Annotated in this window: 54 protein-coding genes and 1 pseudogene (1 of these 55 cut by a window edge); 38 read left to right on the forward strand and 17 right to left on the reverse strand. The window is 36.2% G+C overall.

The annotated features are described in order from the left end of the window. Window positions 1-175, reverse strand: partial view of a quinone-dependent dihydroorotate dehydrogenase gene (locus EV142_RS11880; protein ID WP_132035977.1) — the beginning only. The gene continues 860 nt to the left of window position 1, outside the view; 175 of the gene's 1,035 nt are visible here — the first part of the coding sequence; the start codon lies at window positions 173-175; the stop codon falls past the left edge of the window. Between the two features lie 444 nt (window positions 176-619). On the opposite strand from EV142_RS11880, the gene EV142_RS11885 reads away from it, so the two are divergent. From EV142_RS11885 to EV142_RS11895, 3 genes are all read left to right on the forward strand, one after another. Further along, a complete protein-coding gene (locus EV142_RS11885; RefSeq protein WP_132035980.1) occupies window positions 620-1,756 on the forward strand; it encodes a formylglycine-generating enzyme family protein in 1,137 nt (378 codons plus the stop codon). A 116-nt stretch (window positions 1,757-1,872) separates the two neighbouring features. Next, window positions 1,873-3,147: a peptidase T gene (gene pepT / locus EV142_RS11890; RefSeq protein WP_132035982.1), complete on the forward strand. Its 1,275-nt coding sequence runs from the start codon at window positions 1,873-1,875 to the stop codon at window positions 3,145-3,147. A 4-nt stretch (window positions 3,148-3,151) separates the two neighbouring features. Beyond that, window positions 3,152-3,739 carry a YdeI/OmpD-associated family protein gene (locus EV142_RS11895; RefSeq protein ID WP_132035984.1) on the forward strand — a complete coding sequence of 196 codons (588 nt, stop codon included), beginning with the start codon at window positions 3,152-3,154 and terminating at the stop codon, window positions 3,737-3,739. Between the two features lie 301 nt (window positions 3,740-4,040). Here EV142_RS11895 and yajC read toward each other — a convergent pair whose 3' ends face one another. The 3 genes from yajC to EV142_RS11910 all read right to left on the reverse strand — a co-directional run bounded on the left by yajC (window position 4,041) and on the right by EV142_RS11910 (window position 6,704). Next, complete coding sequence (yajC, locus tag EV142_RS11900; RefSeq protein ID WP_127336894.1) at window positions 4,041-4,316, reverse strand: preprotein translocase subunit YajC; 276 nt, start codon at window positions 4,314-4,316, stop codon at window positions 4,041-4,043. A gap of 76 nt (window positions 4,317-4,392) precedes the next feature. Then, window positions 4,393-5,304 carry a transcription antitermination factor NusB gene (gene nusB, locus EV142_RS11905; RefSeq protein ID WP_132036277.1) on the reverse strand — a complete coding sequence of 304 codons (912 nt, stop codon included), beginning with the start codon at window positions 5,302-5,304 and terminating at the stop codon, window positions 4,393-4,395. A gap of 290 nt (window positions 5,305-5,594) precedes the next feature. Further along, entirely contained in the window at window positions 5,595-6,704 is a 1,110-nt protein-coding gene (locus tag EV142_RS11910) for a Glu/Leu/Phe/Val family dehydrogenase (protein WP_132035986.1), read from the reverse strand. Window positions 6,705-6,908: 204 nt separating this feature from the next. On the opposite strand from EV142_RS11910, the gene EV142_RS11915 reads away from it, so the two are divergent. The 4 genes from EV142_RS11915 to EV142_RS11930 all read left to right on the forward strand — a co-directional run bounded on the left by EV142_RS11915 (window position 6,909) and on the right by EV142_RS11930 (window position 10,664). Next, window positions 6,909-8,687, forward strand: coding sequence for an ABC transporter ATP-binding protein (locus EV142_RS11915; protein ID WP_132035988.1), 1,779 nt, complete (start codon window positions 6,909-6,911; stop codon window positions 8,685-8,687). 68 nt (window positions 8,688-8,755) lie between these two features. Then, entirely contained in the window at window positions 8,756-9,124 is a 369-nt protein-coding gene (locus EV142_RS11920; RefSeq protein ID WP_026981839.1) for a PUR family DNA/RNA-binding protein, read from the forward strand. Between the two features lie 140 nt (window positions 9,125-9,264). Beyond that, on the forward strand, window positions 9,265-10,095 hold the full coding sequence (locus EV142_RS11925; protein ID WP_132035989.1) for an alpha/beta hydrolase: 831 nt from the start codon (window positions 9,265-9,267) through the stop codon (window positions 10,093-10,095). 17 nt (window positions 10,096-10,112) lie between these two features. Then, a complete protein-coding gene (locus EV142_RS11930; RefSeq protein WP_132035991.1) occupies window positions 10,113-10,664 on the forward strand; it encodes an RBBP9/YdeN family alpha/beta hydrolase in 552 nt (183 codons plus the stop codon). Window positions 10,665-10,795: 131 nt separating this feature from the next. On the opposite strand, the gene EV142_RS11935 is transcribed toward EV142_RS11930, so the two are convergent. Next, the gene (locus EV142_RS11935) at window positions 10,796-11,131 is read right to left on the reverse strand and encodes a tRNA-binding protein (protein ID WP_132035993.1); all 336 of its coding nucleotides are present in this window, start codon (window positions 11,129-11,131) and stop codon (window positions 10,796-10,798) included. Window positions 11,132-11,262: 131 nt separating this feature from the next. On the opposite strand from EV142_RS11935, the gene EV142_RS11940 reads away from it, so the two are divergent. Together EV142_RS11940 and EV142_RS11945 are read left to right on the forward strand one after the other, a co-directional pair. Further along, on the forward strand, window positions 11,263-12,156 hold the full coding sequence (locus tag EV142_RS11940) for an alpha/beta fold hydrolase (protein WP_132035995.1): 894 nt from the start codon (window positions 11,263-11,265) through the stop codon (window positions 12,154-12,156). 129 nt (window positions 12,157-12,285) lie between these two features. Continuing rightward, window positions 12,286-12,840 carry a thioredoxin family protein gene (locus EV142_RS11945; RefSeq protein WP_132035997.1) on the forward strand — a complete coding sequence of 185 codons (555 nt, stop codon included), beginning with the start codon at window positions 12,286-12,288 and terminating at the stop codon, window positions 12,838-12,840. A gap of 121 nt (window positions 12,841-12,961) precedes the next feature. On the opposite strand, the gene EV142_RS11950 is transcribed toward EV142_RS11945, so the two are convergent. From EV142_RS11950 to EV142_RS11995, 10 genes are all read right to left on the reverse strand, one after another. After that, window positions 12,962-13,279, reverse strand: coding sequence for a c-type cytochrome (locus tag EV142_RS11950; RefSeq protein WP_132035999.1), 318 nt, complete (start codon window positions 13,277-13,279; stop codon window positions 12,962-12,964). Between the two features lie 92 nt (window positions 13,280-13,371). Further along, window positions 13,372-14,304, reverse strand: coding sequence for a peptidylprolyl isomerase (locus tag EV142_RS11955; RefSeq protein ID WP_132036001.1), 933 nt, complete (start codon window positions 14,302-14,304; stop codon window positions 13,372-13,374). A 67-nt stretch (window positions 14,305-14,371) separates the two neighbouring features. After that, a complete protein-coding gene (locus EV142_RS11960; RefSeq protein ID WP_238698707.1) occupies window positions 14,372-15,523 on the reverse strand; it encodes an MFS transporter in 1,152 nt (383 codons plus the stop codon). Window positions 15,524-15,666: 143 nt separating this feature from the next. Continuing rightward, complete coding sequence (locus tag EV142_RS11965; RefSeq protein ID WP_132036005.1) at window positions 15,667-16,017, reverse strand: cupin domain-containing protein; 351 nt, start codon at window positions 16,015-16,017, stop codon at window positions 15,667-15,669. Window positions 16,018-16,028: 11 nt separating this feature from the next. Continuing rightward, window positions 16,029-16,574, reverse strand: a complete 546-nt coding sequence (locus EV142_RS11970) for an NADPH-dependent FMN reductase (protein ID WP_132036007.1) — start codon at window positions 16,572-16,574, stop codon at window positions 16,029-16,031. Between the two features lie 6 nt (window positions 16,575-16,580). After that, the gene (locus tag EV142_RS11975) at window positions 16,581-17,279 is read right to left on the reverse strand and encodes an aspartate/glutamate racemase family protein (protein WP_132036009.1); all 699 of its coding nucleotides are present in this window, start codon (window positions 17,277-17,279) and stop codon (window positions 16,581-16,583) included. Between the two features lie 22 nt (window positions 17,280-17,301). After that, a complete protein-coding gene (locus EV142_RS11980) occupies window positions 17,302-17,892 on the reverse strand; it encodes a DUF7010 family protein (RefSeq protein ID WP_132036011.1) in 591 nt (196 codons plus the stop codon). A 22-nt stretch (window positions 17,893-17,914) separates the two neighbouring features. Further along, the gene (locus EV142_RS11985) at window positions 17,915-18,793 is read right to left on the reverse strand and encodes a sugar phosphate isomerase/epimerase family protein (RefSeq protein WP_132036013.1); all 879 of its coding nucleotides are present in this window, start codon (window positions 18,791-18,793) and stop codon (window positions 17,915-17,917) included. 36 nt (window positions 18,794-18,829) lie between these two features. After that, complete coding sequence (locus EV142_RS11990; RefSeq protein ID WP_132036015.1) at window positions 18,830-19,294, reverse strand: nuclear transport factor 2 family protein; 465 nt, start codon at window positions 19,292-19,294, stop codon at window positions 18,830-18,832. Window positions 19,295-19,370: 76 nt separating this feature from the next. Further along, window positions 19,371-19,733, reverse strand: a complete 363-nt coding sequence (locus tag EV142_RS11995; protein WP_132036017.1) for a hypothetical protein — start codon at window positions 19,731-19,733, stop codon at window positions 19,371-19,373. Window positions 19,734-19,984: 251 nt separating this feature from the next. Between EV142_RS11995 and trmD the strand changes: the two genes are divergently transcribed. From trmD to uvrB, 11 genes are all read left to right on the forward strand, one after another. After that, complete coding sequence (gene trmD / locus EV142_RS12000) at window positions 19,985-20,668, forward strand: tRNA (guanosine(37)-N1)-methyltransferase TrmD (RefSeq protein ID WP_132036019.1); 684 nt, start codon at window positions 19,985-19,987, stop codon at window positions 20,666-20,668. 219 nt (window positions 20,669-20,887) lie between these two features. Then, window positions 20,888-21,238, forward strand: coding sequence for a 50S ribosomal protein L19 (gene rplS / locus EV142_RS12005; RefSeq protein WP_132036021.1), 351 nt, complete (start codon window positions 20,888-20,890; stop codon window positions 21,236-21,238). A 281-nt stretch (window positions 21,239-21,519) separates the two neighbouring features. Continuing rightward, window positions 21,520-23,742, forward strand: a complete 2,223-nt coding sequence (locus EV142_RS12010) for an NADP-dependent isocitrate dehydrogenase (protein WP_132036023.1) — start codon at window positions 21,520-21,522, stop codon at window positions 23,740-23,742. Window positions 23,743-23,874: 132 nt separating this feature from the next. After that, window positions 23,875-26,256 carry a TonB-dependent receptor gene (locus tag EV142_RS12015; protein ID WP_132036025.1) on the forward strand — a complete coding sequence of 794 codons (2,382 nt, stop codon included), beginning with the start codon at window positions 23,875-23,877 and terminating at the stop codon, window positions 26,254-26,256. A gap of 36 nt (window positions 26,257-26,292) precedes the next feature. Next, window positions 26,293-27,114: a DUF4249 domain-containing protein gene (locus EV142_RS12020; protein ID WP_132036027.1), complete on the forward strand. Its 822-nt coding sequence runs from the start codon at window positions 26,293-26,295 to the stop codon at window positions 27,112-27,114. Between the two features lie 18 nt (window positions 27,115-27,132). Beyond that, entirely contained in the window at window positions 27,133-27,573 is a 441-nt protein-coding gene (locus tag EV142_RS12025) for a DinB family protein (RefSeq protein ID WP_132036029.1), read from the forward strand. Window positions 27,574-27,667: 94 nt separating this feature from the next. Next, window positions 27,668-30,208, forward strand: a complete 2,541-nt coding sequence (locus tag EV142_RS12030; RefSeq protein ID WP_132036031.1) for a T9SS type A sorting domain-containing protein — start codon at window positions 27,668-27,670, stop codon at window positions 30,206-30,208. A 150-nt stretch (window positions 30,209-30,358) separates the two neighbouring features. After that, window positions 30,359-31,021: a thiamine diphosphokinase gene (locus EV142_RS12035; RefSeq protein ID WP_132036033.1), complete on the forward strand. Its 663-nt coding sequence runs from the start codon at window positions 30,359-30,361 to the stop codon at window positions 31,019-31,021. Between the two features lie 103 nt (window positions 31,022-31,124). Next, complete coding sequence (rlmF, locus tag EV142_RS12040) at window positions 31,125-32,075, forward strand: 23S rRNA (adenine(1618)-N(6))-methyltransferase RlmF (protein ID WP_132036035.1); 951 nt, start codon at window positions 31,125-31,127, stop codon at window positions 32,073-32,075. Window positions 32,076-32,180: 105 nt separating this feature from the next. After that, on the forward strand, window positions 32,181-33,125 hold the full coding sequence (locus EV142_RS12045) for an alpha/beta fold hydrolase (RefSeq protein ID WP_132036037.1): 945 nt from the start codon (window positions 32,181-32,183) through the stop codon (window positions 33,123-33,125). A gap of 82 nt (window positions 33,126-33,207) precedes the next feature. Then, window positions 33,208-35,199, forward strand: a complete 1,992-nt coding sequence (gene uvrB / locus EV142_RS12050; RefSeq protein ID WP_132036039.1) for an excinuclease ABC subunit UvrB — start codon at window positions 33,208-33,210, stop codon at window positions 35,197-35,199. Here the strand turns inward: uvrB and EV142_RS12055 are convergent. Beyond that, a complete protein-coding gene (locus EV142_RS12055; protein WP_132036041.1) occupies window positions 35,196-35,597 on the reverse strand; it encodes a TerB family tellurite resistance protein in 402 nt (133 codons plus the stop codon). The two genes, uvrB and EV142_RS12055, sit on opposite strands and share 4 nt — an antisense overlap. Window positions 35,598-35,653: 56 nt before the next feature. On the opposite strand from EV142_RS12055, the gene EV142_RS12060 reads away from it, so the two are divergent. From EV142_RS12060 to EV142_RS12075, 4 genes are all read left to right on the forward strand, one after another. Further along, a complete protein-coding gene (locus tag EV142_RS12060; protein WP_132036043.1) occupies window positions 35,654-36,454 on the forward strand; it encodes an alpha/beta hydrolase in 801 nt (266 codons plus the stop codon). A gap of 17 nt (window positions 36,455-36,471) precedes the next feature. Continuing rightward, window positions 36,472-37,482, forward strand: a complete 1,011-nt coding sequence (locus EV142_RS12065) for a dipeptide epimerase (protein WP_132036045.1) — start codon at window positions 36,472-36,474, stop codon at window positions 37,480-37,482. Between the two features lie 4 nt (window positions 37,483-37,486). After that, on the forward strand, window positions 37,487-38,518 hold the full coding sequence (locus EV142_RS12070) for an aminotransferase class I/II-fold pyridoxal phosphate-dependent enzyme (protein ID WP_132036047.1): 1,032 nt from the start codon (window positions 37,487-37,489) through the stop codon (window positions 38,516-38,518). 162 nt (window positions 38,519-38,680) lie between these two features. Further along, complete coding sequence (locus tag EV142_RS12075) at window positions 38,681-39,145, forward strand: DUF1456 family protein (RefSeq protein WP_132036049.1); 465 nt, start codon at window positions 38,681-38,683, stop codon at window positions 39,143-39,145. Between the two features lie 277 nt (window positions 39,146-39,422). On the opposite strand, the gene sucC is transcribed toward EV142_RS12075, so the two are convergent. Beyond that, the gene (gene sucC, locus EV142_RS12080) at window positions 39,423-40,616 is read right to left on the reverse strand and encodes an ADP-forming succinate--CoA ligase subunit beta (RefSeq protein WP_132036051.1); all 1,194 of its coding nucleotides are present in this window, start codon (window positions 40,614-40,616) and stop codon (window positions 39,423-39,425) included. A 416-nt stretch (window positions 40,617-41,032) separates the two neighbouring features. Between sucC and gltB the strand changes: the two genes are divergently transcribed. From gltB to abc-f, 14 genes and pseudogenes are all read left to right on the forward strand, one after another. After that, on the forward strand, window positions 41,033-45,547 hold the full coding sequence (gene gltB / locus EV142_RS12085; RefSeq protein WP_132036278.1) for a glutamate synthase large subunit: 4,515 nt from the start codon (window positions 41,033-41,035) through the stop codon (window positions 45,545-45,547). 108 nt (window positions 45,548-45,655) lie between these two features. Continuing rightward, complete coding sequence (locus EV142_RS12090; protein ID WP_132036054.1) at window positions 45,656-47,110, forward strand: glutamate synthase subunit beta; 1,455 nt, start codon at window positions 45,656-45,658, stop codon at window positions 47,108-47,110. A 219-nt stretch (window positions 47,111-47,329) separates the two neighbouring features. Further along, window positions 47,330-48,553: a diaminopimelate decarboxylase gene (gene lysA, locus EV142_RS12095; protein WP_132036056.1), complete on the forward strand. Its 1,224-nt coding sequence runs from the start codon at window positions 47,330-47,332 to the stop codon at window positions 48,551-48,553. Between the two features lie 307 nt (window positions 48,554-48,860). Continuing rightward, window positions 48,861-49,176: pseudogene (locus tag EV142_RS12100) on the forward strand (GIY-YIG nuclease family protein). A gap of 356 nt (window positions 49,177-49,532) precedes the next feature. After that, window positions 49,533-49,988, forward strand: coding sequence for a hypothetical protein (locus EV142_RS12105; protein ID WP_132036058.1), 456 nt, complete (start codon window positions 49,533-49,535; stop codon window positions 49,986-49,988). A gap of 93 nt (window positions 49,989-50,081) precedes the next feature. Beyond that, window positions 50,082-50,543, forward strand: a complete 462-nt coding sequence (locus EV142_RS12110; protein ID WP_132036060.1) for an RDD family protein — start codon at window positions 50,082-50,084, stop codon at window positions 50,541-50,543. Between the two features lie 114 nt (window positions 50,544-50,657). Further along, complete coding sequence (locus tag EV142_RS12115; protein ID WP_132036062.1) at window positions 50,658-51,818, forward strand: DUF1624 domain-containing protein; 1,161 nt, start codon at window positions 50,658-50,660, stop codon at window positions 51,816-51,818. A gap of 190 nt (window positions 51,819-52,008) precedes the next feature. Beyond that, on the forward strand, window positions 52,009-52,368 hold the full coding sequence (locus EV142_RS12120; protein WP_132036064.1) for a hypothetical protein: 360 nt from the start codon (window positions 52,009-52,011) through the stop codon (window positions 52,366-52,368). Between the two features lie 261 nt (window positions 52,369-52,629). Then, a complete protein-coding gene (locus EV142_RS12125; RefSeq protein WP_132036066.1) occupies window positions 52,630-53,811 on the forward strand; it encodes a hypothetical protein in 1,182 nt (393 codons plus the stop codon). 147 nt (window positions 53,812-53,958) lie between these two features. Further along, on the forward strand, window positions 53,959-54,285 hold the full coding sequence (locus EV142_RS12130; protein ID WP_132036068.1) for an ArsR/SmtB family transcription factor: 327 nt from the start codon (window positions 53,959-53,961) through the stop codon (window positions 54,283-54,285). Beyond that, complete coding sequence (locus tag EV142_RS12135; protein WP_132036070.1) at window positions 54,275-54,778, forward strand: SRPBCC family protein; 504 nt, start codon at window positions 54,275-54,277, stop codon at window positions 54,776-54,778. The genes EV142_RS12130 and EV142_RS12135 overlap by 11 nt, the downstream gene beginning before the upstream one ends. A 51-nt stretch (window positions 54,779-54,829) precedes the next feature. After that, a complete protein-coding gene (locus EV142_RS12140; protein ID WP_132036072.1) occupies window positions 54,830-55,330 on the forward strand; it encodes an SRPBCC family protein in 501 nt (166 codons plus the stop codon). Window positions 55,331-55,425: 95 nt separating this feature from the next. Beyond that, a complete protein-coding gene (locus tag EV142_RS12145; RefSeq protein WP_132036074.1) occupies window positions 55,426-55,851 on the forward strand; it encodes a DoxX family protein in 426 nt (141 codons plus the stop codon). Window positions 55,852-56,042: 191 nt separating this feature from the next. Then, the gene (gene abc-f / locus EV142_RS12150) at window positions 56,043-57,635 is read left to right on the forward strand and encodes a ribosomal protection-like ABC-F family protein (RefSeq protein ID WP_132036076.1); all 1,593 of its coding nucleotides are present in this window, start codon (window positions 56,043-56,045) and stop codon (window positions 57,633-57,635) included. Window positions 57,636-57,671 lie beyond the last annotated feature (36 nt).

Here is a 57,671-nt window from a genome sequence, read left to right on the forward strand (position 1 = left end):
ACTTAATTCCGAAAACTTCCCGTTCTAAACGAGTATCTTTTACTTCGTAAATGGACTTAATAATTGATGAAACACCAGGGATTTTTGATATAAATCTAATAAATGAAAAAGTAAAATAATGCACTTCTTCCGGATCAAACCAAAAAAGTATCGGGCGAATTATCGATTTATACATAATAAGTTGTTGTTGTTTTTTTGGGTGCAAATTTAACTATAATACTTGAAAAATCAGCATTAGTGTAACTGAAAGGATATTTTTTCTCATTTCAATATACAGATTAGCACAACGCTATAACGTCGGTGGTACTCACGAAGCTGGCAGAACTATTCAGAAAGGGCTGCTATAAAAATAAAACAGACAAACACAACAAGTTTATATACAAGCAATAAGACAATCTGACCATCAAATTTATCCTCTTCAAAAACTGGAGGCCAAGAAGTAGTTTTGCATCGAATTTAAAATAATTTATATAAAAATATTTATTCTATAGAAAAAGTAGAATTTTTATATCTTTGAAAAAAAATCAGCTAACCTTGTAAATAAATTCTATTTAATAAGGTTATTTTTTTCTGACTATTAAACTGTACAACAAATACTTTCAAATTAAAATCTGCTCTAATGAAAAATAAAATTTATTGGATTTTTGCCATTCTGACCATAACTACTATTTCAATCGCATACGGTTTTACAAAGTTTATTGTACCAAAAGAAAAATCAGCAGCAATGGACTGTACAGAAGCTACAGCCAGCAAAGCATCTTCTGAATTCGAACCTACAATCGTTAATAAAAATTCTGCTCCAGCCAAAGCTCCAAAAGGAATGGTATGGATCCCTGGTGGAGAATTTTCGATGGGCAGCAATGTTGAAGACGAAAGCTTGTGCAGCATAAAAGGCATTACAAAGGATGCCGCTCCTATTCATCGCGTTTATGTGGACGGATATTTTATGGATGAAACCGAAGTGACCAATGAACAATTTGCGAAATTTGTAAACGCTACCGGTTATGTGACTGTCGCTGAGCAAAAGCCAACTCAGGAAGAATTCCCGGATGCTCCGCCAGAAAATCTAATTGCAGGTTCTGTAATATTTTCTCCAACACCGGCAGCTGTAAATCTCAATGACTTCCTTCAATGGTGGTCTTACGTAGGCGGAACCGACTGGAAACATCCCCTGGGCCCTGAAAGTTCGATAAAAGGAAAAGAAAAATATCCCGCGGTACAAATTACTTATGAGGATGCTGCTGCTTATGCAAAATGGGCGGGAAAAAGATTACCAACTGAAGCTGAATGGGAGTTTGCCGCCCGGGGCGGAAAAACAGGAAATCTGTACGCTTGGGGAAATACGTTAAAACCAAACGGAAAATTTCAGGCTAACATCTATCAGGGGCACTTTCCTATTAAAGACGGAGATACGGGAGAAGACGGCTTTAAAGGAATTGCACCCACTGCCCAATTTAAACCAAATGCCTACGGATTATATGATATGGCAGGAAATGTATGGGAATGGGTAAACGACTGGTACAGCCCATCCTATTATAGCGAATTAAACAAAGACGGAAAAACAGCAAAAAACCCTCAGGGACCCGATAGTTATAATGATCCTAATGATCCAACTGAAAAAAAACGGGTACATCGTGGCGGCTCCTTTTTATGTACCGATCAATATTGTACCCGATACATGGTGGGCACCAGAGGAAAAGGAGAAATACGGTCTGCCGCCAACCATCTTGGATTCAGATGCGTCAAAAGCATTTAAAAGAGAGAATAAAAAGGATTCTACAGTAAACTGAATCCTTTTTTATTTGAATTTAGATATTAGGAGCGGCAATAATACAGCTCATAAAAATGCCTATATTTGCTAAAAAATAAAAAATGCAACATATTATAGATCGTTTTATCAGTTATGTAACAATCGATACAGAATCTGATCCGAACTCAAAAACTACCCCAAGTACAGAAAAACAATGGAATCTTGCCAACAAATTAGTTGAAGAACTAAAAACAATTGGATTACAAGAGGTTACCATTGACGACAAAGCCTATATCATGGCAACCCTTCCGAGTAATGTTGATCATGAAGTTCCCGTAATTGGATTTATTTCACATTTTGATACTTCACCGGACTTTAGCGGAGCTAATGTAAAACCGCAGATTATTGAAAATTACGACGGAAAAGATATTGTCCTGAATGCTGAAAAAAACATTATTTTATCTCCCGATTACTTCAAAGATTTAGTACAATATAAAGGCCAGACCATTATTACAACAGACGGTACCACACTTTTGGGTGCTGATGACAAAGCCGGAATTACCGAGATTGTTTCTGCTATGGAATATCTGGTGCAGCATCCTGAAATCAAACACGGCAAAATCAGAATTGGCTTTACCCCTGATGAAGAAATCGGTCGTGGTGCCCATCATTTCGATGTCGAAAAATTTGGTGCTCAATGGGCTTACACGATGGATGGAAGTCAGATTGGTGAACTGGAATATGAAAACTTCAATGCTGCAGGTGCCAAAATTACGTTCAAAGGAAAAAGTGTTCATCCGGGATATGCCAAAGGAAAAATGATCAATTCGATGCTGATAGCAAATGATTTTATCAATGAACTTCCAAAAGGAGAAACACCACAGGAAACAAAAGGATACGAAGGTTTTTTCCATGTGCATCATCTGAAAGGTGGCATCGAAGAAACGGTTTTGGAACTTATTATTCGCGATCACAACAAAATCAAGTTTGAAAAAAGGAAAAGCTTAATCGAAAAAATCGCAAAAAAAATCAATAAAAAATTCGCAAAACAATTTGGTGAAGATATTGTAACTACTGAAATAAAAGACCAGTATTACAATATGAAGGAAAAAGTACTTCCGGTAAAGCATATTGTTGATATTGCCGAAAAAGCAATGAGAGAATTGAACATTAAACCGATCATCAAACCCATTCGTGGCGGAACTGACGGATCTCAATTATCGTTTATGGGATTACCTTGCCCGAATATCTTTGCGGGTGGTCACAACTTCCACGGGAAATATGAATATGTTCCTGCTGAAAGCATTCAGAAAGCGACTGATGTGATTGTAAAAATTGCGGAACTAACTGCTGTTCCCGGAGCTTTCGATACAACTGAAAAAGCTAAAAAAAGATAATACTTTGGAACCGGAATCCGATAAAAAACACATTTGGGACAAAGTCAATAATTGGGAAGAGGAATTGCTTTTCCTCAAATCAATTATAGACAAAACCGAATTGTCTGAAACCATAAAATGGGGCGGTCCGGTTTATGTTTACAATACAAAAAATGTTGTCGGAATTGGTGGATTTAAAGACTATTTTACCATTTGGTTTTTTAATGGCGTTTTTCTGAAGGATGAAAAAAAGAAGCTGATCAACGCCCAGGAAGACAAAACAAAATCTTTACGCCAATGGCGATTTACTTCTAAAGAAGAGGTCAACGAAAAGGAAGTGCTGGAATATATTCTGGAAGCTATTGAAAACGAAAAGCAGGGGAAAATCATAAAACCGACTAAAAAAGAAACCATTGTTTCTGAATTATTGGAAAAAGAAATGAATCAGAATCCGGCTTTATCGGAAGCTTTTCAGAAATTCTCGCCTTATAAACAATATGAGTTTTTAGAATATATTGAAACCGCTAAACAGGAAAAAACGAAACTTTCGAGAATTGAAAAAGTGATTCCGATGATTCTTGGAAATATTGGACTGAATGATAAATACAGATAGTTGGTAAATTCCAAATTCCAATTGAAGCTGTCACTCTGAGCGAAGTCGAAGAGCCAAATTCCAATTTTGCGGATATTAAGAGAAATCGAAATACATATGTCACATCGAGCGGAGTAGAGATGCACAAAGGTTCTCGACTCGGCTCGAACTGACAAATAGAACAAACCTTTGTCAAAGTTTTAAAACTTTGACAAAGGTTTGTTTTAGCTCTTTTTGAACATAAAAAATCCCAAACTCCAATCGTTAATTGGAATTTGGGAATTTTATCCCGACGCTTCGGGATTGGAATTTTATAAAAAACTTACGCTTTTTTATTCAACGCAGAACTCATTTCCAAAGAAATAGCAGAACGCTCAATTTTTAATTTCCCAGACATGGTTTCGATGATTACAGAAGTTTCACCAAGTTCAACAACTTTACCGTGAAAACCACTTTTTGTAATTATTTTATCACCTACTTTCAGGCTGCTTTCAAATTCTTTTTCGTTTTTAGCTCTTTTTTGTTGTGGTCTGATCATAAAGAAATAGATCACTACAAACATTAATAGAAATGGCGCAAATTGAGTTAATTGTCCCATAATTTAAATTCTTTTTTTTGTTTATTATTAATATTCTTTTGGAATTTGGCTTTTATTAATTGAAATTTCTTCCCGATTACATCAAACCTCTTCCCACTTTAATCATTTTTTTGTTGGCTTCCAGCTCTTTAACCAGATTATCTAAAATTCCGTTGATAAAAATACTGCTTTTTGGCGTAGAATACTCTTTAGCAATTTCTAAATATTCGTTCAGCGTTACTTTTACGGGAATAGAAGGAAATTTTAAAAACTCGCAGATCGCCATTTTCAGAATAATCGTATCAATCTCTGCAATACGATCGCTGTCCCAATTTGGTGTTTTGTCTTCGTATTCTTTTGCTAAGATCGATTCGTTTAAAACTGTTCTTCTGAACAAATCTTTTGCAAAATCTTTATCTTCAACATCCTTATACAATTTTGGCACTCTGAAATCATCCGGATCTTCGGTTTTGATAGCTTTCAATTGTTTGATAATATGCGTATTCACAACAGGAATATCATCAACCCATGTTAACTTATCGTCTTCCAGGTATTCATACAATTTATCATTCGGAACAATAACATCGGCAAACAAATCAACAATAAATTGTCTGTCTTCCTGAAATGTATTCACGGAAGTCTTCATGTAGTTGGCGTACAATTCACTTGCTTTAATGTCATTTAAAAGCAATAAAATATAATCATCATTTAATGACCAGTTATTGATTTTACGATTTTCTAAAGCGATACTAAGTGAATTACTTTCGGCAAGTAACTGAAAAATTTTGTTCTTGATAAATTTTTCATTTGGATTACGTTCTGCAGCAGTTGCAAGATGTTTTTTACTTGACAGATGTAAAAAAACAGATTCTTTTTTACAGATCTCTATCAATGAAGATAGCATTATTAAATATAAGTCCTGAATATTATCAATACTGTAAAAAAGAAACTTCTCTTCTTTTTCCATATTGTCAGAACCGCTTTGATGCATTGCATAAATGGACTGCATTACCTTAACGCGTATGTGTCTTCTATTTACCACCTTGTAAGAACATTTAAAAATTAGTCTGCAAAAATAAGTATTTAAGACCTGATATTAAAATTTAAATCCATTAATTTTCGAACAAAAAGCAGTCGCAGTGTTCAGTCCCAGTTTTCATTGCAAACCGGTTAAAGAGCCGCAGTCGCAGTCTGCAGTATAAAAAAGTCTCAGTCTCAGTCACAGTTTTCAACTTATACCGAAAACTGAGACTGATACTGAGACTGTGACTAATTACTAAGACTGAGTCTATAAAAAAACTACTTCTTAGCTGCGTTTTCAATTTTTCTCAAATCGATACGATTCTGAGCAATTGTAAGTGCGGCTTTGTGCGTTGTCATTCCGTTTTTCACGGCATAATCGATAATTTCTAAAGTAGTGTTGTAGATATTTTCGGTTTTACGCATGATTTCTGCTTTACCATAATGCTCTAATTCAGCATAAACATTGATAATTCCACCAGCATTGATCAGGAAGTCAGGTGCATATAAAATACCTCTTTCTGACAATCTTGCCCCGTGAATATTTTCATCAGCCAATTGATTGTTGGCAGCACCGGCAATCACTTTAGCTTTTATTTTATTTACTGTATCATCATTGATTGTAGCTCCCATTGCACATGGCGCATAAATATCAACATCGGCAGTATATATATCTTCACCTGTAAATATTGTTGCGTTGTATTTTTGAGCTACTTCATATAATTTCTCTTCGTTGATATCTGTAATGAAAACCTTTGCTCCTTCTTTGGTTAAGTACTCCACCAAAGCTTCACCAACGTGACCAATTCCCTGAACCAAAACTTTTTTACCGTCTAAAACATCAGAACCAAACTGACTTTTTGCAGCCGCTTTCATTCCTAAGTAAACGCCATAAGCCGTTACGGGAGAAGGATTTCCGGAACCACCTCTTTCTTCTGAAATACCTGTAACGTAAGGCGTTACATCTCTTACAGTATCCATGTCTTTAGTTTCCATTCCAACATCTTCAGCTGTAATATATCTTCCGCTTAAAGAGTGCACAAATTCACCAAACTTACGCATTAACTCGGGTGTTTTTTGTGTCTTGGCATCCCCAATAATGACTGCTTTTCCACCACCAATATTAAGTCCTGTAATGGCAGATTTATAAGTCATACCTCTTGAAAGACGCAAAACATCGTTTAAAGCTTCCCATTCCGTATTATAATTCCACATTCTAGTACCTCCTAAAGCCGGCCCCATAACTGAATTATGAATACCAATAATTGCTTTTAAACCTGTATCTTTGTCATTGCAAAATACAATTTGTTCGTGATCGTTAAAAGATAACTGACCAAAAACAGGATTCATTTTTTGAAGTTCCTTTCCAGTTGCGAAAGTTGCATCCATAGCGTTACTGTTTATTTGTTAAAATTATGAATTTGTCAAAAAGACATCTCAAACATAAACAAAAAATACACATGTGCTAATATTTTATCTTTATAATAACAAATTAACAATCCATTTATATTGATTAAATTACACTTTCTATTGCTTTTAATTGAAAGTAATTTATAAAATCAATATCATTTCAACATTGAATATCTTAAAAAAATGAAAGAATTACGCTATTTAAACAAATATTTCATTAAATATAAATATAGTTTTTCACTAGGAATTTTAATCACCATAATCGCACAAATATTTTCCTTGTTTACTCCCAAGCTGATTAGCAAGTCTTTAAACGCAATTGAAAACTTTGACAAACTGTCAAAAGCCGATCAGAGCTCAAAAATGATCATCGCTTCTTATCATCAGGATTTAATTCATAATGTATTGCTAATCATAGCTACTACAATTGTTGCGGGTTTTTTGACCTTCTTAATGCGTCAGACTTTAATCGTGATGTCACGTCATGTCGAATTCGATTTAAAAAACGAAGTCTTCAGACAATATGAAAACCTTTCTCAAAATTTCTACAAACAAAACAGGACCGGGGATCTAATGAACCGAATCAGCGAAGACGTTTCAAAAGTCCGAATGTATGTTGGTCCGGCCGTAATGTATACGATCAATACCTTTATTCGTTTTGCCATTGTTATTATCTACATGTACAATGTATCGCCATTATTGACGCTCTATACCATATTACCGCTGCCGATACTTTCGTATTGTATTTTTAAACTGAGTTCGGAGATCAATAAAAGGAGTACTATTTTTCAACAATATTTATCTAAAGTTTCCAGTTTCTCTCAGGAAATATTTTCAGGAATCCGGGTCATTAAGGCGTATTCTTTAGAAAATCAACATCAGAATAACATGATCGCTCTTGCTGACGAAAGCAAAAGCAAAAGTTTAAACCTGGCGAAAGTTCAATCGTTGTTTGGTCCCCTGATGATTGCGCTAATCGGAATCAGTAATTTGGTGGTGATTTATTTTGGAGGTGTTATGTACATCAACGGAACGATCCGGAACATAGGAACAGTTGCAGAGTTTATTCTCTACGTAAACATGCTAACCTGGCCTGTAGCATCGTTGGGATGGGTTTCTTCGATGGTTCAGGAGGCAGAAGCTTCCCAAAAACGTCTGAATGAATTTTTAAAGATTCAACCGGAAATCAAAAACAACAATGAAAACTCATCTGACATTCAGGGTTCCATTTCTTTTGAAAATGTAAGTTATACGTATCAAGACACTAATATCACCGCTTTAAAAAATGTAACTTTTACCGTTAAAAAAGGAGAAACTTTAGCAATCCTTGGAAAAACAGGTTCCGGAAAATCAACCATATTATCCCTGATCTCCCGTTTGTATGATGTTACCGATGGAAGAATAACAATTGACCAAAATGAAATAAGCACTTTAAACCTAAATGACTTAAGAAATAACATCGGAATTGTTCCTCAGGATGCTTTTCTATTTTCAGATACCATCAAGAATAACATCAAATTTGGTAACCAAAATGCTACTCACGAAGAAGTAATTATTGCAGCCCAAAATGCTGTAGTTCATGACAATATCATTACTTTCAACAAACAATATGACACCATATTAGGAGAGAGAGGGATCACACTTTCAGGCGGTCAGAAGCAGCGTGTTTCTATTGCGAGAGCCATTATTAAAAATCCTGCAATTTTACTTTTTGACGATTGTTTGTCTGCTGTCGATACAGAAACAGAGGAAACTATCCTGAATAATTTATCGGAAATCTGTAAAGATAAAACTACAATAATAGTCAGTCATCGGGTATCTTCCGCTAAAAATGCCGACAAAATAATCATTTTAGAAGATGGTAAAATCATTCAACAAGGCTCTCATAATCAATTAATAAATCAGGAAGGGTATTACGCATCGTTATATTTAAAACAACTTTCGGAAAAAGAATTACTTTAATTGTTGCGTAATAGATAAATTTTTATGATTTTTGAGTACTATTAATTCCAAAAATGATAGAACGTATTATGAGAGAAAATGACATGTTAGAAAAAGAAGAGATTTTTTCTAAAGTATTACGAGCAGGGAGAAGAACTTATTTCTTTGATGTAAGAGCTACGAAAGCTGATGATTATTATATCACGATTACTGAAAGCAAAAAATTCACTGAAGAAGATGGTTCTTTTCATTTTAAAAAACACAAAATTTACTTATACAAAGAAGATTTTGGTGCTTTTGCTGAAATACTGGAAGAAATGACTTCATATGTCTTGAACCACAAAGGCGAGGAAGTAATTTCTGAAAGACATCAAAAAGATTTTAAAAAAGAGTACGGTTCTGATAAACCTGAAGGTCAAAGATCCAGCTTTACTGATATTGATTTTGACGATATTTAGTCCTAAATAACTTTTTAAAAAGTACGAGTCCAACATGTCCTGCATTTTGGGCTTTTTTTATATATTTAAGTTTAGATTTTAGACCATTCAATTTTTAAAACCTTCCTAAAACCACCATTGCTGGTTAATACGTTATAAAAATGAAAAAAATACTTCTTTTATTTAGTTTCTTCTTAATTGCAGCTTCTTCTTTTGCTCAAAAATTAGAATATGAGACCAGATCGAATATTCAATATTATAATTCAGCCGCCATTAAAGCTGACGCTTATAGTAATGAACGTTGCGTATTAGACATTTATTATCCTAAGAACAGTAAAAATTTTGCTACTATAGTCTGGTTGCATGGAGGAGGGCTGACGGGAGGAAACAAGGAAATTCCCGAAGCCCTTAAAAATAAAGGTTTCGCTGTTATTGGCGTAAATTATAGATTATCCCCAAAAGTAAAAGCTGCAAAAGCTATAGAAGATGCCTCTGCTGCTGTTGCCTGGACCTTTAACAACATTGCTAGTTATGGAGGAAATCCGTCTCTTATTTTCGTCTCCGGGCATTCTGCAGGAGGTTATCTAGCGGCAATGATTGGCCTGGACAAAAAATGGCTGCAAAAAGAAAGTATTGATGCTAATAAAATAGCAGGACTTATTCCGTTTAGCGCGCAATGCATCACTCATTTTGAAATCAGGAGAGAAAACGGAATTCCGGATACACAGCCCACAATTGATGCTTTTGCACCGCTTTTTCATGTTCGCGCTGATGCTCCGCCTTTACTATTAATAACCGGGGATCGCGAGCTCGAAATGTTAGGCCGATATGAGGAAAATGCTTATTTGGCACGCATGATGAAACTTGCCGGACATAAACAAACCCAACTTTTTGAGCTGGACGGCTATGGTCACGGAATGACTGAACCCGCTTTTCCGTTACTATTAAATGAAGTAAACCGAATTATAAAAGAGCACCAAAAAATAAACTAAACTTAAAATCCACGGCAATGGAAATAAATTTATTAATACTACCGGGACTAGGAAACTCAGGCGAAAAACACTGGCAAACTTTCTGGCATGAAAAATTTAAAAACTCAAAAAGAATTATTCAGGATAATTGGGAGGAGCCTGTCAAAACAGAATGGCTCGAAAGATTAAACGAAGAAATCTCTAAATTAGACGGTCCGACTATTCTTGTGGCACACAGTTTAGCTGTTTCTTTGGTTTTACACTGGGCAGCTTTACATACAAACAAAAATATTGTCGGCGCTTTATTGGTTGCTCCTGCCGATGTAGATTCACCTCAACATACTCCGGAATCCATTCGCAATTTTTCTCCTATGCCGACTCTTAAATTGCCCTTTCCATCGATTGTTGTAGCAAGTGAAAACGATCCCTACGCATCATTCGAGAGAAAACAATATTTTGCAGCCATGTGGGGAAGCGATTTCATCAATGTGGGACAGCAAGGACACATCAACTCGGATTCAGATTTAAAGTACTGGGAAGAAGGACAGTTGATTTTACAACAATTAGTTGCAAAGATTAATGCCGTTTAAAGGAGTTTTCAGTTTTCAGTCGCAGTTTTCAGTCTCTGTTTGTGTCTGTAAACTGTGTCTGTAAACTGTGTCTGAAAACTGCGACTGTAAACTGTGACTGAGACTGTAACTGTAAACTGAGACTGTAAAAACTACCCAATCCTCAACCCATTCTCTATTTTAAAATCGGGGGCTAATAAAATAACATCTCCCTCCTCGCCTACAGCACCTAAAACCAGGCATTCGCTCATGAATCTGCCGATTTGCTTCTTAGGGAAGTTGACAACAGCAACGATTTGTCGGTTTAGTAAATCTTCTTTTTGATAGCGTTTCGTAATTTGTGCCGATGATTTACGGATGCCAATTTGGGAACCAAAATCAATCGTAAGCTGATAGGCCGGTTTTCTGGCTTCCGGAAAATCATTTACTTCCAGTATTGTCCCGACACGCATGTCGGTTCTTTCAAATTCATTCCAGGTTAAATCCATAGTGTCTTTCGGTTGATTATTACAAACCTATTAATTTTGTAAGTATTACTACTAATTCTATAACCATTTTTTTAGCGTAGCTTCTACTTTTACAATAGAAATTAGCATGCTAACGTTAAAAAAGAAAAAAAATGGAAAATAATATCATCAACTCAACACTTTCTGAGAAAAATTTTGAGTCCAATCTAAAACAAATTCACACCGACAAATATATAGAAACAGCCCAAAACGTAAGACTATATGTAAAAGATTATGGTCAGGGTAAACCTGTAATTCTTATTCACGGGTGGCCGCTTTCGAATGAAATGTGGGAATATCAAATCGAGTTCCTTGTTCAGAACGGGTTCAGAGTAATAGCCTATGACCGTCGTGGATTTGGTAAGTCGTCACAACCCTGGGATGGTTACGATTACGATACCTTATCAGATGATTTACAGGAAATTATTGAACAATTGGAATTAACAGATACTACACTTGTCGGTTTCTCGATGGGCGGTGGTGAAGTAGTTCGTTATTTTAGCCGTCATGGTGGAAAAGGAGTTACAAAAGCCGCTTTGATTTCCTCTGTTGTGCCTTTTTTACTAAAGACTAATGATAATCCTGACGGGCATCCGAGAGAAAAAAGTGAAACTACCGCAAATGCTATTAAGGAAGACAGAATTGCTTTTATCGATAATTTCGGAAAAACGTTTTTTGGCGTAAACATTATCAACAAGCCTTTAAGCACACCTTTATTGGAATATTACAGAAACCTTTGTTCGGTTGCGTCTCCCAGAGCAACTTTAAAATGTGCAGAATCTTTTTCATTTACTGATTTCAGGGATGAATTGAATTTTGTAAAGGTTCCGACCTTAATTATTCATGGGGATGATGACAAAATAGTTCCAATTGAACTGACGTCAAAAAAAGCCGCTGAAGGTATTCGTGACAATACTTACATTGTTTATGAAGGTGCGCCACACGGATTATTCTACACCGAAAGAGAAAAACTAAACAAAGATTTACTGAATTTCTTAAATTCATAATCTGCATATAAAAATATCCAAAGAGTATTTAAGGAAATCCTGAACTCTTTGGATATTTTTTTTTTAATACTATAGTGCTTTTATTTAAGGAATATTAAGGTTATTTTTGAGGAATAAATTCTCTTTAAAATGGCACAAACTCCTTCAAACATGTTGGCTCTTGGAACTATGGCTCCGGAATTCAGGCTAAAAGACACGAATTCTAATGATGCCTTTTCGTTTGAAGATTTGAAAGGATCAAAAGGAACGCTTGTCGTTTTTATATGCAACCATTGTCCTTATGTACTTCATGTTATCAATGAAATTGTGATGATTGCAAATGATTATCGTGTACAGGGAATTGGAGTGATTGCCATTTCGAGCAATGATATTGAAAAATTCCCTCAGGATTCACCGGAAATGATGACTGAATTTGCTTTCCGCAACAAAATAGATTTTCCGTATTTGTTTGATGAAACTCAGGAAGTAGCCAAAGCTTTTGATGCTGCCTGTACTCCGGATTTCTTTTTGTTTGATAACAGAGATCGTTTATTTTACAGAGGACAACTGGATAATTCAAGACCCAATAACGGAATTCCACTAAGCGGAAGTGATTTACGCAGCGCGATAGATGCGCTTATTTACAACAGGTCCTTAAAAGACCCTCAAAAACCAAGTGTTGGCTGTAATATCAAATGGAAATAAGTTTTTGAGCTATACACGAATAAAATACTTTAAACACCTCATCTTTATGAAGGTGTTTTTTTTTATACTTCAAGATAAAAAAAAAAGCATCCCGATTAAGAATGCTTCCTTTGATTTTTTTTTACAATTGCGAATTAATATAATTCGTAATCGATGTCATTTGTACAGCATCCAAATGTGCTTTTTTGCCCATTCTCACAAGAATTGGCGTCCATTCTTCCTGACTAAATTTTTTCGGCTCAAACAATTCGTGGCATTTTGCACAATTGTTTGAGTACAAATTTTGACCCTCTGCAAGTTCAGGAGTCAGTGTTACAGCTTTAGCACTTTCAGTTGGTGGGGTGGCTGGCTCAGCTGCTGCAACCGGAGCTGTCTTTTGAGTACCACAGGAAACTACAAATAAAGCTAGCGCTGCAAGAGTTATAATTTTTGATTTCATCAGGTATATTTTTGAAGTAAATATAAAAAAAATCCCATTCGGCAAGCGAATGGGATTCTTTATTTAAGACAATTTAGAAGTTGTCTAATTACTTATTTTACTTCCATTAATTCAACGTCAAAAATCAAAGTTGCATTTGGTGGAATAACTCCTCCTGCACCGGCAGATCCGTAAGCTAAATGAGAAGGAATAACAAAACGGGCTTTGTCTCCAACCTGCAATAAAGCAATACCTTCATCCCATCCTTCAATAACCTGACCCTGACCTAATCTGAATTCGATTGGTTTTTTACGTGGGTAAGAAGAATCAAAAACTTTTCCGGTTTCTAAAGATCCTTCGTAATGAACTGCAACTGTTTTACCTGCTTCAGCTCTTTTACCATCTCCTTTTTGAATCATTTTGTAACGTAAACCACTTTCTGTTTTATCAAAACCAGCAGCAAGTTGTTCCATTTTAGCTTCAGCTGCAGCTTTTTCATCAGCATCACGTTTTGCACGGGAACCTTCAAAAACTCTGAAAGCTTCAACAGCATTCCACTTTTCAGCTTCTTCTCCTACTCTTACAATTTCTAAAGTTTCAAGAGCATCTCCCTGAGCAATTGCATCAACGATGTCCTGTCCTTCTACTACGTGACCGAAAACGGTATGTTTTCCGTCTAACCATGAAGTTGGAACGTGTGTAATATAAAATTGAGATCCGTTTGTTCCTACACCGGAATTAGCCATTGCTAATACTCCCGGACGATCATGTTTTAAACTTGGATGAAATTCATCATCAAATTTGTAACCAGGACCACCTGTTCCTGTTCCCTGAGGACAACCTCCCTGAACCATGAAATCAGGAATTACACGGTGAAATGATAATCCGTCGTAATATTTGTTTCCTTGTGGTTTAATTTTATTTTCTAAGTTTCCTTCAGCCAGTCCTACGAAGTTACCCACTGTTCCCGGTGTTAAATCGTGTGCCAATTTTACTAAAATCGACCCTTTGCTGGTATTGAATTTAGCGTATATTCCGTTTTCCATTGTTGTTATTTTTAATTTGAATGCAAATTTACAAATTAATTTTATATCAATTTGTGCTTTCTATTGTTTAATCCGATCCCGAAGCGTCGGGACGGGATGATTTATAAGTAAGTCCGTAAACTAGTAATGCTAATAGGGCCAGAATTGCACAGCCAATTGTAACAGCATGCCATCCGCCTAACTTCCATAGTAATAATCCGTAGGCAGATCCTGCCGCAGTTCCTAAAAAGCTAAACGACATAAATACAGTATTAAGCCTGTTTCTGGCTTCCGGTAAAAGCGAATATACTCTGGTTTGGTTGGAGATATGCACCCCCTGAATTCCGATGTCGATAAAAACAATACCGATAATTATTCCGATTACATTTTCGATTGAAAAGTAAAAAACGATAAAACTAATTAACATCAATAAACAGCCGTAACCAACCGCAACCCTTGGATTTCCTTTATCGCCCATTCTGCCCACCAACGGCGCTGCCAAAGCTCCTGAAGCGCCTACAATTCCAAAAAGGCCAATAGTAGCACTATTGAAATTAAAAGACTGTCCGGAAAGCAGCAAAACCATCGTCGTCCAGAAAGCACCAAACTGTGCAAAACAAAAAACATTTATTAATGTAGCTTCACGCAGAACAGGCTGGGTTTTAATCAATGTAAAAAGTGATTTTATCAACTGACCGTAGGAACCCTGAAATTGAGGTTTATTGACCGGGAATTTTTTCTGAATAGCAAAAAATATCAAAAGACAGATTCCGGCAGCGATCCAAAACATAGATCTCCATCCAAAAAGCTGACCGATAAATCCGCTTAGCGTTCTGGAAAGTAAAATTCCCACCAGCAAACCACTCATAATCGTTCCTACTACTTTCCCACGTTGTTCCGGCGCTGTTAATGAAGCTGCCAGAGGTAAAATAAGCTGAGGCACTATCGAAGTAATTCCTAAAAGCAATGAGGCAATTTGTAGTATAAAAAAACTTTTGGCCGTAGCGGCGATAATTAAAGCAATTACCGAGGCAAAAGTGGTCATCAGAATTTGTTTTTTACGCTCGATTTTGTCTCCAAGCGGTACCATAAAAAACAAACCAATTGCGTAACCTGCCTGAGTAAGATAAGTTATCGTTCCGGCATTGGCTTCCGGAATTTTAAATTCGTTGGCAATTAAAACAATTAGGGGTTGGCAGTAATACAGATTTGCAACTATAAGTCCAGTGCAGGCTGCCATAAATAAGACATTCGTTTTGGATAGATTCATTTTACAAAAATACTATTCTAATTGTAACCTAAACTTAAAAAAAAGTATAATTTTTCCTGAAGTTATGGTCAAAACAGTTGTTTATTTTATATATTCTATTGCCATTCAAAACTTTACAGTTTCAAAAAATCTTCACGCATCGGACTGAAAACATCTGTCAAAGTACCGCTTTCCAGACATAACACACCGTGAATCGCATGGGGCGGAATATAAAAACTGTCTCCTTCTTTTAAAGTCTCTGTCATTCCACTGATCGTAACATCAAATTTGCCACTCGAAATATAAGTGACCTGCGTATGATAATGCTCGTGCAAAACACCAATCGCCCCTTTTTCAAAATGAACATTTACCAGCATGGCCTGATCATTATAAGCCAGAATTTTTCGTTTAATGCCTTCTCCAACCACTTCCCACTCTATTTCATCCCCTTTTATAAATTCCTTACTTGTCCCTGAACTTTGCATATTCTTTTATTTTAATTTAACTCCTCGATTTCCTCTTCAAAATTCCGAATGAATGCTACAAGATTATGCAGTGTTTTTTCATCCGTAATCGTTCCGTCAGTCCCTAATTTTCCTCTTATGCCTTGTATCAAAAGCTGTGTTTGATCCGTGAATCCGGCTTCAATAGTTGTCATAATTAGTCCTAATTGTTCGTGTCCTTTTTCTCCCGATGCCGAAGCGGTAATCAAACCCACTTTTTTACTGGAAAAAACCGTTGTTGAAACACACCATTCCAACGCATTTTTCAGGCTTCCCGGTAAACTGAAAACATATTCGGGCGTGCAGATTACTACTCCGGCTGCCGCATCAATTTTATTTCTAAACTGAGTGACTGCCTCAGGTGGATTTTCAGTATCTAAATCAGGATTAAAATGAGGTATATTTTCCAAATCTTCGAATATCTCAACTTCAAACTCCTTATTTATGTTTTTAGAAATGAATTCCAGAATTTTAAAATTACTGGAATTCATTCTTGTACTTCCTGAAATAGCCAGTATCTTTTTCTTTTGATTTGTCATTGTGATTTATTCTGCTGAAACAGCAAAATGTACTGCTGCTTCTGAATGAATTTTGGTGGTATCAAAAACCGGAACCGACACATCTTCCTGACTTATTAGCAACGGAATTTCGGTACAGCCCAAAATAATTCCTTCAGCGCCATTCTCAATTAGTTTTTCAATAATAGAAAGATAAGCTCTTTTGGTTTGTTCTTTTATGATTCCGCGTCCTAATTCTTCCTTTAAGGTCTGTTGAATAAAATCTCTTTCGTCCTGAAGAAAAGGAACAATGGCTTCTATATTATTTTCTGCGAGTTTTTTAAAGTAAAAGTCCATTTCCATCGTGAATTTTGTACCCAATAAACCCACCTTTTTTAAACCTTGTTTATTAATTGCGTTCGCCGTAGCTGTTGCCACGTGAATAATAGGCAGGTTAATTTCCTGTTCCAGCTGGTCCGAAACCGCATGGGCCGTATTAGCACATAAGACGATTGCATCAGCACCACTTTTTTCCAGACTTTTGCAGGCGTTTAAAAGTAATTCGAAAGTCGCCTCCCAGTTTCCATTGGTATTATTTCTTTGAAAGTCATCAAAATTCAAAGAATAAATAATGCATTCTGCAAAATTAAGCCCTCCTAATTTTTCGTTGATTCCTTCATTTATAAATCGATAATAATCAATTGTCGAAACCCAGCTGATTCCACCAACAAGTCCTAGTTTTTTCATATTTCTGTTCTCCGTTACGAGTTTATTTTACATTATTCCGGATTGCTTTCTGACCGCTTACTATCATTTTTACACCATAGCCAATAGTTGAAACGGCACAGCAAATACTAATGATTGCATTGGCAAAATTTACAGTTGTTATTTTTTGAATTATCACATAAAGCCCTATTATTGCAACTGTCGAAGTCCAGATTCCCATGTAATAATCGAACTTCCTTTTGAATAACTTCCCTAAAGGAAAAAAGTGCAGCCCCACAATTAAAGCAAAAAACGGAATAAATAATTCATTGTGATTGATATTCACTAATATATTTTTTGCTAAAAAGATTCCTAGTCCTTCTAAACCAAAAATCCACAGAAAACGTTTGTCTTTTTGCTCTTCTTCCTGCGTTTGGGTTTCGATAGCATCCGGTACTGTTTTTTGAAATTTTGTAAAACGGACGTAAAAAAACAAAAAGACTAAAATTACCAGACCAATTAATACTCCAACAATCCTGTTGTCTTTATTTTCTAAATAATACTCGGCAATTAAAGTCCATATTACTGTATTTATAATCATAAAAAACAATCCTCCAATTGCTTTTTCCACCTCTTTTTTTACGTTTAGTTCCATTAAATTTGATACTTAAATTTGATTATTTACGGATTAGGTTATTCGAAATGAAAACGCAGCTTGTTTTTATGGAATCAAAGGAATTAATAGCAAAATTGTTCTCCTGTTCTACAAAAAAGTGTTCCATTCCGGCAAGTTTTGCTTCCTTAAAAATGGATTTAAAATCGATTGATCCGGAACCCACTTCCGCATTCAGGGCCGGTTTAAGTTTATCCATGTCTTTTACATGCCACAATTTAAAACGCCCTGGATTTTCTTTGAATATGTGCAACGGATCTTTCCCGGCACGCACGACCCAATATAAATCCATTTCAAAATACACCAGATCCTTATCGGTTTCCTTCAATAAAATTTCGTAGCCTGTAACTCCGTTATGATCTTCAAATTCAAAATCATGATTATGATACGCTAATTTCAAACCTGCATCCTGACACATTTTCCCGGCTTCGTTTAAGCGACCGGCAATTTTTTTGTAATCTTCGCTGTTTTTTCTAAAAGGCGGATCTATCCATGGAATGGTGAGATATTCACTTTTTAAAATTCTTGCAGCAGCAATTGCGGCTTTAAGTTCAGCTGTGTCTCCATCAGACAGAAAAGAGCCTATCCCATAATGCCCACTTACTGCTTTTAAGTGGTTTGTGTCCAGTATTTTTTTCAACTCAGCCGGTGACAATCCCCAAAACTGATCCTTAATCGAAAAACCGTACGTCTCCACAGTTGTAAATCCGGCTGAAGACACTTTCTCTAATGTCGCTTTTATATCTTTCGGAATTTCTTCACGCAAAGTATACAATTGCAGACCAATTTCTTTTTTGTTCATAGTAAAAGCGAATGACGGCACAGCCAAAACCGCCGCAGTAGCCAGGCTGCTCTTGATTATAAAAGTACGTCTGGAAGTCATTTGTTGTTTTTCTACATTAATAAAGTAAAACTAACTTTATTTATTAGATTTTGAATCATCGAAATTATCAAAATAGGTAAAATCTTTCGTTATTTTTCCGTTCTCGATGGTGAAAATGGTACAAATTGGCAGCTTAAATTTCGAACCGTCCGCAGCTGTTCCGGTTGATACAAATTCGACAATGATGTGTTTCTCATCTGAAGGATAGATATTAATAATTTCATCATGCAGGTCCGGAAAAACATCCTGAAGCGAGACGTATTTATCTATCGTTTGTTTACGGGTCTGTGTAATCATTTCTTTTCCGAATGAAGGATCTTTAAAATCCGATATTGGAGCATACATCTCTGCCAGTTCTTTCCATTGGTGTTTATTGAAATACTCAAAATATTGTTTTACTATTTTTTCTTTTTCTGTTGGATCTAAATTTGGCGGTTTTACCTCATTATTGCAGGAAACAACTAATACCGCTGCGATTAATACTAAAAATATTTTTTTCATAATTTCAGGATTTAGAGAATTTTATATCTTATCCCTAAATTAAATAAAAAAAGAAATCATTTTACAGAAGATTTTTTTATTTGGCACTAATTGCATTAGTTCCTTTTAATAAGCTGGCATCAATTTGCTGCGGTGGAAAATTTTGCTTTTCATTTCTCAGGTAGGTCACTTTTCCTTCGTTATTTACATATACATACAGGTATTCCCAGTTGTTTGAAGCATGCATTGGAGATCCGTTCGTATTATCTGCTTTTTTATAGACCTGATCGGCATAAATAAGTATTTCTCCATCAGCATTCTGTAATGTCCGAACAGGAGGCCCTAAAGTCTTAATGAAAATTTGTTTTGTCTTTCCGACCCAGCTATCCATGGATTTTTTAGTACTTGTACATGCTGCGTTAATCAACAACATAACAATCAATATGTAGTGCTTTTTCATGAGGATTCTGATTTGTTAGTGGTCTGATAATTTTCTTACGTAAAAGTAAGTTTTTTTACCGAACAAAAAGCACAACACAATGTTTATCAGTATGTTATTTTTTTTTATTTAAAAAACAATTCTCACAAAATAAATACTTTCTGTTACATCCCAAAACGAATATTTATTGCATTATTTACTCAATCATTAAATCTTTAAAATTCCCAATATTTACTTTGTATCTTTGCCGCTTACATTATTGAAGAGAAAAAATGCGAATTGACATCATAACGATTTTGCCGGAATTATTAAGAAGCCCCTTTGAGGCTTCGATTATGAAACGTGCTATTGACAAAGGCTTAGTAGAAGTTCATTTTCATAATTTAAGGGATTACACGACCAACAAACAAAAAAGTGTCGACGATTATCCGTTTGGCGGTGGCGCCGGAATGGTAATGACCGTACAGCCAATCGATGCGTGTATTACACATTTAAAAAGTGAGCGCGAGTACGACGAAATCATTTATATGTCACCTGACGGAGAAACGCTGAATCAGAAAATGGCCAACACCATGTCGATGTATGAAAATATCATCATTTTATGCGGTCACTATAAAGGTGTGGACCAAAGAGTCCGGGATCATTTTATTACCAAAGAAATCTCGATTGGAGATTATGTTTTATCCGGCGGCGAATTAGGTGCTTTGGTTTTATCAGATGCACTAATCCGATTAATTCCGGGTGTTCTAAGCGATGAAACCTCAGCATTGACGGATAGTTTTCAGGATAATTTACTTTCAGGACCTATATACACAAGACCCGCAGACTATAAAGGATGGAAAGTTCCTGAAGTTTTAACCAGCGGCCACTTTGCCAAAATTGATAAATGGCGCGAGGATATGGCGTACGAACATACAAAGAACAGACGTCCGGATTTGCTTGAAGGACAGGAGTAGTTTTCAGTCGCAGTTCGCAGTGTAGAAACGTAAAAACTGAGACTGAGACTGAGAACTGAGAACTGCGCCTTAACATCCCTTTTATCAACAACTTAAAATAATTTATAATTTACAATTTATAATTCATAATTATTTTCTACATTTGCACCCGAATTAGACTAACCTCTGGCGAGATCCGTGAATGTTGCTCTATTATAAAAAACCATAATTAAAGATATCATGGCAGATTTAATGAAATTCGTTCAAACCGAATTAGTTGAGAAAAAAGATTTCCCTGTTTTTGGAGCTGGAGACACTATCACAGTTTACTACGAAATTAAAGAGGGTGAAAAAACAAGAACTCAGTTTTTTAAAGGAGTTGTTATTCAAAGAAGAGGTTCTGGTAACACAGAAACTTTTACTATTCGTAAAATGTCTGGTGCTATCGGAGTTGAGCGTATCTTCCCGGTAAACTTACCAGCTTTACAGAAAATTGAAATCAACAAAAAAGGAGCTGTTCGTAGAGCTAGAATTTTCTACTTCAGAGAACTTACTGGTAAAAAAGCTAAGATTAAAGATAAAAGAAGATAATCATTTATCTCTTTGTTATAAAAAACTCGTTTCAGATAATTTGAAACGAGTTTTTTTTTATGCCTGTTTTTTAAAATATTAAAACTGTAATTTTTTAATATCAAAATCACCGATTTGATAATTAAACGGGTCCGAAATAACAATCTGATAATTTCGGTATTTCTCGGCAAAACTACACCGTTTTCGGACTGATTTTATTATATTTGCTCCGCTCATTCTGAGCCGACTATACCTTTTACATCGCCATTCCCTGACGATACGATTATAAAAAAAAAAAAAAAATGACACAGAATTCAAAAATTTTTTACACCTTAACTGATGAGGCGCCTCTATTAGCGACTTACTCTTTATTACCTATTGTTCAAGCTTTTACTGCTACAGCTGGTATTGCTATTGAAACCAGAGATATCTCTTTGGCAGGTAGAATTTTATCTAATTTCCCGGAGGTTCTTACAGATGCTCAAAAAACCGGAGATGCATTAGCAGAATTGGGTCAGTTAGCGACACAACCTGAAGCTAATATCATCAAATTACCAAACATTTCAGCATCAGTACCACAATTAAAGGCAGCAATCGCTGAATTGCAATCTCACGGATACAATATCCCTAATTTCCCGGAAGATCCTCAAAATGATGCTGAAAAAGAAATTAAAGCAAAATATGCCAAGGTTTTAGGTTCTGCCGTAAATCCTGTTTTACGTGAAGGAAACTCAGATCGTAGAGCTCCAAGAGCCGTTAAGAATTTTGCAAAAGCAAATCCACACTCGATGGGTGCCTGGTCTGCTGATTCAAAAACTAAGGTAGCTTCAATGCCAAATGGTGATTTCTACGGAAGTGAAAAATCACTTACTGTAAATGAAGCTAATGATGTAAAAATCGAATTCATAGCAAAAGACGGTACAACAACTGTTTTAAAAGCAAGTACGCCATTAAAAGCAGGAGAAATTATTGACAGCTCTGTTTTAAGTGTAAAAAAATTAAAATCTTTTGCTGCTGAAGCGATCGCTGATGCAAAAAAAGAAGGACTTTTACTTTCTGTGCATTTAAAAGCTACCATGATGAAAGTTTCAGATCCAATTATCTTTGGCGCTATAGTTGAAGTTTATTTTGCTGATCTTTTCAAAAAATATGAAACCTTATTCACTGAATTAAACATCGACACCAGAAATGGTTTAGGTGATATCTATGCAAAAATTGCAGGAAGACCTGAACAGGCTGAAGTTGAAGCTGACATTACGAAAGCAATCGAAAATGGTCCAGCTTTAGCAATGGTAAATTCTGAAAAAGGAATTACAAACTTACACGTTCCTTCTGATGTTATTGTTGATGCTTCTATGCCGGCAATGATTCGTACTTCCGGACAGATGTACAACAAAGAAGGAAAACAACAAGATACGATCGCTGTTATCCCGGATCGTGCCTATTCGGGTATTTATACTGCAACTATCGATTTCTGTAAAAAACACGGTGCTTTTGATCCTAAAACAATGGGAAGTGTTCCTAACGTAGGTTTGATGGCTCAAAAAGCAGAAGAGTACGGATCTCACGACAAAACTTTCCAAGTGAAAGCTGATGGTGTTGTTCGTGTTACAGATAACAAAGGAACTGTTCTTATGGAACAAAACGTTGAAGCTAATGACATTTTCAGAATGTGTCAGGCAAAAGATGCTCCTATTCAGGACTGGGTTAAACTGGCTGTAAACAGAGCGCGTTTATCGGATACTCCTGCTGTTTTCTGGTTAGATGAAAACAGAGCACACGATAGAGAATTAATCGTAAAAGTTGAAAAATACCTTAAAGATTACAATACAGTAAACTTAGATATCCGAATCTTAAATCCTGTTGCTGCAACTGAATTTACTTTAGACAGAATCATCAAAGGTTTAGATACGATCTCTGTAACAGGAAATGTTTTACGTGATTATTTAACTGATTTATTCCCGATTTTAGAATTAGGAACTTCGGCTAAAATGCTTTCTATCGTTCCGTTGATGAATGGTGGCGGATTGTTCGAAACGGGTGCAGGAGGTTCTGCTCCAAAACACGTGGAGCAATTTACAGAAGAAGGTTATTTACGTTGGGATTCATTAGGAGAGTTTTTAGCGCTTGGTGCTTCATTAGAACATTTAGGACAAACTTTAGACAATTCTAAAGCCATTATTTTGTCTGAAACTTTAGATCAGGCAAACGATAAATTCCTGGCAAATGATAAATCTCCGGCTCGTAAAGTAGGACAAATTGACAACCGTGGTTCTCATTTCTACCTTGCTTTCTATTGGGCTCAGGCTTTGGCTGCTCAAAATAAAGATGCTGAATTAAAAGCAATTTTTACTCCGATCGCTGCTCAATTTGAAGCGAATGAAGCTAAAATTAACGAGGAATTAATCGGTGCTCAGGGAAAACCACAAACTCTTGGCGGTTACTATCAGCCGACTCCTGAGTTAATGAGCAAAGCAATGCGTCCTAGTGCGACATTCAATACAATTCTTGCTGAAATAAAATAGTACAATTACATATACTATCCATATCTAAAAGGCAGCCTTAATCGGTTGCCTTTTTTCTTAACTAATGTTTAACAATCGTTCCGAGGTAATATTTCGTAAGAATTCCTAACTATGTAATTCAAAACCAATACAATGATTTCAAAAAATAGCTTCATATTTCTTATCATTATTTTATCTTCATTTGCATCCTTCTCTCAGGAAAAATTTACACTAAGCGGCACTATAACGGATAATAAAAACAATGAGACCTTAATTGGTGTCAATATTTACATTCCATCCTTAAAAATAGGAACTACAACCAATGAATATGGTTTTTATTCGCTAACTGCTCCTGCCGGAGAACAACAAATTGAAATAAGTTATGTTGGCTACCAACCCATTCAGAAAACAATAAATTTAAATCAGAATATTAAAAATAATTTCGCCCTAAACGAAGGCGGCGAAGAACTTCAGGAAGTGGTAATTACAGACAATAAAGGCAAAGCCAACATTAAATCTCCTGAAATGAGTACCAATAAACTCTCTATTGCAGCCATCAAAAAAATGCCGGTGGTTTTGGGTGAAGTAGATGTTTTAAAATCAATTTTATTATTGCCTGGTGTGACAAATGCAGGCGAAGGTGCCTCCGGATTTAACGTCCGTGGTGGTGGTGCCGATCAGAATTTAATTTTATTAGACGAAGCCACTATCTTTAATTCTTCTCACGTATTTGGTTTCTTCTCTGTTTTTAATCCCGATGCCATTAAAGATTTAAAATTGTACAAAGGCGGAATTCCTGCCCGTTACGGAGGGAGAGCTTCTTCTGTTTTAGATATTTATCAGAAAGATGGAAGCAGCAAGGATTTTCATATGAATGGCGGAATCGGATTAATCTCAAGCCGGCTTCTTGCCGAAGGGCCGCTGGTAAAAGACAAAGGTTCCTTTTTGATTGGAGGAAGAGCTTCCTATGCCCATTTGTTTTTAAAATTATCCGAAGACAACAAAGATAATGCGGCCTATTTTTATGATCTAAACACCAAATTAAGTTATAAAGTAAACGACAATAATAGTTTATACTTATCAGGATATTTTGGCCGTGATGTCTTTAGCATCAACAAAAGTTTCTCTAATACTTACGGAAACGCAACCCTGAACCTGCGTTGGAATCACTTGTTTTCTGATAAATTATTCTCCAACCTATCCCTGATTTACAGCGACTATTATTACGGACTGGATCTGGATTTTGTGGGTTTCAAATGGGATTCCGGCATCAAAAATTACAATATCAAATACGATTTCAAACATTATATTTCAGACAAATTCAAACTCAATTACGGATTAAGCGGTATTTATTACGAATTCAATCCCGGAACGATCAAACCAACCGGAGAGGTTTCCGGAATTAATCCGGATCAGTTAGATAAAAAATATGCTTTTGAACCTTCTGTCTATCTGGATGCCGAAAGTCAGCTTTCAAAAAAAATAACCGTTTCCTACGGATTGCGTTATAGTTTATTTTATCGTCTGGGCGCTTCTACGATTAACTATTATGCCAATAATAATCCGGTCGTTTTTAATACCAGCACAGAGATCTACGAAAAAGGCAAGCCAACTTCAACAGCCTATTTTGGTAAAAACAAAGTAATTCAGGATTATAATAATTTGGAACCGAGGTTTGCTATTTCTTATCAATTAAATGACGACCAGTCTATTAAAGCGAGCTACAACCGAATGGCGCAATATCTTCAGCTAATTTCGAATACCTCATCGCCTACTCCGCTTGACGTATGGATGCCCAGTGACAAATACATAAAACCGCAAATTGCAGATCAGGTCGCGCTGGGGTATTTTAGAAATATCAACAACGGGGCTTATTCTGTCGAAGTAGAAACTTATTACAAAGAAATTCAAAACAGACTGGATTATATTGACGGTGCCGATTTAATTGCCAATGAGGCTATCGAACAGGTAATTCTAAACGGGCAAATGAGAGCGTATGGTCTGGAAATTATGTTTAAGAAAAATGAAGGCAAATTTAACGGATGGATTTCGTATACGCTGTCAAAATCAGAACAGCAAACGCCTGGAAGAACGCCGGAAGAAACCGGAATCAACAACGGGCAATGGTACAGTTCAGCTTATGATAAAACACATAATCTAGCCATCACCTCTGCCTACACCTTAAACGATAAATGGTCGTTTGGAGCTAATTTTGCGTTACAATCAGGACAGCCGGTCACCTATCCGAATTCGCAATATGAATATTTGGGAATTAAAGTTCCAAACTACGGATTAAGGAATGAAAATCGTCTCCCTGCCTATCACCATTTAGACATCTCAGCCACATTAACTTCAAGAAAAAATAAAAACAGAAATTGGAAAGGCGAATGGGTTTTCAGCATTTACAACTTGTACAATCGCCAAAATGCAGCTTCAATCAATTTCAGGCAAAATGTTGACAGCGGAGCAAATGAAGCCGTACAGACGTCCATTTTCGGAATTGTTCCTGCCGTTAGTTATAATTTTAAATTTTAAAAAACTCTTCCGTAAAAAGAAAGCAAAAGATATATCATGAAAAAAGCAACCGTATTAATCGTATTTTTTATAGCAATCTTCTTTACAAGCTGTGAAGAAGTTGTTGATGTCGATCTGGATACTGCTCCTCCAAAATTGGTTATTGAAGCAGCAATCAACTGGAGAAAAGGAACAAACGGGGCACAGCAATCCATCAAATTAACCACCACTACGGGTTATTTTGAAAATCAGATTCCTGTTGTTTCCGGTGCATCCGTTTTTATAAAAAACAGTGAAAACGAACAATTCAATTTTATCGAAGTTTCCAAGACCGGACGTTATGTCTGCAATAATTTCAAACCTGTAATTAACGAGCAATATACCTTGACCGTCGTTACTAACGGCACAAACTATACGGCAACTGAAACTATGAAATCCGTAGCTCCGATTACCCGAATAGAACAAAACAACGAAGGCGGTTTTACCGGAAAAGATATCGAAGTCAAAGCCTTTTATAATGATCCGGGAAATGAAGATAATTTCTATTTATTTAAATATACCTATTCCAGTAAAGTGACTTCTACGTTTTATGCCTCTGAGGATAAATTTTACCAGGGAAACGAAATTTTCAGCAGCTCCGATGATGAGGATTTAAAAGCGGGCGATCAAATTGAAATCATACATTACGGAATCTCCGAACAATATTATAATTATATGAATATTTTAGTGAGTATTGCAGGAAACAATGTTGGCGGGCCCTTTCAGTCGCCTCCCGCGACCGTAAAAGGCAATATTATCAACACTTCCGATAAATCAAATTATCCGCTGGGTTATTTTTCACTGAGCGAAATTGATGTCAAAAAATATATAATCGAATAATAAACAGAAATCAGAGTTATGCTAATCGAAACCCTAAAATCACTTTTTGACCGTGATCTTACCAAATTAAAACTGGAGATTGAATCGTATCAAAATGAAACCCAAATCTGGGCAATTGACAAAAACATTTCCAATTCAGCCGGAAATCTTTGCCTGCACCTTATCGGAAACATCAATACTTATATTGGAGCAGAAATTGGAAAAACCGGTTATATCAGAAATCGTGAACTTGAATTTTCATTAAAAGACATTCCGAAAACCGAATTGATTCAAAAAATTGAGAATACCATATCGGTAGTAAATACAGCATTAGATAAGCTGACCCCAGCCGATTTAGAAGCTATTTATCCCTTAGTTGTTTTCGAAAAAGAAATGACGACCGGTTTTTTTCTGGTCCATCTTTCGACGCATTTAGCCTATCATTTAGGGCAAATCAATTATCACAGAAGATTGTTATAGCTTAAAATATTACTACGAAAAATAATAAGAAACAAATGCTTTTTTATACATGGAAATAAAATATTAACAATATATTTGATACAAAAAATCCTTTATGAAAAAACACTACTTATTATTAATTCTTTTTTTAATGTCATTATGCAGCAATGCACAAGTTTCTTCAGATATTGACCCGGATTTTGACATGAAAGATGATCTTCCCAATATCACTTTGTTCAGTAAAGATTTTGCTTTACAGCCTGATGGAAAAATAGTTTTAGTAGGGAATTCCTGTTCTTATAAATTGTACAATGACAAAAATGAAGTAAAAGGAAACAATATTTTGAGGTTAAATAAAGATTTGTCTCTTGATGAAACGTTCAAAACTGGTTTAGGATTTAGTTCTTCACCATCAGGTCTTGCGATACAACCTGACGGAAAAATTCTGGTTAGCGGTTCTTTTACAACTTATGACGGTAAGCCGATAGCCAAAATAATTAGGTTAAATGCTGACGGCTCCATTGACAATACATTTAATCTTTCTGATAAAGGATTCAATGCATTTACGATTACAATTATACGCTCTATAAAAATACAACCGGATGGAAAAATATTAATATCAGGAGTTTTCGATGTTTCCATCTATCAAAAATTCTATGGCCGCAATATGTTGCGTTTAAATGCTGACGGTAGTGTGGATAAAACTTTTCAACCAGGCTCTGGTTACCCTTATGATATTTTCAAATTTGAACTACACACTGATGGCAAAATAGTAAGAGTATATCAGAATACGTACAACAAAGAAACAAGTTATAGAATTGACCGGTTAAATTCTGATGGCACTATAGATTCAGGATTTACTGCTATAGAAGGATTTGGCGGAATTTGTTCTGCAAATACTGTTGGATATAATAGCATGTATGATTGCAAATTAGCCATTCAAAAAGATGGTAAAATATTATTTGGCGGTTGCTACACTACATTTAAATATATTGGAACCAGCGGCTTTATGAGATTCAACACCGATGGATCGAAAGATTTATCATTTAAATACGTTGTGCCCGGATTCCCAATGGCAACAGTAAAAGATTTTATTTTTCTTACTAATGATAAAATACTAAAAAGTGATTTGACGCTCATTAATAATGATGGTTCTATTGATAATACAATTGTTGCAAAATTAGACGCAAATTCAAATTCAAATAAAATTCTATTGTGTCCGGATAATAAATTATTAATTTGTACTGAGAATATTGTAAACTTTACAGGAGGAAGTACTTATTTTAATAGATTTGTTAAATTAGATTTAACTACTTCTGAAATTAACGCAAAAGAACAACCAACTACTTTTTATGGAGGAAATGACATTTTAGAAAAGCCAAATGGTGATATTCTTGTCCTGGGAAATAGTAAAACTGCTTTTAATACAAAATATCATGATGGCATAAAATTGCTAAGCAAAAATGGCAAGCTTTCTAAAAATAAAAATTTATACCAAAACGTATTTACATCATCCAAAAGCGAAAAAAACACATTCAGAAAAGGAATTGTTCAGCCAGATGGCAAAGTTATCTTATATAAAATTGAATCTACAGGCTTAAGTGTTTTGGTTCGATACAATGATGATTTTACAATAGATACCTCTTTTTCGGCCCCTCTTTATATTGGACGAATATACAATCTAATATTACTGGCTGACGGAAAAATCTTAGTTACTTCAGACAATCAGGAGAGTCTTATAAGATTAAATAGCGATGGCTCGAAAGATCTTACCTTCGCTTCAACCAAAGGATTTGACAATCTCTGCTACACTTCAGCAGTGCAGAAAGATGGAAAAATAATTGTGGCCGGTAATTTTACTTCTTTTAATGAAATAAAAACCAATCGAATTGCCAGATTTAATAGTGACGGAACATTTGACAATACTTTCCATCCTGATGAAAATCTAACCGGATTTATCTACACCACAGGCCTACAATCTGATGGAAAAATCATAATCGCGGGACAACTAAATTTTAATGCTATAACAGAAAAGGCTTGTGTCCTAAAACGCTTAAATATTGATGGTTCTACAGATGAGTCATTTACTCAATATAATTCTACTTATGTGGCGCATCTTGTAAGAGGTATGGAAATACAGTCCAATGATCAAATTATTCTTTTCACTAATCGAAACAGTACTACTGATTATCAGATAAATGATTTTAAACGATTAGAAAAAAATGGAGAAATAGACAACACATTTGATTCAGGTGAAGGCTTTGATGGTAACATCAGTGCCATTAAAATTCAAAAAGACGGAAAACTTTTGGTGACAGGGAGTTTTGTAAAATATAAAAGCAGCTGGTCTAATGGAACAGTCCGTTTACTTGGTACTAAAAGCACATTGGATACACCCGATTATTTCTTAAACAAAGGCAATTCAAATTTTGTTTTATTTCCTAACCCAGTTAAAGATGTACTGAACATTTCATCAGATGAAAATCAATCTATAAAATCAATACAAATTTATAATACACTTGGACAATCTGTACTAGATACCAAAAACATAAAAACGTTCTCAAACATCAATGTTTCAGAATTAAACAAAGGGATTTACTTTGTCAAAATAAATTCAGACAAAGGAACAGTAACAAATAAATTTTTAAAAAATTAGCAAAATGCTCTCTTAGTTGAGGGCATTTTTTTTATCCTTTATTCCTATATTTCTACAAAATCTCCTTTGCAAATAATTTAGCTATTTGCCTTATCTTTTACAGCTCATAACTTTCGTACATTTGCAGCACATTTCAAATCAAAAAAATAAATGTCTTCACACCATATCGTACGCGACGACCAGGAACCCGCTTTAATTATTGCTAACGGTGCTGCCTGCGATCCGGAATTATTAGGTCAGTTACTCGAATGGTCACCGCTGGTTATCGTTCTCGATTCTGCTATCGAAAGAGTGATTGATCTGGGTATAAAAGTAGACGTCCTTCTGGGAGATTTCGACCGTGGTTTTGATCCTGAAAGCTACAAAACAGCGCAATATCCGCTTGAGATTGTACATGCACCGGACCAAAACAAAACTGATTTAGAGAAAGCTTTTGATTATTTAATTGACCGCAAAATCCCTGCTGCCAATGTGGTTTGGGCAACCGGAAGACGCGCCGATCATACGATAACGAATTTAACCAACATCGTTCGGTACAGAAATTTACTTAAGATTGTCATTCTCGACGACCACTCCAAAATATTCCTGCTGCCCCATAAATTCGAAAAATGGTATACGGCCAAAACTCCGATTTCACTAATTCCAATTGGAGTTGTAAACGGTATTTTCTCCACCAACTTAGATTATCCACTCGAAAACGATACGCTTACCATTGGCTACAGAACCGGAAGCAGTAATTCCGTTACAAAGGATGGTCTCGTAACCATTATGCATACTGACGGTGATTTACTGCTCATGGAATGTATGGATTAGGAACGAGACATTTAGAGTTTGGAATTTGGATTTTAAAAATTTGGCTTTTCAATAACCCATTTCCTCCAAAAGGAATGACTATCTTTGCACCCAAATTCACAAAATGAAAACAATAGACAATTCCGAAAAAAACAATTTACATCCCCGAAATCTGCATCGTTCACGATATGATTTTGAACTTCTTATTTCGAATTGTCCGGAATTAAAAAAGCATGTAGCCATCAATGCTCATGGCATCGAAACTATTGATTTCAGTGATCCGCAGGCAGTAAAAATGCTCAACAAAGCATTATTACAGACCTATTACGACATTCAGGGTTGGGATATTCCGGCCAATTATCTTTGCCCGCCAATTCCCGGCCGTGCCGATTATATTCATTATCTGGCCGATTTATTAGCCGAAACCAACAACGGAATTATTCCGGAAGGATCTTCAGTTTTAGGTCTGGATATCGGAACAGGCGCAAACTGTATTTATCCGATATTAGGGAATGCTGTTTACGACTGGAGTTTTGTAGGCACCGATATCGATTTGAAAGCAATTGAAAATTGCAGCAAAATCATCGAAGCAAACCCGAAACTAATTGATGCGATCAGTTTGCAGCAGCAAACCGAAGCGCGGTTTATTTTCAAAAACATTATAACGCCCGAAGACCGTTTTACCTTTACCATCTGTAATCCGCCTTTTCATGCCTCAGCTGAAGATGCCAATCAGAGTACGGTAAGGAAAGTTTCCAATCTGAATCCGAAAGAAAAGAAAAAAATGAATCCTGTTTTAAACTTCGGAGGTCATAATGCTGAATTGTGGTGTGACGGCGGTGAAATTGGCTTTGTAACCCAAATGATTTACGAAAGCGCCAAATACCCAATGCAATGTTTGTGGTTTACTACTCTGGTTTCCAAAAGAGAAAATCTTTCGAGTATTTATAAAACGTTAAACAAAGTAAACGCAGCTTCCATAAAAACAATAGACATGGCTCAGGGCCAAAAAACAAGCCGGATTATAGCCTGGACTTTCTTAACCGAAGCACAACAGAAAACCTGGAAAATTTAAATTATATATTTTTAAACTATACACATTGTAATTTTGATACTTTAAATTAAAATTCTAATATCTTCCCGGACTTTTTTAAAGTACCTTTAGACTAAATTGAATTTTATGAATATTAAAAAATTACTCTTCATCTCTTTATTATTTATTTTACTTGCAGGCTGTTCTTCAACAAAAAAAGCCAAATTTGACGATTACATCTTTCAAACCAAAAAAGATAAAAATTCCTATATTACTTCGTACGACAAATCCCTGAAACTTTGGGGGATTGCGTATACTGAAGAAAATCTAAAAACCTCATACGGAACCGCTCATATTGTAATGGCCGGACCTAAAAACGGTAAAGACCTCGTTTTGCTTCACGGTATGGACGCAAGCTCTACGATGTGGTATCCCAACATTAAAGCTTTAGCAAAGACCTACCGCGTCTACGCCATTGATTTTCTTATGGAACCCGGAAAATCTACGATAACCTCAAACCCTCTTTCATCAGAAGAAATTGTAATTTGGTACAACGAAATTTTCAACCATTATAAACTAAAAAACTTTGATATTATCGGAGCTTCACGAGGGGGATGGATTGCGACTTTACTGGCGACTCAAAAATCAAATTCAATTGATAAAGTCGTTTTACTCAGTCCGGCTCAAACCTTCAAATTTATTGATAAAGTCGGGAAAACAACTTCTGCCCTAATGCTCAAACTTTTTCCAAGTGAAAAGAAATTCGGAAAAACATTAAAAGCTTTCGCTACACATCCGGAAAATATTAGTCCGGTATACAGAAGACAATTTTATCTGGCCAACAAATATGCCAAATCGAATTCGAGCCTGCTTAAAATGCAACCTTTTTCAGATGACGAGTTAAAATCAATTTCAAATCCGGTTTTGGTTTTGATTGGTGATAATGATGTAATCAATTCATCGGAAAGCTTAGAAAGAGCGCAAAAATATGTGCCGAAAAGCAAAACTAAAATCATAAAAGATGCGGGTCATTTTTTAACGATTGATCAACCCAAAATTGTAAACGATGCCATTATGGATTTTTTAAAATAGACTGAATTTTTAAATTCAACTACCTATTTTATAGAATTCAAACTTTGTATCTTTACAAAACTAAAATTTTCATCAAGCAAAAATGGAGTTTCAAGTTACCTCAGATTATAGTCCAAAAGGCGATCAGCCGCAAGCCATTCAAAAATTAGCACAAGGAGTTGTTGATGGCGAAAAATATCAAACTTTACTGGGTGTAACAGGTTCCGGTAAAACATTTACGGTAGCCAATGTTATTCAGGAAGTGCAGAAACCGACTCTGGTTTTAGCCCATAACAAGACTTTGGCGGCGCAGCTGTACTCGGAATTCAAACAGTTTTTCCCGAATAATGCGGTGGAGTATTTTGTTTCTTACTACGATTATTATCAACCGGAGGCTTTTATGCCGGTAACAGGGGTTTTCATCGAAAAAGATTTATCGATCAATGAAGAACTTGAAAAAATGCGTTTAAGCACCACTTCTTCCCTGCTTTCCGGTCGTCGTGACATTTTGGTTGTTGCTTCCGTTTCCTGCCTGTACGGTATCGGGAATCCGGTAGAGTTTCAGAAAAACGTCATTGCCATAGAAAAAGATCAGGTCATTTCGCGCACCAAATTATTACACAGCCTGGTACAAAGTTTATATGCCAGAACAGAAGCTGATTTTACACCCGGAACATTCAGAATAAAAGGAGACACGGTTGAAGTGTATCCGAGTTATGCTGATGATGCTTTCAGGATTCACTTTTTTGGAGATGAAATTGAAGAAATAGAATCTTTTGATGCCAAGACTTCCCAGGTCATTGAAAAATTTAAAAAACTGACGATCTATCCCGCCAATATGTTCGTGACTTCTCCGGAAGTTTTACAAGGCGCCATCTGGGACATCCAGCAGGATTTGGTCAAACAAGTTGATTATTTTAAAGAAACAGGTAAACATCTGGAAGCCAAACGTCTCGAAGAACGCACCAATTTTGACTTAGAAATGATTCGGGAACTGGGGTACTGCTCGGGAATTGAAAATTATTCAAGATACCTTGACGGAAGATTACCCGGAACAAGGCCTTTCTGTTTATTAGATTATTTTCCTAAAGATTATTTGATGGTTGTTGATGAAAGTCACGTAACCGTTTCTCAGGTTCACGCCATGTACGGAGGTGACCGCAGCCGAAAAGAAAACCTGGTGGAATACGGTTTCCGTTTACCGGCTGCCATGGACAACAGGCCTTTGAAATTTGAAGAATTTGAAGCTTTGCAAAATCAGGTGATTTATGTATCTGCTACTCCCGCCGACTATGAATTAGAAAAAACGGACGGTGTTTATATAGAACAGGTGATTCGTCCGACAGGATTACTGGATCCCATTATAGAAATTCGTCCGAGTTTAAATCAGATTGATGATTTAATCGAAGAAATTCAGGTTCGTTGTGAATTGGACGAAAGGGTTTTGGTGACCACTTTAACCAAAAGAATGGCCGAGGAATTAGCCAAATATCTAACCAAAGTAAATATCCGCTGTCGTTATATCCATTCTGATGTAGATACCTTAGAGCGTATCGAAATCATGCAGGATTTACGAAAAGGTATTTTTGATGTTTTAATTGGTGTGAATTTACTTCGTGAAGGTTTGGATTTGCCCGAAGTTTCGCTTGTTGCGATTCTTGATGCCGATAAAGAAGGTTTCCTGCGAAGCCACAGATCCCTGACGCAGACTATTGGTCGTGCGGCAAGAAATCTTAATGGTAAAGCCATCCTGTATGCTGATAAAATTACGGCCAGTATGCAAAAAACAATTGACGAAACGAATTACAGAAGAACCAAACAGATTAATTACAATACGGAACATAATATTACGCCGCAGGCCTTAAATAAAAAAATCGAAAGTGCGTTTACTAAAAATCCATTAGTAGATTATGAACTGGGCCATACTTTGACAGCAGCTGCCGAACCGGACACCAAATATATGTCTAAAGCAGATCTGGAGAAATTGATTCGTGAAAAGCGAAAATCAATGGAAAAAGCAGCAAAGGATTTAGACTTCCTGCAGGCCGCAAAATTACGTGATGACATTAAAAAACTACAGGAACAATTGTCTTAATTGTGTTGTTCCTGAAAAACTTTCAATAATAATTTAGGATCAAGCATAGCGTTTGGTGCTTTATTCATCAAATCTAAAATGCGTTTTGTAGCATTGAGATTCAAACCCATTTCTATGGCAATTTGCTGGATCGCTTTAGCTTCTTTTTCATGCAAAATACCATCGCAATGCATAATCAGAGCCAATCTGTAGAATTGCTGAATGCGCTGAAACTCTGATTTTATGTTTAATGGAGGGGTTTCCTGATGAAATAAATCCTGAAAATCTTTTTTATCGAAATTTAATTCCTGGGCTACCAGCCACAAAAAGTCCAGTTCCCTTTTATGCAGCTGACCATCGACTGTTGAGAAAACAATCATTTCTAAAAGTAAACTTCTCTTTTGTTCTTCGGTATCCATCAATTTATTATTTTTAGCTAAAATATTGTTTTTAAATCTAAAACACAATAAAACATATGATTCGGTTATTCTCCTTTTTTATTTTTCTGGGCATAATCTTTAGCGGAAATGCTCAGGAAAACACAGCGTCAAAAAATGTTTCTACTTTTACGATTGAAGCTCCACAACTCAAAACCACCAAAAAAATCTGGATTTATCTACCGGAAAATTATACCGCTTCAGACCAGAAATACAGCGTAATCTATATGCACGACGCCCAGAATTTGTTTGATGCCAAAACTTCTTATGTCGGCAAATGGAATGTCGACGAAAAACTGGACAGCTTAAAAGCAAAGGTAATTGTTGTCGGAATAGAACATGGAAACGACAAACGAATCGATGAATTAACACCTTTCAAAAGTGAAAAATACGGCGGCGGAAATGCCGATAATTATCTCGATTTTATTGTAAAGACAGTAAAACCATACATAGATAAAAACTACAGAACCAAAACAAAAGCCAAAAATACCATTATTATGGGAAGTTCACTTGGCGGATTGGTGTCGTATTATGCCATCTTAAAATATCCGGAAGTTTTTGGTAAAGCTGCAGTATTTTCCCCTTCTTTCTGGTTCTCGAAAGACATTTATACCTTAACAGAAAAAACGACCAAAATTAAGATCAAAATTTACTTTTTATGCGGTGACAAAGAGGATGAGAACATGGTGCAGGATATGACCAAAATGGAACGTTTATTAGACACAAAACGTTGTTATTGCCTTCACCTTACCAAATCAAAAATTGTAAAAGGAGGAGAACATAATGAAAAACTCTGGCGCGACGGCTTTGTTGGCGCACTTTCATGGCTGAAATATTAAATTAAAAACAACAAATTATGGAATTGATTTTAAGAGCATACAACCTAAAACTAAAACATACTTTTACTATTTCCAGAGAATCAATTGATTTTCAGCCTTCGTTGATTGTTGAACTCAAAAGCGATGGTTTTTCCGGTTTTGGTGAAGCCACCTCCAATCCGTATTATAAAACAACAGTTCCTGTCATGATGCAGGATTTAGAAAAAATCAGACCTCTAATTGAAAGTACCGAAAACGAAACTCCAGAAGCTTTTTGGACAAAAATATATCCTTTTTTAAAACACGACATGTTTGCTTTATGTGCCTTAGACCTAGCTTATAATGACTGGTATGCCCGCAAAAAAGGAAAAAAACTATATGAATTATGGGGCTATTCTCCCGATAAAAATCCAATGACCGATTATACTATCGGAATTGCTTCGATCGAAAAAATGGTCTCCAAAATGCAGGAACTGCCGTGGCCAATTTATAAAATTAAACTGGGAACCCAGGAAGATATTGCCATTGTAAAAGAGTTACGGAAACATACGGATGCCATTTTCAGAATCGATGCCAATTGTGGCTGGGGAGTTGAAGAAACCATTAACAATGCCGTTGAATTAAAAAAATTAGGGGTTGAGTTTCTGGAACAACCTATGAAAGCAGACGACTGGGAAGCCCACAAAGAAGTCTACAAACATTCCGTTTTGCCTGTTATTGCCGATGAAAGCTGTATTATTGAAGAAGATGTAGCAAAATGCCATAACTATTTTCACGGTGTAAATGTCAAATTGGTCAAGTGCGGCGGGCTGACTCCGGGTAAACGCATGATTGAAGAAGCTAAAAAACTTGGATTGAAAACCATGGTGGGCTGTATGACCGAATCTACGGTGGGAATTTCTGCAATCGCCCATTTATTACCGCAACTCGATTATGTAGATATGGATGGCGCACTGCTTTTAGCACAGGATATCGCAACCGGTGTAACCATAAAAAATGGTGTCATCAGCTATTCTGAACTAAACGGAACCGGTGTAACTTTAATCTAGTTATATGAAAGTCAGCCAATTTCCGGATCGGATTATCGAAATAGACCAGGAACAGTATTTGTATTTTGGCGGAACGGCCTATTTGGGCTTATCGGTCCATAAAGAATTTCAGCAATTGGTCCTTAAAAATATTTTAAGATGGGGAACAACTTACGGAAGTTCCAGGAACGCGAATGTAAAAGTCACTGCTTATGATGATGGCGAATCATTTTTAGCGCAACATATCAAAGCAGAATCAGCCGTTACGGTTTCGTCGGGAATGTTGGCCGGAAAAATGGTAATCGAGGAACTGAACAAGGAAACAGATTGTTATTTTCATTTTCCCAACGCACATCCTGCGATTAAAGCCCATGATAGTCTTCCCTTTTTTGAAGCTGGTAAAATCAATCCCAGATTATTCAATCCTAAACCGGAGAGAATTACCATTCTTACCGATGCCGTTCCTTCCTATCAGACAAAAGCAGTTGATTTATTGGTTTTAAAAGAAATCCCTAATCATAAAGAAATTACCCTGGTTATTGATGAATCCCATTCCCTTGGAATTTTAGGTCAGAATGGCTGTGGAATTTATAATGAAATACAATTCCCGGTTAAACGAAAAATCATGGTTTCTTCTTTGGGAAAAGCTTTCGGCTTAACGGGTGGCGTGATTGCAGGCGATTTAAATTTCATCAATCAGATAAAAAATCTGGACATTTTTATTTCTGCAGCCGGAATGAATCCTGCTTTTGTACAAACGCTGGCAGAAGCTGCTGAAATTTATCCGATTCAACATCAGAAACTAGTCAAAAATCTGGAGTATCTGGATTCGAAACTGATCAAAAATGAGAACATCAAATTTGACAAAACCTATCCGTTGATTTATATTGAAATTGAAAGCATTACTGAAATCCTGAAAGCAAATAAAATTATTATTGCCAATTTCAGGTATCAGGAAAACGCCAAAGACATCAATAGAATTGTAGTTACGGCAAATCATCTTAAAGAAGATCTGGATAAATTAGTCAATATTTTAAACGCCTGTAATTCTAAATAAAGTAAAAAAGTGTGCCACGAATTACACCAATTTCCACGAATTAATTTTTAAATACAATGCAATTCGTGGAAATTGGTGTAATTCGTGGCAAAAAACAGCAGCCCGACTCAATAAATTGTAATCAAATTACTTTTAAAACGTACCTTTGTAAAAAATTAAACGATGACGAATAACGATATCCTAAAAAAACTTCGCGTAGCTTTGATGCTCCGTGATGACCAAATAGTTGAGATTTTAGAATTAGTAGATTTTAGAATTACAAAATCAGAATTAGGAGCTTTTTTCAGGGCCGAAGATCATGAAAATTATATGGAATGCGGTGATCAGGTTTTACGTAATTTCTTAAACGGATTAGTAATTCATTTAAGAGGAACAAAGGAAAACCCTAAAAACCCGAATGATGTTTTAGCAAAGCATAAAGCAGAAATTCCGAAGAAAGACAGCACAAAAGAAAGACCAGAATTTAAAGCTAGTGCAAAAGATGCTGAAAAAGGAAGAGGCGACAAAGCACCTTCTAGATCAGGGCCTTCAGCTAAAAAACCTTTTAAGAAAAACAACACCAAAACAGCTCCTAAAGTACAGGTTGTTGAAAAAGTGGTTTACAAAAACGGGAAGAATAAAAAATAATAATTTTTGTAAAAGGTAAAATGTGAAAGTTTAACCGCAAAGAACGCTACGATTTTATCCTGTTATTAAGCTTATAAACGCAAAAATTCGCAAAGCTTTTTTAGCCACAGATTATCAGTATTAAAAGGATTTTTAAAATCTGCGTTAATCTGTGTAATCTGTGGCTAACTTTTTTATACAATCCTTTGTTTTTTTTTGCAGTTAAAATGATTTCAAAACAAAAAAACCATTCCGTTAGGAATGGCTTTTTATTTTATATAATCGATTTCTTATTTGATTAAGATAATGCAGCTTTAACCTGATCAGCAGCTTCCTGAAATTGAGTAGCTGATAAAATTGGCATACCTGAATTGTCAATTAATTCTTTTGCAATTTCAGCATTTGTTCCTTGCAAACGAACAATAATTGGCACATTGATAGCATCACCCATATTTTTGTAAGCGTCAACAACTCCTTGCGCCACACGGTCACAACGAACGATTCCACCAAAAATATTGATCAAAATAGCTTTTACGTTTGGATCTTTTAAGATAATACGGAAAGCAGTTTCAACACGTTTTGCATCAGCAGTTCCACCAACGTCAAGGAAGTTAGCAGGCTCAAAACCAGCGTATTTAATTAAATCCATAGTTGCCATTGCAAGACCAGCTCCGTTTACCATACATCCTACAGTACCGTCAAGATCTACATAGTTCAAACCTACTTCTTTAGCTTCAACCTCGATTGGATTCTCCTCACGGATATCTCTCATCTCAGCATATTTTGGTTGTCTGTATAAAGCATTATCATCGATATTTACTTTAGCATCAACAGCCATAATTTTGTTATCTGAAGTTTTCAAAACCGGGTTGATTTCAAACATAGAAGCATCAGAACCAATGTAAGCATTGTAAAGTGAGTCAATGAATTTCACCATTTCTTTGAAGGCATTTCCTGAAAGACCTAAGTTAAAGGCAATTCTTCTTGCCTGAAAACCTTGTAATCCAACAGTAGGATCTACTTCTTCAGTAAAAATTAAGTGAGGTGTGTGCTCCGCAACTTCTTCAATATCCATTCCACCTTCAGTAGAATACATAATCATGTTACGACCAGTAGCTCTATTTAATAAAACAGAAACATAAAATTCAGAGGTTTCACTTTCACCAGGATAGTAAACATCTTCTGCTACTAAAATTTTGTTTACTTTTTTACCTTCAGCAGAAGTCTGAGGCGTAATCAATTGCATTCCGATAATTTGTCCTGCAATTTCTTCAACTTGTTGTAAGTTTTTAGCAAGCTTAACTCCACCACCTTTTCCACGGCCACCTGCGTGAATTTGGGCTTTAATTACGTGCCATCCTGTACCGGTTTCGGCAGTTAATTGTTTTGCAGCAGCTACAGCTTCAACTGCATTGTTAGCCACAATTCCGCGTTGAATGCGTACTCCGTAACTCGCTAAAATTTCTTTTCCTTGATATTCGTGTATGTTCATAATATAGAATTTGTCTGGTTCTGAATTTATTTCAGAATAAAAGTGCGACAAAAATAGCAAAATTCAACTGAATAGTAAAATCTTTTTTCAATTAAAAAATGCCTTAAACCGACATTAAACAGTTATTCAATTTCAAAGAAAAGGAATCGTTAAACTATCGCTTCTAAAATGTTAACTAAAAAACACTAAAAAGTTTGATATTTAACAAAAACCTCACTGATTTCAAAGCCTTACGCCCAATTTCATTCCACATATTACAATGTAAATTGTGATTTTATCATTTCACAATGCTTTCTGCAATATTATTATCATTTAAGAATCATTTTTCTAATATTACAACAAAAATGAAAGCGGAATTACATTTTCAATACATTATGTTTAACGAAATCTCTATTTTTGTAGAAAAAATATCAAGAATGAGAGTTAAAGAACAAGGGCTTTATTTGCCTGAATTTGAACACGACAATTGTGGTGCAGGATTTATTTGTAATTTGAATGGTATTAAATCTAATGACATCATTCACAAAGCATTGGATATCTTAATAAAACTGGAACATCGTGGTGCAGTTAGTTCTGATGGAAGAACTGGAGATGGAGCTGGAATTTTATTTGATATCCCACATGCCTTTTTCAAAAAAGTATGTGATTTTGAAATCCCTGAAACACGTGAGTATGCAGTAGGAATGGTTTTTTTACCAAAAAGCAAAAACCAGGTTTCTTTTTGCATGAATGCTTTCGAATCAACAATCAAAGATCAGAATTTGAAGGTCTTAGGCTGGAGAGACGTACCCGTTGACGTAGAAAATTTAGGGCAGATTGCCGCAGAAAAAGAACCATCTGTTAAACAGGTTTTTGTTAGCAAAAACGGTCAGGATTTAACAGAACAAGAATTTAATGCAAAACTTTTTGCAGCCAGGAAAATTGCAGAACACGCGATCAGAGGATCTAAAACCTCCGAAAGTCACATGTTTTATTTTACCAGTTTATCGACAACTACTATAATATATAAGGGCTTATTGATGCCGGAAGACATCAGCCGCTATTATATTGACTTAAAAGATCCCGATTTAGTGACGCGTCTGGCGTTAGTTCACCAGCGTTTCTCTACCAATACTTTCCCTTCATGGGACTTAGCACAGCCATTTCGATACATGTGTCACAATGGTGAAATCAATACGCTTCGTGGAAACGTCAGCAGAATGCGTGCCCGTGAAGAATTAATGGAAAGCAAAATTTTTGGGGATGATATCAAAAAATTATTTCCGATTATCTTAGAAGGAAAATCAGATTCTGCTTCTATGGATATGGTCATTGAACTTTTATTAATGACCGGCCGTTCATTGCCTGAAGCGATGATGATGGTTGTTCCGGAAGCCTGGGAAAAACACCAGACGATGTCGGCAGAAAAGAAAGCGTTCTATGAATTCAACTCCTGCATCATGGAGCCTTGGGATGGACCGGCTTCGATTCCGTTTACAGATGGAAACGTAATTGGTGCTTTATTAGACAGAAACGGATTGCGTCCTTCCCGTTACACCCTGACAAAAAGTGGTTTCGTAATCATGTCATCAGAAATTGGTGTATTGGATATCGAACCGGAAGATGTTATTCAGCACGGTCGTTTAGAGCCGGGAAAAATGTTCCTGGTAGATATGAACGAAGGCCGTATTATTGAAGACGATGAAATAAAAAAAGCAATTGTAACCAAGCGTCCTTATAAAGAATGGGTTGAAGCTAACTTGTTGCCATTGGCTAAAGTTCCCTACACCAACAACCCTGTTCCGGTTGAAAAACTTGATTTTCATACCAGACAGCGTTTGTTCGGTTATACTATCGAAGACTTAAAAACGATTATCAACCCAATGGGATCAGATGGTGCTGAAGCCATCAGTTCTATGGGTAATGATACGCCTTTGGCCGTTTTATCAGATCAGCCACAATTATTATACAACTATTTCAAGCAATTATTTGCTCAGGTTACTAATCCACCTTTGGATGGTATTCGTGAGGAAATCATTACCGACATCAGTTTAGCCATTGGAGGTGATTTTAATATTTTCGAAATTGAAGCAAAACAATGTAAAAAATTAAAAATTCAGAATCCGGTTATTTCGAATGAGGATTTGGATAAAATCAAAAACATTGATCACGAAGATTTCAAATCGGCTACCATTTCTACTTTATACAAAATAGAAAAAGGAGTTAACGGTTTAGAGCGTGCTTTGGAGAAATGTGTTCAGGCTACATTCAAGGCAGTTTCTGAAGGCTGCAATATTATCATCCTTTCCGACAGAGGTGTAAGTGAGCAAATGGCTCCAATTCCAATGCTATTGGCTTGTTCTTACATCCACCACTCTTTAAACATCCTGAAAGTTCGTTCTAAATTCGGAATCATAATCGAATCTGCAGAGCCTCGTGAACCGCATCATTTTGCTTTATTGTTCGGATATGGTGCCAGTGCGATTAATCCATATATGGTCAACGAGATCATTCACGATCAGGTCAATCAGGGATTCATTACAAAGGTGAAAGCGGATTACGCTATTATCAACTATAACAAAGCGATTGCAAAAGGTATTCTTAAAATCATGAACAAAATTGGTATCTCTACCTTACATTCGTACAGAGCTGCCCAAATTTTCGAGATTTTAGGTTTAAATAAAACATTCACTTCTAAATACTTCCCTTATACGCCTTCCAGAATCGAAGGAATTGGCTTAATGGAAGTGGAGAAAGAAGTAAAGAAACGTTTCCAGAAAGCATTTCCAAATTCAAAAATCGCCAACTTATTGCCTTTGGAAATCGGAGGTATTTACAGATGGAGAAGAGGCGGGGAAAAACACATGTTCAACCCAACTACGATTTCTAAATTACAACAGGCCGTTCGTCTGAACAGCCCGGAAAGCTATAAAGAATACTCTGATATGGTTAATGAGCAAAGCTCAAACTTAATGACGATCAGAGGTTTGTTTGAATTCAACAATTTAGATCCGATTTCTATTGACGAAGTAGAACCGTGGACCGAAATTGTAAAAAAATTCAAAACTGGTGCCATGTCTTACGGATCGATCAGTAGAGAAGCCCATGAGAATTTAGCAATTGCGATGAACAGAATTGGCGGAAAAAGTAATTCCGGAGAAGGTGGAGAAGATCCTAAACGTTTCCAGAAAGAAATCAACGGAGATTCGAGAAACAGCGCTATCAAACAAGTAGCTTCGGGACGTTTTGGCGTTTCGATCAACTATTTGACGAATGCGAAAGAAATTCAGATTAAAATGGCTCAGGGGGCTAAACCCGGTGAAGGCGGACAGTTACCCGGAGAAAAAGTAGTGCCCTGGATTGCTGAAACCAGAAATTCCACTCCTTATGTAGGTCTGATTTCACCTCCCCCACATCATGATATTTATTCTATTGAAGATTTATCCCAGTTAATTTTCGACTTGAAAAACGCCAATCGTGAGGCACGTGTCAACGTAAAATTAGTTTCTGAAGTGGGAGTTGGAACTATTGCTGCGGGTGTTGCCAAAGCAAAAGCTGACGTTATCCTGATTTCAGGTTATGACGGAGGAACAGGCGCTGCACCTTTGACTTCCTTACAGCACACCGGTATTCCGTGGGAACTAGGTTTAGCCGAAGCACAACAGACTTTAATTTTAAATGATTTAAGAAGCCGTGTCGTTTTAGAATGTGACGGACAATTGAAAACTGGTCGTGATGTAGCGATTGCTGCCTTATTAGGTGCTGAAGAGTTTGGTTTTGCCACTGCTCCGCTTGTAGCTTCAGGCTGTATCATGATGAGAGCTTGTCACTTAAATACTTGTCCGGTTGGTATTGCCACTCAGGATCCTGAATTGAGAAAAAATTTCAAAGGAACTCCGGAGCACGTGATCAACTTCATGTATTTTATTGCTGAAGAGTTAAGAGAAATTATGGCACAGTTAGGTTTCAGAACCCTGAAAGAAATGGTGGGTCAGTCACAAAAATTAAATGTGAACAAAGCGATCAAGCATTACAAAGCCAATGGTTTAGATTTATCATCAATTCTGTACAAACCGGAAAAAGCAAAAACAGTTCCGAACCACAATACAACAGAACAGGATCACAACCTGGAAAATGTATTGGATTTCGAAATTATTAAAGAAGCAATTCCGTCTATTTACAGAAAAGAAAAAACAAGAGTTACGTTTAAAATTAAAAATACAGACCGTTCTGTAGGTGCCATTTTGAGTAATGAAATCTCAAAAATCTATGGCGCACAAGGTTTACCTGAAGACACTATTTTAGTTGATTTTGAAGGTTCTGCCGGACAAAGTTTTGGTGCATTTGCTACCAATGGATTGTCATTTAAAATTCACGGAAACTGTAATGATTATTTAGGAAAAGGACTTTCAGGAGGAAAATTAATTATCAAAGTCCCTCCTACTGCCACCTTCAAACCTGAGGAAAACATCATTATCGGGAACGTTGCCCTTTACGGAGCGATTACCGGAGAGGCGTATATTAATGGAATGGCCGGAGAGCGTTTTTGTGTGAGAAATTCAGGAGCAACTGCGGTTGTCGAAGGAATTGGAGATCACGGATGCGAGTATATGACAGGTGGTACAGTAGTAGTTTTAGGAAAAACAGGAAGAAACTTCGCAGCCGGAATGAGCGGTGGTGTTGCTTACGTATACGATCCTAAACAACAATTTGATGCAACAGTGTGCAACATGGAAATGGTTGCCTTTGATCCTATCGAAGCAGAAGATGTGACCAAACTACGAAAACTGATCAAAAACCACTCTTTGTATACCAACAGTCCATTAGCAAAAAGAATCTTGGCAGACTGGGAAAATCAACAAAACAATTTCGTAAAAGTAATGCCTACCGATTACAAAAAAGCATTACAACGAATTGCAGAAGAGAAAAAAATAGAAGAATTAATTGCTTAATAAAAATCAATTTCAAAACCAATAACAATGTCTTCCTGAACGTCCCGAGAATTCGGGAGAAGGATTGGAATTTGGAATTTAAGAAATTGGAATTTTAATTAAAATGTCATGGGTAAAATAGGCGGATTTAAAGAATATAACAGAGCCGACGAAAGTAATTTAGCAGTAGCAGAACGTGTTTCGAACTACAACGAATTTACCATTCCGTTAGCAGAAGATAAGAAAAAAGAACAAGGTTCAAGATGTATGGATTGTGGGATTCCTTTTTGCCACAGTGCCTGTCCGTTAGGAAATTTAATTCCTGATTTCAACGACATGGTGCATCAGGAAGAATGGCAGAGTGCTTTAACGATTTTACAATCGACTAATAACTTTCCGGAATTCACAGGCCGCTTATGCCCTGCTCCATGTGAGAAATCATGTGTATTAGGCATCATCAAAGAACCAGTTGCGATTGAAAACATCGAAAAAAACATCATCGAAAGAGGTTTTGCTGAAGGATGGATTAAACCACAAACACCATTAACCAGAACAGGAAAAACCGTAGCCGTTATCGGTTCGGGCCCTGCTGGTTTGGCAGCCGCTCAGCAATTGAACAGAGCCGGCCACACCGTTACTGTTTTTGAAAGAGACAATGCTATCGGAGGTTTACTGCGTTACGGAATTCCGAATTTCAAATTAGAAAAAGGAATTATCGACAGGCGTGTAGCCATCCTGGAAGCTGAAGGAATCACTTTTAAAACAAATGTAAATGTTGGCGTTAACTTTAGCGTTGCAGAATTAAACGCTTTCGATTCTATCGTATTGTGCGGTGGAGCAACCGAAAGAAGAAGTTTACCAACCAAAGGAATCGAAAGCAAAGGCGTTGTTCAGGCAATGGATTTCTTAACACAGCAAACTAAAGTTTTATACGGAGAGTCCATTCCGGACCAGGTTAAGGCAACCGGAAAAGATGTCATCGTAATTGGTGGTGGAGATACAGGTTCTGACTGCGTTGGAACATCAAACAGACACGGAGCAAAATCAGTTACTAATTTTGAAATTTTACCAAAACCTCCGGTTGGAAGAAGCGAATCAACACCTTGGCCTTTCTGGCCGTTGCAGTTGAAAACGTCCTCTTCTCACGAAGAAGGCTGCGACAGAAACTGGCTAATCAATACCAAAGAATTTTTATCTAATGATAAAGGAGAACTGGTTGGATTAAAAACGGTTGAAGTACAATGGAAAATGACTCCGGGTCAGCGTCCTGAATTAATCGAAAAAGAAGGTTCCGAAAAAATATGGCCTTGCGATTTAGCTTTATTGGCTTTAGGATTTACAGGTCCGGAAAAAACGTTAAGCGAGCAATTAGGACTTGAAATTGATATGAGAAGTAATTATAAAGCTAAAAATTATCAGACCAACGTTCCTAATATCTTCACTGCCGGTGATATGCGAAGAGGACAATCCTTAATTGTATGGGCTATTTCTGAAGGTCGCGAAGCAGCCAGAGAAGTAGATCTGTTCTTAATGGGTTCTACTAATTTGCCTACTAAAGGAAACGGGGATTTACCGAGTTTATAGTTTTTAGGTTCAGAGGAACAAAGGGACAAAGGGTCACTCAGAGGAAAAAACTTTGTTCCTCTGAATCTTTGTCCCTTTGTACCATAAAAAAGATTTACAAAAATCTTTTTTAACTGACTTTTTGTTTAAAAACAAACAATTTGTTACAATTTGTTATTTTTCTACAAATAATTTGCTGTTACTCAAAAGTGTAATAACTTTGCTCAAAATAGTTTAAAAATGCAAGCAAAAGATTTACTGCAGTTAGCAGACCAATTTGGAAGTCCATTATATGTTTATGATGCCGAAAAAATCCAATCTCAGTACAACAGGTTAACCAAAGCTTTCTCTAAGGTAGAAAACTTGAGAGTTAATTACGCCATGAAGGCATTGTCTAACGTTGCGATTCTTCAGTTGTTAAAGAACATGGGGGCCGGGTTAGATACTGTATCAATTCAGGAGGTTTTATTGGGACTTCATGCTGGATATGAACCTGAAAAAATCTTTTTTACACCAAACGGAGTTTCTCTGGAAGAAATCGAAGAAGTTGCCGCAATGGGTGTACAAATCAATATTGACAACCTATCTATTCTGGAGCAATTCGGAACAAAATATCCTCAGATTCCGGTATGCATTCGTATCAATCCGCACGTAATGGCGGGAGGAAATGCTAATATTTCGGTAGGACATATCGATAGTAAATTCGGAATTTCAGTACATCAAATACCGCATATATTGCGAATTGTTGAAAATACAAAAATGAGTATTGTTGGAATTCACATGCACACAGGATCTGATATTCTTGATATCGAAGTATTCCTGTATGCCGCTGAAATCTTGTTTGATACGGCTAAACATTTCAAAGATTTAGAATTTTTAGATTTCGGAAGCGGATTCAAAGTGCCTTACAAAAAAGACGATATTGAAACCGATATCGAAGAATTAGGTAAAAAATTATCTAAAAGATTCAATTCTTTCTGTGCGGAATATGGCAGGGATTTAACTCTGATTTTCGAACCAGGGAAATTTTTGGTGAGCGAAGCAGGTTTTTTCTTAGCCAAAGTAAACGTAGTAAAACAAACAACCTCAACGGTTTTCGCCGGAGTTGACAGTGGTTTCAATCACTTAATCCGTCCGATGTTTTACGGTTCACAGCACTATATCGAAAACATCTCTAACCCAAAAGGAAAAGAGCGTTTTTATTCTGTGGTAGGATACATTTGCGAAACGGATACTTTTGCCAACAACCGCAGAATTTCAGAAATTACAGAAGGTGATATTTTAGCTTTCAGAAACGCCGGAGCATATTGTTTCTCAATGGCTTCGAACTACAATTCAAGATACAAACCAGCTGAAGTTTTATGGATGAACGGAAAAGGAATCTTGATTCGTCAGCACGAAACTTTCGAAGATTTACTTAAAAATCAAATTCCGTTGCCACAAGAAGTTGCTGCAACAGTTTAAAATAAAAAAAAAAGAGAATATTGTTAAGTCCCGTTTCATTTTGAAGCGGGATTTTTTTTGTTTTTGTTTCAAGCAGATTGAGCAGATTTTATTTCAAACCATCTTGTCAGTCTGTGCGAAGTCGAAGCCAAAGCAAAGTAACCATTCCCTCATTTCGAAATCACCCCACACAAATTAGCCCCATTTTTGTCATTTCGACGCAAGGAGAAATCTTCGCAAGAAACTCCGCAACGCGTATCGCTTTTAAAACCTTAAAAAAGAAAGAAAAATCTTAAAAAAATATATCTTTAGCCCAAAAAAAAGCAAAATGCAATTACAAGAAGGCTATCATAATTACTACATATACATCATAACGAACAAATCTAAAACTGTTTTTTACACCGGAGTTACCAATAATCTGAGAATTCGCTTAAGTCAACATACAGAAAATAAAGCCAATGGAAACAAAACTTTTGCATCAAAGTATAATGTTACGTACTTGCTTTATTATGAAAAATTCACCTGGATTCAGGAAGCAATTGCACGTGAAAAAGAAGTAAAAGACTGGCGCAGGGAAAAAAAAAATCGAATTGATAAAGACTATTAATCCAAATCTGGATTTTTTGAATGATTTATTCGAATGATTTTATAAGCGGATATCAGGGTACATTTCCTCGCGTTGTAGAGTTACTTTCGAAGATTTCTCCTTCGTCGAAATGACAAATTTTACGCATAAAACCCGACAGGTTTTCAAAACCTGTCGGGTTTATTAAAGTCTAACATTAGAATTTGAGACTTCTAACGGAGGTAGTAAACCCGTCCAACTTCGTATTAAGAACAGTACTAACTAAGCTAATCAAAATATTGGAAGTAGTAAAAATCCTGGAGATTCCTTATGGCAACAAAACAGTTCGATATCTTTTATTCTTCCATACAAGATGAACTTCAATTAACTCAAATAAAAATATTATTTTAGCTCTGTAAAACAAACCTACAAACCATGAAAATCACGATTCCCCTATCGCTATTATTCCTGTTACTTACTACTACTGTTTTCAGCCAGACCATTGCTGATTTAAAACTAAAAAGTAAAGAAATTCCTAAAGGTTATTCTTTAAGCGACGGTCATATTTGTGTTTCTCCTCAGGCTTGCACTTTTTATACTGATATTGAGACGTACAGCAACATGACGGGAGTTGTAAAAAGCAAAGCCGTTCAAAGTTTCAAAAATAAAACAGACAACGGTTCTATCATGTATTTTGAGTTTGAAAACAGATTCAAAGGAGATCGGTTCCTACAGGGAATGCTTTGGGGAAAAGACGGAGAACCAACAGACGAGCATCCGGAAGAGTATCTTGCAGAAGGAAAATTTCTGATCATCTGGAGTTTTCGTCCGAACAGCAAGATCAAAGAAAAATCAGAAGCAAAAGTTGATGCGATTTTGCAAAAAGAATAGCTAAACAACACATGAATTAGAATACCAATTATATATTAAATAAGCATTTAAAACTAATTATTATAAATAAGTTTGTACAAATTAAATAATCACATGAATCAAGAAAAAATAGCGACAAAACCAAATCTTAAAAAAAGAATAGGTGCAGGATTAATTGACTATTCTTTAATGTTTGGAATGACTTTAGTTATGTTTCTTTATTTCGGAGAAAAAACTTCAACAGGATACGGATTACATGGATTTCCAGCATTAGCAAATACATTAATGTGGTGTGCCTACATGATTGGATTTGAGTTAAAATTTGGAGGAACTCTTGGAAATCTAGTATTTGATTTACAAGTAATTTCCATAAAAGACAGCAATACTACGAGTTTAACTCTTGGACAGTCTTTTAAAAGACATTTATTAGATATGTTAGATCTTTGGTTTTTTGGGTTATTGGGAATATTATTAATCAAAAACACAAAATACAATCAAAGACTTGGAGATATTTGGGCAAAAACAATTGTAATTGATTCAAAAGACAGCACTCAATTTTGCAAACGTTTTGTTTAAATTTTATCTACCCCAATTCTTCATGCATTAATAAGAATAAATAAAAAAACGTCCATCTAAAACATAGTCAAAATATATCACAAACCATTTCTAATACATTTAAACTTCAAAGAAATGAAAAGAGAAAATTCAATTGATATAGTTCGCGGAATTGTGATGATTATTATGGCATTAGACCATGTTCGTGACTTAATGCATATAGATTCTATTGCACAAAGCCCAACCGATTTAAACACCACGACTCCTTTCTTGTTTTTTACGCGTTGGATTACACATTTATGCGCACCTACCTTTGTTTTTCTGGCAGGAACTTCTGTTTATCTTTCCTTAAAACGAAAGAACAATTTTGCACAAACAAGACAACATTTAATCAAAAGAGGTTTGTGGTTGCTATTGCTCGAATTTACGGTTGTTAATTTTGGATTATTTTTTGATATTGGATTTCACACGCTTTTATTTCAGGTGATAGCCGCAATAGGTTTCGGCTTTATTCTTTTGGGTTTATTGTTAAAAATCCCGCCGAAACAATTAGGAATTATGGGCATGATTATTATTTTTGGCCATAATCTTTTGCCGCTTATTCCGTTTGCGGAAGGCTCTGTTGTGAAAGCCGTTCTATCGCCATTTTTTAGTCCTGCAGTAATTCCGTTTGGCGATCGTGCCTTTATTATGGGCTACCCTCCCATTCCCTGGCTGGGCATTATGCTCACCGGATTTGGATTTGCACGCTATTTTGAAATGGCTTTCGAGCAAAGAAAAAAACTCTTTATCAAACTTGGTTTCGGTTCATTAGCCTTATTTGTCCTTCTTCGGTTTATAAATCTTTACGGCGATCCGGTACAATGGTCTCTTCAAAAAGATAGTACACTTACATTTATATCCTTCATGAATGTTACAAAATATCCGCCTTCGCTTTTGTATTGCTTGCCTACATTAGGCATTATGCTTTTAATGCTTGCTTTTGCGGAGCAGTTTAGTACCAGTATTAAAAAAGTTACTACCGTTTACGGAAAAGTACCTTTGTTTTACTTTGTTCTTCATTTTTACCTGATTCATATGCTAACGCTTGCTATGCTGTTTTTGCAGGGATTTAACTGGTCACAATTAGAATTTGCAACCGGATCTTTTGGAAGACCAAAAGACGTAGAAAGCGGTCTGCCTCTTTGGACGATTTATTTAATCTGGATCGCCGTAGTAGCGTTACTTTATAAACCCTGCATTTGGTTTGGTGAATATAAAGCTAAAAACAAACAGTGGTGGTTGCCATATATTTAATTCATTTTAGCACTGAAAGACAAGCTGTTGTGGAAAACTAAAAGAATGAAAAAAAAACTTAAAATCAACAGTAGGTTATAGTGAGGAGTATGTTGCAAAAGGAAAATTCTGATCATGCTAACAGCAAGTGAAGATATGTTTTAAAACCAAGCTTTATTCTTTTTAAGTAACTTTACCAAAAAATATCAAAATGAAACTACAAATCCGATTCCTGATCTACTCCATATTATTTCTTACCTATAGTTTTTCGACTTCGTTTTTACTCTTACTGGGCGAAAAACTAAAAGACCACCGATTTATAACCTTAGGCTGCGGTTTTTTTGTGATCAATATTATTTTTTCGCTTTTTGTTTTAAAGTGGACACCATTGTTAAGTATCCTTTCTTCCCTTGTAATTGCAGCTTTAGCCTTATTTCTGGCTTTAAAGTTTGGAGATTTACATCTGTTTTCACAATATGATGCTTATGGCGTTAAAACTGCCTTAATGGCAAACGCTGTTTTTTCGGTTCTTCTTTGGGAAATTGCGTATCAGATAAAAAACAGGAAATAATTAAACTATTCTTAATCGCATAATTAGCACATTTTTTACGTGTCATTTCCGAAATGACACAATCATATCTCTTATGGAAAACCAAACCTCCTACTCCAGCCCCGATAGAGCCGGTATCCTCGTAATGAAATGGAGAGATAAAGGCGAAAGCGGGACAGAGGGTTGTGGTGAAAACAAAAATTACTACTTCGTAAATTTAAAAGCTGCATGGTCTGAATTTAGCTAAAAACAGATATATTTACACCTTCAAAAGCAAGCCTTATGCAAAAAATTACTTTATTCGTTTCTATCCTGTTCCTGGCATTTTCGTGTGGTGTAAAAACTACGCAGTCGCTGTTAAGCGATGGCAATTATGATGGCGCAATAGACCGTGCCGTAGATGCATTGAAAACCAAAAAAGACTCCAAAGGAAAACAGGATTATGTGTATTTGCTCGAAGAGGCTTTCGCCAAAGCCAAAGACCGCGATTTAAGAAGTCTTGAGCTGATGGAAAAGGAAAAAAATCCAGCGAATCTGGAGCGCATCTACAATACCTATGTGCAACTTACTAACCGTCAGGAAAAAATACGGCCTTTATTGCCGCTTCAGTTATTAAAACAAGGCAAAAATGCACAATTTCCGTTTGATAATTATACAGACAAGATTATAAGCAGTAAAAATGCTCTATCCAAATATTTGTACGATAATGCAGTAGTGCTTTTAAAGTCAACGAACAAACTCGATTCCAGAAAAGCATACGATGATCTGGCGTATATCGAAAGCATCAATCCGAATTATAAGAATGCCAAAAAACTGATGGACGACGCGCTGTTTAAAGGAACCGACTTTGTGAATGTGTATGCCACAAACGAAACGGAAATGATCATTCCGAAGCAATTACAGAATGATTTATTAGATTTCAGTACCTACGGATTAAATGATAAATGGACGGTTTACCACAGCGTCAAGCAAAAAAATGTCAAATACGATTATGGTTTAATTCTCAATTTCAGGGAAATCTACATTTCACCGGAACAAATTAAAGAGAAGGAATTCATCAAGGAAAAACAAATCAAAGATGGCGTAAAAACACTTTTCGACAGCAGGGGAAATCCGGTGAAAGACAGTTTGGGGCGTCCTGTAAAAGTCGATAATTTTAAGACCATTAAAATCAATATTTACGAATACAGACAATACAAAGCCTGCCAGATCACGGCCAAAGTAGATTATCTGGATTTAAAAACCAATCAGTTGTTACAATCTTTTCCTGTCGCCAGCGAGTTTGTTTTTGAAAACGTTTATTCGACCTATCGCGGTGACCGAAACGCCTCCGACGAAAGCTATCTGGGCTATTTTAACAAACGCGCCGTTCCGTTTCCGAATAACGAACAGATGGTTTTTGATACCGGAGAAGATTTAAAAGCCAAACTGAAGGACATCATTGTCAGAAACAGATTCAGGTAAGATACCAACACATTACTTTCCTCCCATTTGTCACAAGCAAATGGGATTTTTTTTGCCTGTTGTAAAAAAAATCAAAAAAACATAACGCGAAACCAAAAAGTTGCATATATTTGCAACTGATTGATTGCGTATTAAAATAAAAGCAAAATGAAACGAGATATTTTTCAGGCCATAGCTGACCCGACCCGCAGGGCGATTTTAGTATTGATTTCCTCTACTGCACTGACACCGAATGCCATTGCGGAACAATTTGATACTACCCGTCAGGCGATTTCAAAACACATTAAAATCCTGAACGAATGTGAATTACTGCAGGAAAAAAAGATGGGAAGAGAAATTTACTATCAACTTAAAATTGACAAAATGAAAGAAATAGATCAATGGCTGGCACAATTTAAAGAAATTTGGGAAAACCGTTTCAGTCAACTGGATCAAGTATTAATGAATTTAAAAGCTAAAGAAAATGGAAAGTAATCTTTTAATGGATTTTACCGTAGACAAAGAAAACAGCACGGTACACATCAAACGGCAGTTCAATGCATCGCTCGGCCATGTATGGTCGGCCTGGACCGAACCTGAACTATTAGACCAATGGTGGGCTCCTGCCCCATTCAAGTCTAAAACAAAAAGCATGGAATTTAAAGAAGGTGGACGAAGATTATATGCAATGGTTGGTCCTGAAGGTCATGAAAAATGGAGCTTTTTTGAGTATAGTTCCATTTCTCCGAAAACTAATTTTAAACATTCATCAACTTTCTGTGATTCGGAATCGAATCCGGATCCAAATATCGGAAGTTCTTACTGGGATCTGACTTTTTCCGAACAAGGCAATTTGACCATTGTTGCTATTGCCATTAAAAGAAACAGTCTGGCGGAATTAGAAAAAATAATTGAAACAGGTTTCAAGGAAGGATTTACACTTATCCTTAAAAATCTGGATAAATTACTGGAAGAAAAAAACAACTAATCTCTCCTTTAAATAGGTCTTGCCACTATTTAAATTTAAAAGCGAACTAAAATGAAAAATAATCTTTTAATGAATTTTACGGTAGATAAAGAAAATAGTACCGTTAATGTGAAACGAGAATTTAATGCTCCGGTTGCAAACGTTTGGTCAGCCTGGACAGAACCTGAAATACTGGATCAATGGTGGGCTCCCGCTCCCTGGAAATCCAAAACAAAAAGCATGGATTTTAAAGTTGGCGGCCGAAGACTTTATGCGATGCTTGGACCGCAGGGCGAAGAACACTGGGCAATAGCTGATTTCACTTCCATCAGTCCAAAAACGAATTTTAAATACTTGGATGCCTTTTCTGATGCCGAAGGGAATCTAAATACCGGTTTTCCGCGTTCGGACTGGAATGTTACTTTTTCTGAACAGGGTAATTCTACCATTGTTGATGTGGCCATTAAACACGATAACTTATCCGATCTGGAAAAGATTATCGAAATGGGCTTCAAAGAAGGATTTACAATTGCGATGGAAGGTCTGGATAAAATTTTTGAAGAGGTAAAGTAACTTTTTGCCAAATCAAATATAAACAATACTTTTAATGAAATATAGAGCCGTCCGCAATAGTGACGGCTTTTTTCTAATTAAAAAAGAACAATTATATGAATTCAAAATTAGTTAAACTCTTCTTACGCCTGGCTATCTCGGCTGGCTTCCTTTCTGCTGTTGCAGACCGTTTTGGATTTTGGAGTAAAGAAAATTCCGCCTGGGGAAACTGGGAAAACTTTCTTGCCTATACAAAAGTCCTGAATCCTCTGGTTCCTGAAAGCTTGTTAGAACCGGTTGCCATCATCGCCACAGCTCTTGAAATCATTTTTTCGATTTTTCTTTTAATAGGTTTTAAAACCGAATTGTTTGCCAAGCTTAGTGGTTACTTATTATTGCTTTTTGGTCTTTCCATGACGTTTACTATCGGAATAAAAGCCCCATTGGACTACTCGGTTTTTACAGGCGCAGCCGCTTGTTTTGCTTTGAGTGTGTTAAAAGAAAAATACCTCGAAATTGATACGCTAATTGCTAAAAACTAAAATAAATGCTATTTTTCTGAAGCTTGTAAAAAACTGCTTAACCTGCATTTTTGCAAGCTTTAGAAAACATTTGTATATTTGCAGTCGTAAAAACGAAACAATTAATTGTATGTGAAATATAATTTCTTCCCGAAAATAGATAGTAAATCCAATGTGGCTTGCTACGATTATTCACTCCTAAAGAAGAAATTATGCTTACTTTACAAAACATTTCATACCTGCATACCAACAGGGAATTACTCTTTGATGCCCTTACTTTTACAGCCCATCATCAGGAAAAAATTGCCTTAATTGGCAATAACGGCGTTGGAAAATCGACCTTATTAAAAATCATTGCGGGAGAATTACAACCCTCAGCCGGTGTGGTTAAATCAGATTCTGAGCCTTATTATGTGCCTCAGATTTTTGGACAGTTCAATCATCTCACTATTGCGCAGGCTTTAAAAATTGAGGATAAACTCACCGCTCTCCAAGAAATTCTGGACGGAAACGTGACCGAAACCAATCTCCAAATCCTGAATGATGACTGGACAATTGAAGAACGTTGCCGGGAAGCATTACTATACTGGCAATTAGAAAATTTAGATCTGACCCACAAGCTTGAAAATTTAAGTGGCGGCCAGAAAACCAAAATTTTCCTTGCCGGAATTTCGATTCATCATCCTGACCTTATTTTACTGGATGAACCCAGTAATCATCTGGATATAGCCGGAAGATTACTACTGTACAATTTTATTCGAAACACCTCCGGCACCCTGATTATCGTGAGCCACGACAGAAAATTACTGAATCTTCTGAATGTGGTCTACGAATTATCCAAACGTGGAATTACCATTTACGGCGGTAATTACGACTTTTATGCGGAACAAAAACAGATCGAAAAAAATGCTTTAAGCCAGGATATTCACAGCAAAGAGAAAGCCTTGCGAAAAGCCAGAGAAAAGGAACGCGAAACGCTGGAACGTCAGCAAAAGTTAGACGCAAGAGGCAAAAAGAAACAGGAGAAAGCAGGTGTGTCGAGAATAATGATGAATACTTTACGAAACAATGCCGAAAACAGTACTTCGAAAACCAAAAGCATACATGCCGGAAAAATTGGCGGAATTTCTCAGGAACTACAGGAATTGCGATCGGGATTGCCGGAAACCGATCAGATGAAGTTTGGCTTCGACAATACTAATTTGCATAAAGGCAAAATAATGTTTACAGCAACTCATATCAACTATACCTATAAAGAACAATTTCTTTGGAAAGAAAATATCAGCTTCCAGATTCTAAGTGGTGAACGCCTTGCCCTGAAAGGAGCAAACGGTTCCGGCAAAACAACACTGATCAAAATAATGATCGGCCTTTTGGAACCGCAGCAGGGAACGATATACAGAGCGGAAACAAAACTGGTTTATATCGATCAGGACTATTCGCTAATCGACAACCGGCTTTCAGTTTATGAACAGGCGGAGCAATTCAATACTTCAGGGCTTCAGGTACACGATATCCGCATGAGGCTAAATCGTTTTTTGTTTTCGCAAAACGAACTCGATAAACCGTGCATCGCCTTAAGTGGCGGTGAAAAAATGCGGTTGATGCTTTGCTGCCTGACTTTAAACAAACAGTCTCCGGATCTTATTATCCTCGATGAACCTACGAATAATTTAGACCTTCAGAATATCGAAATACTGACTGCCGCTATCAATGAATATCAGGGAACTTTAATCGTAATTTCACATGATGAATCTTTTCTCGAGCAAATAAACATTCAAAATATTCTGAATCTTACGAATTAAAACATTCTCATTAATTTTTTAAATTTGAATGGAAAA

Source organism: Flavobacterium circumlabens (assembly GCF_004345565.1).
Lineage (GTDB): Bacteria > Bacteroidota > Bacteroidia > Flavobacteriales > Flavobacteriaceae > Flavobacterium > Flavobacterium circumlabens.

Bases quoted from the DNA above. Each gene is read 5' to 3' on its own strand.
- EV142_RS11885 (WP_132035980.1), top strand. From the start codon at position 620: ATGAAAAATAAAATTTATTGGATTTTTGCCATTCTGACCATAACTACT.
- EV142_RS11935 (WP_132035993.1), bottom strand. From the start codon at position 11,131: ATGGATTTAACCTGGAATGAATTTGAAAGAACCGACATGCGTGTCGGG.
- EV142_RS12015 (WP_132036025.1), top strand. From the start codon at position 23,875: ATGATTTCAAAAAATAGCTTCATATTTCTTATCATTATTTTATCTTCA.
- EV142_RS11910 (WP_132035986.1), bottom strand. From the start codon at position 6,704: ATGGATGCAACTTTCGCAACTGGAAAGGAACTTCAAAAAATGAATCCT.
- EV142_RS11975 (WP_132036009.1), bottom strand. From the start codon at position 17,279: ATGAAAAAACTAGGACTTGTTGGTGGAATCAGCTGGGTTTCGACAATT.
- EV142_RS12060 (WP_132036043.1), top strand. From the start codon at position 35,654: ATGATTCGGTTATTCTCCTTTTTTATTTTTCTGGGCATAATCTTTAGC.
- EV142_RS12110 (WP_132036060.1), top strand. From the start codon at position 50,082: ATGAATCAAGAAAAAATAGCGACAAAACCAAATCTTAAAAAAAGAATA.
- pepT (WP_132035982.1), top strand. From the start codon at position 1,873: ATGCAACATATTATAGATCGTTTTATCAGTTATGTAACAATCGATACA.
- EV142_RS11990 (WP_132036015.1), bottom strand. From the start codon at position 19,294: ATGAAAAAAATATTTTTAGTATTAATCGCAGCGGTATTAGTTGTTTCC.
- EV142_RS12145 (WP_132036074.1), top strand. From the start codon at position 55,426: ATGAATTCAAAATTAGTTAAACTCTTCTTACGCCTGGCTATCTCGGCT.
- lysA (WP_132036056.1), top strand. From the start codon at position 47,330: ATGCAAGCAAAAGATTTACTGCAGTTAGCAGACCAATTTGGAAGTCCA.
- EV142_RS12025 (WP_132036029.1), top strand. From the start codon at position 27,133: ATGCTAATCGAAACCCTAAAATCACTTTTTGACCGTGATCTTACCAAA.
- rlmF (WP_132036035.1), top strand. From the start codon at position 31,125: ATGAAAACAATAGACAATTCCGAAAAAAACAATTTACATCCCCGAAAT.
- EV142_RS11980 (WP_132036011.1), bottom strand. From the start codon at position 17,892: ATGGAACTAAACGTAAAAAAAGAGGTGGAAAAAGCAATTGGAGGATTG.
- EV142_RS12090 (WP_132036054.1), top strand. From the start codon at position 45,656: ATGGGTAAAATAGGCGGATTTAAAGAATATAACAGAGCCGACGAAAGT.
- EV142_RS12070 (WP_132036047.1), top strand. From the start codon at position 37,487: ATGAAAGTCAGCCAATTTCCGGATCGGATTATCGAAATAGACCAGGAA.
- EV142_RS11985 (WP_132036013.1), bottom strand. From the start codon at position 18,793: ATGACTTCCAGACGTACTTTTATAATCAAGAGCAGCCTGGCTACTGCG.
- abc-f (WP_132036076.1), top strand. From the start codon at position 56,043: ATGCTTACTTTACAAAACATTTCATACCTGCATACCAACAGGGAATTA.
- yajC (WP_127336894.1), bottom strand. From the start codon at position 4,316: ATGGGACAATTAACTCAATTTGCGCCATTTCTATTAATGTTTGTAGTG.
- EV142_RS12030 (WP_132036031.1), top strand. From the start codon at position 27,668: ATGAAAAAACACTACTTATTATTAATTCTTTTTTTAATGTCATTATGC.
- EV142_RS11950 (WP_132035999.1), bottom strand. From the start codon at position 13,279: ATGAAATCAAAAATTATAACTCTTGCAGCGCTAGCTTTATTTGTAGTT.
- EV142_RS11920 (WP_026981839.1), top strand. From the start codon at position 8,756: ATGAGAGAAAATGACATGTTAGAAAAAGAAGAGATTTTTTCTAAAGTA.
- EV142_RS11945 (WP_132035997.1), top strand. From the start codon at position 12,286: ATGGCACAAACTCCTTCAAACATGTTGGCTCTTGGAACTATGGCTCCG.
- EV142_RS11925 (WP_132035989.1), top strand. From the start codon at position 9,265: ATGAAAAAAATACTTCTTTTATTTAGTTTCTTCTTAATTGCAGCTTCT.
- EV142_RS11930 (WP_132035991.1), top strand. From the start codon at position 10,113: ATGGAAATAAATTTATTAATACTACCGGGACTAGGAAACTCAGGCGAA.
- EV142_RS11960 (WP_238698707.1), bottom strand. From the start codon at position 15,523: ATGGCAGCCTGCACTGGACTTATAGTTGCAAATCTGTATTACTGCCAA.
- EV142_RS12115 (WP_132036062.1), top strand. From the start codon at position 50,658: ATGAAAAGAGAAAATTCAATTGATATAGTTCGCGGAATTGTGATGATT.
- EV142_RS11970 (WP_132036007.1), bottom strand. From the start codon at position 16,574: ATGACAAATCAAAAGAAAAAGATACTGGCTATTTCAGGAAGTACAAGA.
- EV142_RS11965 (WP_132036005.1), bottom strand. From the start codon at position 16,017: ATGCAAAGTTCAGGGACAAGTAAGGAATTTATAAAAGGGGATGAAATA.
- EV142_RS11915 (WP_132035988.1), top strand. From the start codon at position 6,909: ATGAAAGAATTACGCTATTTAAACAAATATTTCATTAAATATAAATAT.
- gltB (WP_132036278.1), top strand. From the start codon at position 41,033: ATGAGAGTTAAAGAACAAGGGCTTTATTTGCCTGAATTTGAACACGAC.
- uvrB (WP_132036039.1), top strand. From the start codon at position 33,208: ATGGAGTTTCAAGTTACCTCAGATTATAGTCCAAAAGGCGATCAGCCG.
- nusB (WP_132036277.1), bottom strand. From the start codon at position 5,304: ATGCAGTCCATTTATGCAATGCATCAAAGCGGTTCTGACAATATGGAA.
- EV142_RS12125 (WP_132036066.1), top strand. From the start codon at position 52,630: ATGCAAAAAATTACTTTATTCGTTTCTATCCTGTTCCTGGCATTTTCG.
- EV142_RS12120 (WP_132036064.1), top strand. From the start codon at position 52,009: ATGAAACTACAAATCCGATTCCTGATCTACTCCATATTATTTCTTACC.
- EV142_RS12010 (WP_132036023.1), top strand. From the start codon at position 21,520: ATGACACAGAATTCAAAAATTTTTTACACCTTAACTGATGAGGCGCCT.
- EV142_RS12045 (WP_132036037.1), top strand. From the start codon at position 32,181: ATGAATATTAAAAAATTACTCTTCATCTCTTTATTATTTATTTTACTT.
- EV142_RS11955 (WP_132036001.1), bottom strand. From the start codon at position 14,304: ATGGAAAACGGAATATACGCTAAATTCAATACCAGCAAAGGGTCGATT.
- EV142_RS12065 (WP_132036045.1), top strand. From the start codon at position 36,472: ATGGAATTGATTTTAAGAGCATACAACCTAAAACTAAAACATACTTTT.
- EV142_RS12135 (WP_132036070.1), top strand. From the start codon at position 54,275: ATGGAAAGTAATCTTTTAATGGATTTTACCGTAGACAAAGAAAACAGC.
- EV142_RS12055 (WP_132036041.1), bottom strand. From the start codon at position 35,597: ATGGATACCGAAGAACAAAAGAGAAGTTTACTTTTAGAAATGATTGTT.
- EV142_RS12130 (WP_132036068.1), top strand. From the start codon at position 53,959: ATGAAACGAGATATTTTTCAGGCCATAGCTGACCCGACCCGCAGGGCG.
- EV142_RS12075 (WP_132036049.1), top strand. From the start codon at position 38,681: ATGACGAATAACGATATCCTAAAAAAACTTCGCGTAGCTTTGATGCTC.
- EV142_RS12105 (WP_132036058.1), top strand. From the start codon at position 49,533: ATGAAAATCACGATTCCCCTATCGCTATTATTCCTGTTACTTACTACT.
- sucC (WP_132036051.1), bottom strand. From the start codon at position 40,616: ATGAACATACACGAATATCAAGGAAAAGAAATTTTAGCGAGTTACGGA.
- EV142_RS11995 (WP_132036017.1), bottom strand. From the start codon at position 19,733: ATGAAAAAGCACTACATATTGATTGTTATGTTGTTGATTAACGCAGCA.
- EV142_RS12035 (WP_132036033.1), top strand. From the start codon at position 30,359: ATGTCTTCACACCATATCGTACGCGACGACCAGGAACCCGCTTTAATT.
- EV142_RS11940 (WP_132035995.1), top strand. From the start codon at position 11,263: ATGGAAAATAATATCATCAACTCAACACTTTCTGAGAAAAATTTTGAG.
- EV142_RS12020 (WP_132036027.1), top strand. From the start codon at position 26,293: ATGAAAAAAGCAACCGTATTAATCGTATTTTTTATAGCAATCTTCTTT.
- EV142_RS12140 (WP_132036072.1), top strand. From the start codon at position 54,830: ATGAAAAATAATCTTTTAATGAATTTTACGGTAGATAAAGAAAATAGT.
- trmD (WP_132036019.1), top strand. From the start codon at position 19,985: ATGCGAATTGACATCATAACGATTTTGCCGGAATTATTAAGAAGCCCC.
- rplS (WP_132036021.1), top strand. From the start codon at position 20,888: ATGGCAGATTTAATGAAATTCGTTCAAACCGAATTAGTTGAGAAAAAA.